This window comes from Quadrisphaera sp. KR29 (genome assembly GCF_052644995.1).
On the sequence record NZ_JBQXXG010000006.1, the window covers coordinates 55,574 to 112,867 of the forward strand.

52 protein-coding genes (1 of these 52 running past the window's edge) are annotated in these 57,294 nt (G+C 76.8%); 25 read left to right on the plus strand and 27 right to left on the minus strand.

Translation table 11 applies throughout. The features are described 5' to 3' along the window. Positions 1-50: 50 nt before the first annotated feature. A complete protein-coding gene (locus ACUN9U_RS07150; RefSeq protein WP_445484246.1) occupies positions 51-941 on the minus strand; it encodes an FxLYD domain-containing protein in 891 nt (296 codons plus the stop codon). Positions 942-1,023: 82 nt separating this feature from the next. Here ACUN9U_RS07150 and ACUN9U_RS07155 point away from each other — a divergent pair, with 82 nt between their 5' ends. From ACUN9U_RS07155 to ACUN9U_RS07170, 4 genes are all read left to right on the plus strand, one after another. Further along, positions 1,024-2,013: a sulfurtransferase gene (locus ACUN9U_RS07155; protein ID WP_445484247.1), complete on the plus strand. Its 990-nt coding sequence runs from the start codon at positions 1,024-1,026 to the stop codon at positions 2,011-2,013. Next, entirely contained in the window at positions 2,010-2,582 is a 573-nt protein-coding gene (locus ACUN9U_RS07160) for a hypothetical protein (protein ID WP_445484248.1), read from the plus strand. Before ACUN9U_RS07155 ends, ACUN9U_RS07160 begins: the two co-directional genes overlap by 4 nt. 41 nt (positions 2,583-2,623) lie before the next feature. Then, positions 2,624-2,929 carry a hypothetical protein gene (locus ACUN9U_RS07165; RefSeq protein ID WP_445484249.1) on the plus strand — a complete coding sequence of 102 codons (306 nt, stop codon included), beginning with the start codon at positions 2,624-2,626 and terminating at the stop codon, positions 2,927-2,929. Between the two features lie 87 nt (positions 2,930-3,016). Then, on the plus strand, positions 3,017-3,556 hold the full coding sequence (locus ACUN9U_RS07170; RefSeq protein WP_445484250.1) for a dihydrofolate reductase family protein: 540 nt from the start codon (positions 3,017-3,019) through the stop codon (positions 3,554-3,556). A gap of 102 nt (positions 3,557-3,658) precedes the next feature. Here ACUN9U_RS07170 and ACUN9U_RS07175 read toward each other — a convergent pair whose 3' ends face one another. Both ACUN9U_RS07175 and ACUN9U_RS07180 read right to left on the minus strand, forming a co-directional pair. After that, a complete protein-coding gene (locus ACUN9U_RS07175; RefSeq protein WP_445484251.1) occupies positions 3,659-5,803 on the minus strand; it encodes a glycoside hydrolase family 36 protein in 2,145 nt (714 codons plus the stop codon). A gap of 14 nt (positions 5,804-5,817) precedes the next feature. Continuing rightward, a complete protein-coding gene (locus tag ACUN9U_RS07180) occupies positions 5,818-6,816 on the minus strand; it encodes a TIGR03560 family F420-dependent LLM class oxidoreductase (RefSeq protein ID WP_445484408.1) in 999 nt (332 codons plus the stop codon). A 105-nt stretch (positions 6,817-6,921) separates the two neighbouring features. Between ACUN9U_RS07180 and ACUN9U_RS07185 the strand changes: the two genes are divergently transcribed. From ACUN9U_RS07185 to ACUN9U_RS07215, 7 genes are read left to right on the plus strand one after another with little or no spacing between them, the layout of a single operon-like run. Beyond that, entirely contained in the window at positions 6,922-7,830 is a 909-nt protein-coding gene (locus tag ACUN9U_RS07185) for an SDR family oxidoreductase (protein WP_445484252.1), read from the plus strand. Positions 7,831-7,839: 9 nt separating this feature from the next. After that, on the plus strand, positions 7,840-8,556 hold the full coding sequence (locus ACUN9U_RS07190; RefSeq protein ID WP_445484253.1) for an SDR family oxidoreductase: 717 nt from the start codon (positions 7,840-7,842) through the stop codon (positions 8,554-8,556). A 15-nt stretch (positions 8,557-8,571) separates the two neighbouring features. Then, the gene (locus tag ACUN9U_RS07195; protein ID WP_445484254.1) at positions 8,572-9,504 is read left to right on the plus strand and encodes a hypothetical protein; all 933 of its coding nucleotides are present in this window, start codon (positions 8,572-8,574) and stop codon (positions 9,502-9,504) included. Positions 9,505-9,525: 21 nt separating this feature from the next. Further along, positions 9,526-10,500, plus strand: coding sequence for a GNAT family N-acetyltransferase (locus ACUN9U_RS07200; RefSeq protein ID WP_445484255.1), 975 nt, complete (start codon positions 9,526-9,528; stop codon positions 10,498-10,500). 35 nt (positions 10,501-10,535) lie between these two features. Then, positions 10,536-11,597: an LLM class flavin-dependent oxidoreductase gene (locus ACUN9U_RS07205; RefSeq protein WP_445484256.1), complete on the plus strand. Its 1,062-nt coding sequence runs from the start codon at positions 10,536-10,538 to the stop codon at positions 11,595-11,597. Positions 11,598-11,611: 14 nt separating this feature from the next. Next, positions 11,612-12,421, plus strand: a complete 810-nt coding sequence (locus tag ACUN9U_RS07210; RefSeq protein WP_445484257.1) for a LamB/YcsF family protein — start codon at positions 11,612-11,614, stop codon at positions 12,419-12,421. Next, entirely contained in the window at positions 12,418-14,061 is a 1,644-nt protein-coding gene (locus tag ACUN9U_RS07215) for a 5-oxoprolinase subunit B/C family protein (protein ID WP_445484258.1), read from the plus strand. Before ACUN9U_RS07210 ends, ACUN9U_RS07215 begins: the two co-directional genes overlap by 4 nt. On the opposite strand, the gene ACUN9U_RS07220 is transcribed toward ACUN9U_RS07215, so the two are convergent. Together ACUN9U_RS07220 and ACUN9U_RS07225 are read right to left on the minus strand one after the other, a co-directional pair. Further along, positions 14,039-14,569 (minus strand): hypothetical protein, encoded by a 531-nt coding sequence (locus tag ACUN9U_RS07220; protein ID WP_445484259.1) that lies wholly within the window; start codon positions 14,567-14,569, stop codon positions 14,039-14,041. The genes ACUN9U_RS07215 and ACUN9U_RS07220 overlap by 23 nt on opposite strands. Beyond that, positions 14,566-15,705, minus strand: a complete 1,140-nt coding sequence (locus ACUN9U_RS07225; protein WP_445484260.1) for a hypothetical protein — start codon at positions 15,703-15,705, stop codon at positions 14,566-14,568. The genes ACUN9U_RS07220 and ACUN9U_RS07225 overlap by 4 nt, the downstream gene beginning before the upstream one ends. A 123-nt stretch (positions 15,706-15,828) precedes the next feature. On the opposite strand from ACUN9U_RS07225, the gene ACUN9U_RS07230 reads away from it, so the two are divergent. From ACUN9U_RS07230 to ACUN9U_RS07245, 4 genes are all read left to right on the plus strand, one after another. Beyond that, entirely contained in the window at positions 15,829-16,887 is a 1,059-nt protein-coding gene (locus tag ACUN9U_RS07230) for a M4 family metallopeptidase (RefSeq protein ID WP_445484261.1), read from the plus strand. Between the two features lie 327 nt (positions 16,888-17,214). Then, positions 17,215-18,129, plus strand: coding sequence for a DUF559 domain-containing protein (locus tag ACUN9U_RS07235; RefSeq protein WP_445484262.1), 915 nt, complete (start codon positions 17,215-17,217; stop codon positions 18,127-18,129). A 190-nt stretch (positions 18,130-18,319) separates the two neighbouring features. Then, positions 18,320-18,646 (plus strand): protealysin inhibitor emfourin, encoded by a 327-nt coding sequence (locus tag ACUN9U_RS07240; RefSeq protein ID WP_445484263.1) that lies wholly within the window; start codon positions 18,320-18,322, stop codon positions 18,644-18,646. Between the two features lie 159 nt (positions 18,647-18,805). Further along, the gene (locus ACUN9U_RS07245; RefSeq protein ID WP_445484264.1) at positions 18,806-19,120 is read left to right on the plus strand and encodes a hypothetical protein; all 315 of its coding nucleotides are present in this window, start codon (positions 18,806-18,808) and stop codon (positions 19,118-19,120) included. An 83-nt stretch (positions 19,121-19,203) separates the two neighbouring features. On the opposite strand, the gene ACUN9U_RS07250 is transcribed toward ACUN9U_RS07245, so the two are convergent. Beyond that, positions 19,204-19,482, minus strand: coding sequence for a hypothetical protein (locus ACUN9U_RS07250; protein ID WP_445484265.1), 279 nt, complete (start codon positions 19,480-19,482; stop codon positions 19,204-19,206). A gap of 57 nt (positions 19,483-19,539) precedes the next feature. On the opposite strand from ACUN9U_RS07250, the gene nhaA reads away from it, so the two are divergent. Then, positions 19,540-20,964 (plus strand): Na+/H+ antiporter NhaA, encoded by a 1,425-nt coding sequence (nhaA, locus tag ACUN9U_RS07255; protein ID WP_445484266.1) that lies wholly within the window; start codon positions 19,540-19,542, stop codon positions 20,962-20,964. On the opposite strand, the gene ACUN9U_RS07260 is transcribed toward nhaA, so the two are convergent. Genes ACUN9U_RS07260 through ACUN9U_RS07270 form a run of 3 tightly spaced genes read right to left on the minus strand, consistent with a single transcriptional unit; the run spans position 20,923 to position 23,014 of the window. After that, the gene (locus tag ACUN9U_RS07260; protein ID WP_445484267.1) at positions 20,923-21,804 is read right to left on the minus strand and encodes a serine hydrolase domain-containing protein; all 882 of its coding nucleotides are present in this window, start codon (positions 21,802-21,804) and stop codon (positions 20,923-20,925) included. The two genes, nhaA and ACUN9U_RS07260, sit on opposite strands and share 42 nt — an antisense overlap. Next, positions 21,801-22,499, minus strand: coding sequence for a lipoate--protein ligase family protein (locus ACUN9U_RS07265; protein WP_445484268.1), 699 nt, complete (start codon positions 22,497-22,499; stop codon positions 21,801-21,803). Before ACUN9U_RS07265 ends, ACUN9U_RS07260 begins: the two co-directional genes overlap by 4 nt. Before the next feature lie 14 nt (positions 22,500-22,513). Next, positions 22,514-23,014 carry a DsbA family protein gene (locus ACUN9U_RS07270; RefSeq protein WP_445484269.1) on the minus strand — a complete coding sequence of 167 codons (501 nt, stop codon included), beginning with the start codon at positions 23,012-23,014 and terminating at the stop codon, positions 22,514-22,516. Positions 23,015-23,153: 139 nt separating this feature from the next. Here ACUN9U_RS07270 and ACUN9U_RS07275 point away from each other — a divergent pair, with 139 nt between their 5' ends. Together ACUN9U_RS07275 and ACUN9U_RS07280 are read left to right on the plus strand one after the other, a co-directional pair. Next, positions 23,154-24,014 carry an HDOD domain-containing protein gene (locus tag ACUN9U_RS07275; protein WP_445484270.1) on the plus strand — a complete coding sequence of 287 codons (861 nt, stop codon included), beginning with the start codon at positions 23,154-23,156 and terminating at the stop codon, positions 24,012-24,014. After that, a complete protein-coding gene (locus tag ACUN9U_RS07280) occupies positions 24,011-25,609 on the plus strand; it encodes a putative bifunctional diguanylate cyclase/phosphodiesterase (protein WP_445484271.1) in 1,599 nt (532 codons plus the stop codon). The genes ACUN9U_RS07275 and ACUN9U_RS07280 overlap by 4 nt, the downstream gene beginning before the upstream one ends. Here the strand turns inward: ACUN9U_RS07280 and nrdR are convergent. Then, the gene (nrdR, locus tag ACUN9U_RS07285; protein ID WP_445484272.1) at positions 25,536-26,069 is read right to left on the minus strand and encodes a transcriptional regulator NrdR; all 534 of its coding nucleotides are present in this window, start codon (positions 26,067-26,069) and stop codon (positions 25,536-25,538) included. The two genes, ACUN9U_RS07280 and nrdR, sit on opposite strands and share 74 nt — an antisense overlap. 79 nt (positions 26,070-26,148) lie before the next feature. On the opposite strand from nrdR, the gene ACUN9U_RS07290 reads away from it, so the two are divergent. Together ACUN9U_RS07290 and ACUN9U_RS07295 are read left to right on the plus strand one after the other, a co-directional pair. Next, positions 26,149-27,426: a family 4 glycosyl hydrolase gene (locus ACUN9U_RS07290; RefSeq protein WP_445484273.1), complete on the plus strand. Its 1,278-nt coding sequence runs from the start codon at positions 26,149-26,151 to the stop codon at positions 27,424-27,426. Continuing rightward, positions 27,426-28,478, plus strand: a complete 1,053-nt coding sequence (locus ACUN9U_RS07295; RefSeq protein WP_445484274.1) for a BadF/BadG/BcrA/BcrD ATPase family protein — start codon at positions 27,426-27,428, stop codon at positions 28,476-28,478. The genes ACUN9U_RS07290 and ACUN9U_RS07295 overlap by 1 nt, the downstream gene beginning before the upstream one ends. 9 nt (positions 28,479-28,487) lie before the next feature. Here ACUN9U_RS07295 and ACUN9U_RS07300 read toward each other — a convergent pair whose 3' ends face one another. The 4 genes from ACUN9U_RS07300 to ACUN9U_RS07315 form a co-directional block, all read right to left on the minus strand. After that, a complete protein-coding gene (locus tag ACUN9U_RS07300; RefSeq protein WP_445484275.1) occupies positions 28,488-28,844 on the minus strand; it encodes a nuclear transport factor 2 family protein in 357 nt (118 codons plus the stop codon). A gap of 65 nt (positions 28,845-28,909) precedes the next feature. Continuing rightward, positions 28,910-30,190, minus strand: coding sequence for a cation:proton antiporter (locus ACUN9U_RS07305; protein ID WP_445484276.1), 1,281 nt, complete (start codon positions 30,188-30,190; stop codon positions 28,910-28,912). A 110-nt stretch (positions 30,191-30,300) separates the two neighbouring features. Then, positions 30,301-31,194 (minus strand): SWIM zinc finger family protein, encoded by an 894-nt coding sequence (locus ACUN9U_RS07310; RefSeq protein ID WP_445484277.1) that lies wholly within the window; start codon positions 31,192-31,194, stop codon positions 30,301-30,303. After that, positions 31,194-34,331 (minus strand): SNF2-related protein, encoded by a 3,138-nt coding sequence (locus ACUN9U_RS07315; protein ID WP_445484278.1) that lies wholly within the window; start codon positions 34,329-34,331, stop codon positions 31,194-31,196. The genes ACUN9U_RS07310 and ACUN9U_RS07315 overlap by 1 nt, the downstream gene beginning before the upstream one ends. A 156-nt stretch (positions 34,332-34,487) precedes the next feature. Between ACUN9U_RS07315 and ACUN9U_RS07320 the strand changes: the two genes are divergently transcribed. Next, positions 34,488-35,324, plus strand: coding sequence for an undecaprenyl-diphosphate phosphatase (locus ACUN9U_RS07320; protein ID WP_445484279.1), 837 nt, complete (start codon positions 34,488-34,490; stop codon positions 35,322-35,324). Positions 35,325-35,343: 19 nt separating this feature from the next. Further along, a complete protein-coding gene (locus ACUN9U_RS07325) occupies positions 35,344-36,552 on the plus strand; it encodes a M20 metallopeptidase family protein (protein ID WP_445484280.1) in 1,209 nt (402 codons plus the stop codon). Here the strand turns inward: ACUN9U_RS07325 and ACUN9U_RS07330 are convergent. Then, positions 36,541-36,771 carry a hypothetical protein gene (locus ACUN9U_RS07330; RefSeq protein WP_445484281.1) on the minus strand — a complete coding sequence of 77 codons (231 nt, stop codon included), beginning with the start codon at positions 36,769-36,771 and terminating at the stop codon, positions 36,541-36,543. The two genes, ACUN9U_RS07325 and ACUN9U_RS07330, sit on opposite strands and share 12 nt — an antisense overlap. Positions 36,772-36,942: 171 nt before the next feature. Between ACUN9U_RS07330 and ACUN9U_RS07335 the strand changes: the two genes are divergently transcribed. After that, positions 36,943-37,983 (plus strand): NAD(P)-dependent oxidoreductase, encoded by a 1,041-nt coding sequence (locus ACUN9U_RS07335; RefSeq protein ID WP_445484282.1) that lies wholly within the window; start codon positions 36,943-36,945, stop codon positions 37,981-37,983. Here ACUN9U_RS07335 and ACUN9U_RS07340 read toward each other — a convergent pair. The 5 genes from ACUN9U_RS07340 to ACUN9U_RS07360 all read right to left on the minus strand — a co-directional run bounded on the left by ACUN9U_RS07340 (position 37,964) and on the right by ACUN9U_RS07360 (position 45,646). Beyond that, positions 37,964-39,997: a glycosyltransferase family 2 protein gene (locus ACUN9U_RS07340; protein ID WP_445484283.1), complete on the minus strand. Its 2,034-nt coding sequence runs from the start codon at positions 39,995-39,997 to the stop codon at positions 37,964-37,966. The genes ACUN9U_RS07335 and ACUN9U_RS07340 overlap by 20 nt on opposite strands. Continuing rightward, positions 39,994-42,150, minus strand: coding sequence for a glycosyl hydrolase (locus tag ACUN9U_RS07345; RefSeq protein WP_445484284.1), 2,157 nt, complete (start codon positions 42,148-42,150; stop codon positions 39,994-39,996). Before ACUN9U_RS07345 ends, ACUN9U_RS07340 begins: the two co-directional genes overlap by 4 nt. Positions 42,151-42,374: 224 nt before the next feature. Beyond that, positions 42,375-43,277: a carbohydrate ABC transporter permease gene (locus tag ACUN9U_RS07350; RefSeq protein WP_445484285.1), complete on the minus strand. Its 903-nt coding sequence runs from the start codon at positions 43,275-43,277 to the stop codon at positions 42,375-42,377. Position 43,278: 1 nt separating this feature from the next. Continuing rightward, a complete protein-coding gene (locus ACUN9U_RS07355) occupies positions 43,279-44,232 on the minus strand; it encodes a carbohydrate ABC transporter permease (protein ID WP_445484286.1) in 954 nt (317 codons plus the stop codon). Between the two features lie 46 nt (positions 44,233-44,278). Then, entirely contained in the window at positions 44,279-45,646 is a 1,368-nt protein-coding gene (locus ACUN9U_RS07360; protein ID WP_445484287.1) for an extracellular solute-binding protein, read from the minus strand. A gap of 110 nt (positions 45,647-45,756) precedes the next feature. Between ACUN9U_RS07360 and ACUN9U_RS07365 the strand changes: the two genes are divergently transcribed. Next, entirely contained in the window at positions 45,757-47,781 is a 2,025-nt protein-coding gene (locus ACUN9U_RS07365) for a glycoside hydrolase family 2 protein (RefSeq protein WP_445484288.1), read from the plus strand. Here ACUN9U_RS07365 and ACUN9U_RS07370 read toward each other — a convergent pair. Beyond that, the gene (locus ACUN9U_RS07370; protein WP_445484289.1) at positions 47,768-49,219 is read right to left on the minus strand and encodes a purine-cytosine permease family protein; all 1,452 of its coding nucleotides are present in this window, start codon (positions 49,217-49,219) and stop codon (positions 47,768-47,770) included. The genes ACUN9U_RS07365 and ACUN9U_RS07370 overlap by 14 nt on opposite strands. Here ACUN9U_RS07370 and lexA point away from each other — a divergent pair. Continuing rightward, positions 49,176-49,985: a transcriptional repressor LexA gene (gene lexA / locus ACUN9U_RS07375; RefSeq protein ID WP_445484290.1), complete on the plus strand. Its 810-nt coding sequence runs from the start codon at positions 49,176-49,178 to the stop codon at positions 49,983-49,985. The two genes, ACUN9U_RS07370 and lexA, sit on opposite strands and share 44 nt — an antisense overlap. Before the next feature lie 15 nt (positions 49,986-50,000). On the opposite strand, the gene ACUN9U_RS07380 is transcribed toward lexA, so the two are convergent. From ACUN9U_RS07380 to hflX, 6 genes are all read right to left on the minus strand, one after another. Beyond that, on the minus strand, positions 50,001-51,512 hold the full coding sequence (locus ACUN9U_RS07380) for an Nramp family divalent metal transporter (protein WP_445484291.1): 1,512 nt from the start codon (positions 51,510-51,512) through the stop codon (positions 50,001-50,003). Between the two features lie 87 nt (positions 51,513-51,599). Then, positions 51,600-52,784, minus strand: coding sequence for an NAD(P)/FAD-dependent oxidoreductase (locus ACUN9U_RS07385; RefSeq protein ID WP_445484292.1), 1,185 nt, complete (start codon positions 52,782-52,784; stop codon positions 51,600-51,602). Between the two features lie 23 nt (positions 52,785-52,807). After that, positions 52,808-53,209: an OsmC family protein gene (locus ACUN9U_RS07390; RefSeq protein ID WP_445484293.1), complete on the minus strand. Its 402-nt coding sequence runs from the start codon at positions 53,207-53,209 to the stop codon at positions 52,808-52,810. A 9-nt stretch (positions 53,210-53,218) separates the two neighbouring features. After that, positions 53,219-55,327 carry an ATP-dependent DNA helicase gene (locus ACUN9U_RS07395; protein WP_445484294.1) on the minus strand — a complete coding sequence of 703 codons (2,109 nt, stop codon included), beginning with the start codon at positions 55,325-55,327 and terminating at the stop codon, positions 53,219-53,221. 127 nt (positions 55,328-55,454) lie between these two features. Beyond that, entirely contained in the window at positions 55,455-56,405 is a 951-nt protein-coding gene (locus tag ACUN9U_RS07400; RefSeq protein ID WP_445484295.1) for a DUF559 domain-containing protein, read from the minus strand. Positions 56,406-56,550: 145 nt separating this feature from the next. Further along, on the minus strand, positions 56,551-57,294 hold the 3' end of the coding sequence (gene hflX, locus ACUN9U_RS07405) for a GTPase HflX (RefSeq protein WP_445484296.1). The gene runs 753 nt beyond the window's last position; only the last 744 of its 1,497 coding nucleotides appear in the window; its start codon lies beyond the right edge, outside the window; the stop codon is at positions 56,551-56,553.

Sequence of the window (57,294 nt, forward strand, 5' to 3'; positions counted from 1 at the left end):
TGGCCCGGCGCCGGTCGTCAGGGGGCCGTCAGCGGGTCGTCAGCGAGCCGTCAGCGAGCCGTGCGGGAGGCCTGGGAGAGCACGCAGGAGGCGATCTCCCCGCCGTCGCCGGCGTAGCCGTAGGCCTGCACCTGCACGCTCTGGCCCGGCGCGACGTCGTCCTGCACCGCGTAGAGCTGACCGACCTCCTGGCCGGAGGCGTCGAGGGCCGCGAGCCCCACCACGTAGTCGGCGGCGGCGCCGGTGCTGTTGGTGATGGTGACCTGCCCCGTCGCCGCCCCGGCGACGACCGCCTGGCAGCTGTCGACGACGACGTCGGCGCTGCCGTCCTCACCGCCGAGGACCCCCTGCAGGTCGGTGGGCAGGCCGGTGGGCAGACCGCTGGGCAGGTCGGTGGGCAGGCCGCTGGGCAGGTCGGTGGGCAGGCCGCTGGGCAGGTCGGTCGGCAGGCCCGACGGCAGCTCGGAGGGCAGCGACGGGATCCCCGAGGCCACGGACGTCACCGTGGCGTAGGTGCCCCGCACCAGCGCCACGGCGGCGATGGCCGCGACCACCCACAGCACCGTGCCGAGGACGCCGACGACGACGCCGGCGACGGCCAGCCCCCGCCCGGCCTTGCGGCCGCCGCGGGTGTCCCCGATGCCGAAGGCCGAGACGACGACGCCGACCGGGCTGAGGACGAACGCCAGGACGAGGCCGACGACGGCGACCACCGAGGTCGGTCGCGGCGGGGCACCGCGGTAGCCCTGCCCGTACCCCGGCGGCGGGCCCTGCCGGTACCCCTGCTGGTAGCCCTGCCGGTCGTCCTGCCGGGGGTCCGGCTGGGCGCCCTGCTGGCGCGGCGCGTACTCCTCGTAGCCGGGCGGCGGGACGTAGGCGGGGGGCTGCTCGCGGGAGGGCTCGGCGGGGTGGTCGGGGTAGCGGGCGGTCGGGTCCGACACGGTGGCCTCCGGACGAGGGTGAGGGCCCCGACGGTACCGGCCCGGGGTGACCGCCGGGGCGCGCCGCGGGCAGGATCGGGAGGTGCCCGACGCCCCCGCCGCACGGCCCTGGAGCCCGCCGTCCGTCCCGCCGTTCGTCGACGCCGCGTGGCTCGACGCCCAGCCCGAGCGCGTCGTGCTCGCCGACGTCCGGTGGTACCCCGACGGCAGGTCGCCGCAGGAGGCGCACGCGGCCGGCCACCTGCCCGGGGCGGTGCGCGTCGACGTCGACGCCGTGCTCGCCGCCCCGCCCTCCGACGCGGGCGGCCGCCACCCGCTGCCCGCGCCGGACGCCTTCCTGCGCGCGCTCGCCTCCCTCGGGCTGCGGCCCGGCAGCGGCTCCGGCGGGCCGGTGCTGGTCGCCTACGACGACGCCGGCGGCGTCATCGCCGCCCGCCTGGTGTGGATGCTGCGCGCGCTGGGCCGGCAGGCGGCGCTGCTGGACGGCGGGCTGCTGGCGTGGACGGCGGCGGGGCGGCCGGTGGCCCGCGGCGACGTGCACCGCGACCTCGTCGAGCCGGCCGCCGGGCCCGCGGAGGAGCTGCCGACCGCGTGGCCCGCCGCGCTGCTCGCAGACGCCGACGACGCCGCCCGCGCCGCCTCCGACCCGCGCGCGGTGCTGCTGGACGCCCGCCCCGCCGAGCGCTACGCCGGCGCGCCCGACGCCCTCGACCCGCGCGCCGGGCACGTGCCCGGCGCGGTGAGCTCGCCGGTGCGCGACGACGTCGACGCCCTCGGCCGGCTGCTGCCCGACGACGTGCTGCGCGAGCGGCTCGCGGCGGCCGGCGTCGTCGTCGGCGACGACGGCGACGGCGGCGGGGGCGACGGCGGCGGGGGCGGCGGGGCGCAGGACGTCGTCTCCTCCTGCGGGTCCGGCGTCACCGCCTGTCACCGCCTGCTGGTCCTGGAGCACCTCGGGGTGCGCGGGGCGCGGCTGTGGCCCGGCTCGTGGTCGCAGTGGTCGCGCGACCCCGCGCGGCCCGTCGCGACGGGTACCCCGCCGGGCGCGCGGGGTGCGAGAGTGGAGCCGTGACGTCGCTCGGATCCGAAGCCCTCCCCGCGCGGTTGTTCAAGGCGATCCCCCAGCTGCGCGAGGCCCTGCTGGCCGCCGCGGAGGAGGGGCGGGTCGTCCCCCCGTCGGAGGCCTCCGAGGCCACCGACGGCGCGGTCACCTCCCGCGGCCTGGGCAAGGCGCTGGAGGTCATCACCGCCGACTGCGCCCGCCGCGGCGAACCCGACCTGTCGGCCCTCGTGGTGCGCGAGGCGACCCTGGTGGACGGCACCGACACCGGCGGCGGGGCCCGCCGCCGGGTGTGGATGCACTTCGGCGGGCAGCCCGCCGTGGACGCCGGCGACGCCGACGAGCGCGACGTGGTCGACCGGCTGACCCGGCACGCCGGGGCCTCGCGCCCGGCGGGCAGCACCCCCAGGGCCCCCAGGGCCCCGCGCGAGCCGAAGGCGCCCCGCGCTGCGGCCGCGCCGCGGGCGAGCACCGCCCGGGCCGCCGCCCCGAAGAAGGCGGCGGCGGTGCCCGCGGCGCCGCCGAGCATCTGCCCCGACTGCTTCACCGTGAGGTCGGCCAGCGGCACCTGCATGTGCTGAGCCACCCCCGCGCAGCACGCCCCGCGTGCTGAGATGGGCGGGTGCCGACCACCGACGACGTCGTCAGGCTGACGTGGGGCGCCGGTGACGGCGCCGACCGGCGCGTGCACTGGCCGGACCCTCGGCTCACGGGCAGGTCGCTGTGCGACCGCCGCCTCTCCACCTTCGAGCACGAGGACGCCGCGCCCGAGCGCTGGGAGCGCTGGTGCCGCAAGAACGGGTGCCGCCAGCAGTACGAGCTGTGGCTCTCCCAGCACGCGCCGTCGCTCGCCCAGGAGTACCGGGCGAGGGTGGCCGCCGACCGGGCCGCCGCGCCGGACGACGACGGCCTCACGCTCGGCTTCTGACGCCGGGCGGCCGGGGCGGGCACCGATGAGTCCCGGCACCGGCCGCCGTCACACCAGCACGACCACCTGAGCACCGGGAGAGCGACCGTGGGGAAGATCAAGGTTCACGAGTTCATGGCGATCGACGGCGTGGTGGAGACCCCGTCCTGGACGGCCGCCTACCCGTGGACGGAGCCGATGATGGCCGCGATCGGCGGCATCACCGCCGGGTGCAGCGACATCCTGCTCGGGCGGACGACGTACGAGATGTTCGCGCCGGCGTGGTCGACGCGCACCGCCGAGGACGACCCGGGCGCCCCCTTCTTCAACGACTCCCCCAAGCACGTCGTCACCTCGCGGCCGGAGGGCCTCGACTGGGGCCCTGCCCGGGCCGTGGCGTACTCGGCCGACGCCGTCCAGCGCGTCAAGGACCAGGCCGCCGGCGACGTCTACGTCAGCGGCAGCGCGCAGCTGGTGCGGGCGCTGCTCGCCGACCGCCTCGTCGACGAGCTGCACCTGGTCACCTACCCGCTGGCGCTCGGCGAGGGCCTGCGCCTGTTCGCGGACGGCTCCCGCGTGGAGCTGTCGCTGCTGGGCGCGACGCCCTTCGAGAACGGCGTGGTGCACCTCGTGTACGGCCCCGCCTGACGGAGCACCTGGCACGACAGGTGTGATGCCGGACGGGCAGAACCCGTCTGGGAGCGCCTGAAGGGGCCCCCGGGCGGACTTCTGCCCGTCCGGCGTCACGCCTCAGGGGTGGCGGACCTCGAACAGGCGGGCGCTCGGGCCGGCGGTGCCCGGGCGCAGCACCACGCGGCCGGCGTCGTCGTCGTGGCGCACCGACCAAGGGGGCAGCACGCGGGGGTACAGCTCCACGAGGTCAGCCGCCCGTAGAAGGGCCGAGTCGGGAAGGTCCAGCGCGATCTCCGCGTCGGCGCCGCCGCGGTGCCACACCGCCAGCACCAGGCGCTCGCCCGCCGACAGCCCCAGCGCCACGGCGTCGCCGTCCCAGACCGGGTGCCCCAGGGGCCGCACGGGCACGGAGCGGACCAGGTGGTGGCGCAGGTCGTCCTTCCACAGCGCGGTCGCCGCGTGCACCAGCGCCAGCTGGTCGGCGCTCAGCAGGTCCAGCCGCCCGGCCTGGTACAGCCGGCCCGCCAGACCGGTGACCTGCGTGAAGGCGACCTCCTCGGCGCTCATCCACGCCTGCGGGTAGGCCCAGTTCCCGCACTGCTCCGGGAGCACCTGCGCGGGCGCGCCGGCGGCGATCGGCGGGTACAGGCGGAAGTCCTCCTGGTCGGTGGTCGACTGCAGGTCGAGCAGCTCCAGCACGGCGAAGTCGGCGCGCATCGCCCCCGACGCGCAGTTCTCGACGACCAGGTGGGGGTGCCGCGAGCGCACGCCGCGCAGCCAGGCGAGGTGGGCGCGCTGGTGCTCGAGCAGGCCGTCGCCGGCGCTGAGGGCCTCGCGGTCGGTGCCGGGACCGGGCGTGACGTTGAAGTCCAGCTTGAAGAACCCCACGCCGAGCTCGCCGACGAGCCTGTCGACGCACGCGTCGAGGTGCGCGACCGCGGCGGGGTGGCGCAGGTCGAGGAAGTACCGGCCGTCGTCGTGCACGCGAAGCCCGTGGCGCTGCAGGAAGGCTGCGTCGGGCAGGCCGCCCTGGCCCTCGGGAGCCGCGACGGGAGACTCCACGCCCACCACCTCGGGCTCGAGCCACAGCCCTCCCCGCATGCCGCGCCGCGTGATCTCGCCCAGCACCCGCGCGAGGCCGCCGTCGGGGAAGCGCGTGGTGCTGGGCACCCACTCCCCCACCGACCGCCACCACGCCTCGAAGCCCCGGCCGGTGTCGTCGTACCAGCCGGCGTCGATGCAGAACGCCTCCGCGCCCGCCTCCGCGGCTGCGGCGACCAGTGGCAGCAGCCGCTCGGTGGTCGGGTCGCCGTCCAGCGTGTTCATGTAGTCGTTGAAGACCAGCAGCGGCACCGGTTCCACCGGCGTCCCGTAGCGGCGCCGCAGCCAGCGCCGGTGACGGGTGAGCTCGGCGAGCACGCCGTCGAACCCGCCGTCCTCGGCGACCGCGACCGAGGCCGGGACGGTGGTGAAGTCCTCCCCAGGTGCGAGCTGGCGGGCCCACTGGTGGTCGAGGTCGCTGGGGCCGCTCAGGACGACGGCGAGCGCGTCCTCACCGGTCCGCACGTCGCCGACCTCCCAGCGCCAGCCGCCCGAGTGCTCCACCTGCCAGGCGAAGGCCCTGCCCGTCGGGTGCTCGAGCACCGCGGTGGGCAGGTGCCGCGCCGTCGACCAGCTCGACGTGCTCGCGGCGACCACGGCGCCGCGGCCGAACGGCGTCTGCCGGTCGGTCGTGGAGTCGGCAAGGCCGGTGTTCCCGTACAGGGGCCGGGTGGACCAGCGGAACTCGGCGACCTGCTCGCTACGCCCGGTGTGCAGCTGCAGCGCCAGCGGGTCGGCGCCGGCTGCGAGCACGGCACCCGTGGCCAGCGTCGAGACGGCCTCGAGCACCACCGCGTCGGGGCCGGTGTTCCGCACCGCGGTCACCACGCGCACGCCGGCGGCCGCGGGGCCGCCGGTGAACCGCGTGCTCACCTGCAGGCTCGTGGCCTCGTCGCGCTGGACGACGACGAGGGAGCGCCCGCCGTCGCCGTCCTCCTCCTCGTGGTGGGAGGCGTACCGCAGGCGCCGCCCCACGCCGGTGTCGGTCAGGCGCGGGCCGGTGCGGGCGCGGCCGTCACCGGTGAGGAGCACCTCCACCAGCGGCTGCGTGGCCCCCGTGGGCTCGGTGCGCCCGGGAGTCCCCAGGGCGACCAGCCGGACCGGCGCGCCGTCGCGGTGGGTGAGCACCAGCTCCAGCGCGCCGGTCGACCAGCGGAGCACGTCGGGCGGCCGGGTCAGGCGGTGAGCGCCGGGATGACGGTCTTCTCGAAGAGCTCCACGCCGGAGGTGTCGGTGGCGATCTCGGGGAAGTAGACGATCGGGTAGGTCATGCCCGCCGCGACCAGCGGCCGGAGGTTCTCCACGACCTGCTCGGGCGTGCCGACGGTGATCGACTCGTCGTAGGACTTCTTCACCTCGGCCTGCGCGACCTCGGCGCCGACGCGCTGGGTCAGGCGGTCGAGGACCCACGCGCGGCGGTCGGCGACCTCCGCCTCCGTCTCGGCGATGATGACGTTGTAGTTGGCCGAGCGGGTGATGGCGCCGTAGTCCGTGCCGAGGTCCTCGCAGTGGCCCTTGAGCACCTCAGACTTGTGCTGGAAGCCCTCGAGGTCGCTGGAGAAGTTGGTGTACTGCGCGTGCTGGGCGGCGATGCGCAGCGTCTTCTTCTCACCACCGCCGGCGATCCACAGCGGGATGCCGCCCTGCTGCAGCGGCAGCGGGTTGCACAGCGCGCCGTCGGTCGTGTACTGGCTGCCCGAGAAGGTCGACGTCCCGGTGGTCCACAGCTGCCGGAAGATCTCCACGCCCTCGGCGAGCTGCTGCAGGCGCTCGCCGGCGCGGGGGAAGCCGTAGCCGTAGGCGCGCCACTCGTGCTCGTACCAGCCGGCGCCGATGCCCATCTCCACGCGGCCGCCGGAGACGACGTCGACGGTGGCGGCGACCTTGGCCAGGTAGGCGGGGTTGCGGTAGCCCATGCACGTGCACATCTGGCCCAGGCGCACGCGGGTGGTGGCCGCCGCGAGCGCGGCCATGAGGGTCCAGGCCTCGTGCACGGCGTCGTCGGTGGGGGCGGGAACCGGGTGCACGTGGTCGTAGACCCACACCGACTCCCACGGGGTGCCCTCGCGGTCGGCGAGCTCGGCGACCGAGCGCATCGCGCGCCAGTGCTCGGCCGGCTCGAGGCCGACGAGGTCGAGTCGCCAGCCCTGCGGGACGAAGAGGCCGAAGCGCAGGGACTGGTCGGGGGTGCTGGTGCCGGTGGCAGCGTCGCTCACGGGTGTCACGTTAAACGACGGGGCCGCCGGGCGTCACCACCCGTGACCGCGCACCCTGGGGCCGTGCCCGCCGACCCGCCCGCCGCCCCGCTCGCCGTCCCCGTCGCCGTGACCGGCTCCACCGGGGCCGTGGGCGGCCGCGTGGCCCGCGCCCTCGCGGGGCGCGGCGTCCCGCTGCGGCTGCTCGTGCGCGACCCCGCGCGGGCGCCGCGGCTGCCCGGTCTCGACCCGCGGGCCGACGTGCGCGTGGCGCCCTACGACGACGGCGCCGCCGCCCGCAGCGCCCTGGCCGGGGTCGAGGTGCTCCTCATGGTGTCCGGGTCGGAGAGCGCCGACAGGGTGGAGCAGCACCGCACCTTCGTCGACGCCGCCGCCGACGCCGGGGTGCGCCACCTCGTCTACACCTCCTTCCTCGGGGCGGCGCCCGACGCCGTCTTCACCCTCGCCCGCGACCACCACGCCACCGAGGAGCACCTGCAGGCCGCGCAGCGGCGCACCGGCATGGCGTGGACGGCGCTGCGCGACGGCCTGTACGCCGACTTCCTGCCCGCCATGGTCGGACCGGACGGCGTGCTGCGCGGTCCCGCGGGCGAGGGCCGGGTGGCGGCGGTGGCGCAGGACGACGTCGCGGACGCCGCCGTCGCCGTCCTGCTCTCCGCCGCGGCAGGCTCCACCGAGCACGCCGGCCGGCGCTACGACCTCACCGGCCCGGAGGCGCTCACCCTGCGCGAGGTGGCGCAGGTGGTCGAGCGGGTCACCGGCAGGCCCGCCCGCTACCAGCCGGAGACGCTCGAGGAGGCCTTCACCTCGCGGGCCTCCTACGGCGCCCCGCCCTGGCAGGTCGAGGCGTGGGTCTCCACCTACACCGCGATCGCCGCCGGGCAGCTGGGCACCGTGAGCCCCGACGTCGAGCGGCTCACCGGCCACCGGCCGCTCACCCTCGAGGAGGTCCTCGCGCGGGCCGCCGCATAGGTTGCGGGCGTGGCGGGACGCGCGTGGATCACCGGGGGCGGCTCCGGGGTGGGCGCCGCGTGCGCGCTCGCCCTGGCGGCCACCGGGCTGGAGGTGGTGGTCTCCGGCCGGCGCAGCGAGCGCCTGGAGGCGGTGGCCGCGGCGGTGCGGGCCACCGGCGGCTCCGCCAGCGCGCTGCCGCTGGACGTCGCCGACCCCGCCGCCGTGGCGGCGGCGGGCCGCGAGCTGGACGCGACCGGCGGCGTCGACGTCCTGGTCGCCGCAGCGGGCCTCAACACCCGCCGGCGGCACTGGGACGACCTCGACCTGCCCGCCCTGGACGCCATCGTCGCGGCCAACCTCACCGGGCTGGCGCACTGCGCCGCGGCGGTGCTGCCCGGCATGCGCGACCGCGGGGACGGCCTGGTCGTCGTCGTCAGCTCGCGGGCCGCGGTGCGCGACTCCCCCGGCGCCGGGGCGGCCTACCGCATGAGCAAGACCGGCGCCGGGGCGCTGGTGGCCAGCCTCAACGACGACCTCGCCGGCACCGGCGTGCGCGCCACCCACCTGTGCCCGGGCGACATCGCCACCGACTTCGTCGACGCCCGCCCCGAGGTGCCCGACGAGGAGGCCCGCGCGGTGATGCTCACCCCCGACGACGTCGCCCGCGCCGTCGCCTTCGTCGTGACCACCCCGGCGCGGGTGCGCATCGACGAGCTCGTGGTGTCCCCGGCCGCCACCCCCTGAGTACGGTCGTCCCCCGTGGCGAAGAAGAAGGTCCACCGGCCCAAGAAGGCGAACGCCCAGAAGCCGCGCCGGCGTCCGCTCGGTCGCGGCTCCGGCCCCGTCGTCGACGACGGCGCGTGGGTCTCCGACCCGGCCGCGCAGCGGTACCTGGGCCCGGGCGACGCCGTCGACCTCGCCCGCGACGGCTACGAGGACGAGCCCGAGACCGCCGCCGAGCGCGAGGCCCGCCTGGCGCTGCTCGCCGAGGTGGAGTCCATCCCGCCGGAGCGGGTGGCGGCCGCGCTGCTGGCCAACCCGCTGGTCGCCCACCTCGGGCAGGTGCTCCTGTCCGGCGCCGACGACGACGCCGACCCCGTGGTGGCCACCGGCGGCGGGCTGCGCCCGCTGGAGGAGGACGAGGTGGAGGTGCTGCGGCGCTGGAACCGCGCCGCGCTCCTCCTGCACGACCGCGGCGAGGCCGACGCGCTCGCCGCGGAGTGGCGCGAGGGCGGCGAGGCGCAGATGCTGGCCGCGCGGGCGGCGCTGGCCCAGCACCTCATGGCGGTCGTCGAGGGGGACGACTCCGCGCTGGAGGCCGAGTCGCTGGCGTGGCTCGGCGGCGGCGCCACCGACCCGCTGCCCGAGGGCGCCGACGCCGACGAGCTCGCCGCCGCCCTGCGCGACGTCGAGCGCGGCGAGGTGGTCATCGACCTCGTCGCGCGCCTGGCGCTGACCGGCTCGGTGCGCCTGGCCGACGTCGTCGGCACCTCCACCGCCGCCCAGGAGGTGCTGCGGGACGTGCGGCTGCTGGCCGCCGCGGGCCTGCTCACCGTCACCGAGAGCGGCGACGCCGCGGACCGGGACGTGCAGGTGCACGTCGACCCGGACCTGCGCGGGGTGCTCCTGGACGTCGCCGACGACCTCGTCACCGCCCTTCACGACCCCGACCTCGACGGCGCCGACGCGTGACGGCGCGCGGGTGAGGGGCCGGTGAGGCACGTGCTGCGGCCCGAGGAGCTGGTGGTCGGGCGGCGCGTGGTCGTGCGCCACCGCCTGCCCGACGGGTCGGCCTCGGACGCCCTGGGCGAGCTGGTCGCCGCCGACGGCGAGCGGCTCGTGGTCGCGACGCGCCGCGGGCCGGTGGCAGTCGCCCGCGCCGACGTGCTGGCCGCCAAGGCGGTGCCGCCGCCGCCCGAGCGCCCGCAGCGCGAGCCCCTCCACCGGGCCCTCAGCGCCGGGGAGCTGCAGCGCACCGCCGCCGAGCACTGGCGCCCGGTGGAGCGCGAGGACCTCGGCGAGTGGCAGCTGCGGGCCGCCGGCGGCTTCACCGGGCGGGCCAACTCCGCGCTGGCCGTCGGCGACCCCGGCTGCGACCTCGGCACCGCCCTGCAGCGGGTGCGGGACTTCTACGCCGCCCGCGACCTCGAGGCGGTGGTGGCGGCCCCGACCGGCGCGCTCACCTCCGAGCTCGAGCGGCGCGGGTGGGCCGTGCGCACCCCCACCCGCGTCATGACCGCGCCCGTGCCGGCCACCGGCGAGGCCGAGGTGCGCTCCGCCCTGGCCGGGCTGCGCCTCGACGACGAGCCCGACGACGCCTGGCTGGCCGGCTACCAGGGCCGCGGGCCGGTGGGCCCGGCGGGGCGGAAGGTGCTGCTGTCCGCCGACGAGCGGGTCTTCGCCAGCCTGCGCGAGGACGGCGAGGTCCTCGCCGTCGCGCGCGGGTCGCTCTCGCGCGGCGCGGGCGGGACGTGGCTGGGGCTGTCGGCGGTGGAGACCTCCCCGGCGCACCGCCGGCAAGGCCTGGGCGCCCGGATGACCCGGGCGCTGCTGGCCTGGGGCGCGCAGCGCGGAGCGACCGCGGCGTTCCTGCAGGTCGCCGTCGCCAACGACGCCGCCCGCCGCCTCTACGAGGGGCACGGCTTCACCCAGCACCACGAGTACCGCTACCTCGTGGCCCCCGCCTGAGGAACAGCCGGGGCGCCGGAGCGGTTGCCCCGGGCATGAGCGCGCACGTCCCGCTGTCGGTCCTCGACCTCGCCCCCGTCGACCGCCGCAGCGCTCCCGGCCGGGGCGCCCGCGAGACGCTGGCCGCGAGCGTGGAGCTGGCCCGGGCCGCGGAGCGCTCCGGCTACCGGAGGGTCTGGTACGCCGAGCACCACAGCATGCCGAGCATCGCCTCCTCCGCCCCGGCGGTGCTCGTGGCGCACGTCGCCGCGCACACCTCCACCATCCGCCTGGGCGCGGGCGGGGTGATGCTGCCCAACCACGCGCCGCTGACCATCGCCGAGCAGTTCGGCACGCTGGCCGCCGCGCACCCGGGCCGCATCGACCTCGGCCTGGGCCGCGCCCCCGGCTCCGACGGCGCCACGAGCGCGGCGCTGCGCCGCGACCCGTCGGCGGCCGACACCTTCCCCGCTGACGTCCTCGAGCTCGCCGACCTGCTCGCCGGCACCCCGCGCCCCGACGGCGTCCAGGCCGTCCCCCACGCCCTCGACGACGACGGGCTGCCCGTGCCGCTGTACGTCCTCGGCTCCTCGCTGTTCGGGGCCCGGCTCGCGGCGGCCCTGGGCCTGCCGTACGCCTTCGCCTCCCACTTCGCCCCCGACGCGCTCGAGCAGGCGATGGACCTCTACCGCCGCGACTTCACGCCCAGCGACCGGCTGGGCGCCCTGGAGGCGCCGCACGCCATCGCCGCCGTCAACGTCTTCGCCGCCGAGGACGAGGCCACCGCCCGTGAGCACGTGCAGGCCGCCCGCCGCCAGCGCGCCGTCGGCCTGTTCGGCCGGGGCCGCCTGCCCGAGGGGGTCGAGACCGCCGACGACGCGACGTTCGACGCCGCCGCCGACGCCCTCCTCGACGCGGGCGCCTCGGTGCACGTCGACCGGATGACGCGGCTGGCGGCCGTGGGCACCCCGGACGACGTCGTCGCCCAGCTCGACGCCTTCGCCGCGCGCGTCGGCGCCGACGAGCTCATCACCGCCCACGGCGCCCCGACCTCCGCAGGCCGCGTGCGCTCGGTGGAGCTGGTGGGCAGCGCGGTCGGCACGGCGCTGGCCGCCTGAGGCACCCTGGCGGGGTGGACGCCCCACCCGCAGCCACCAGACCGGCGCGCGTCGACCTCAACGCCGACCTCGGCGAGGGCTTCGGCCGCTGGTCCCTGACCGACGACGACGCGCTTCTCGAGGTCGTGACCACGGCCAACGTCGCCTGCGGCTTCCACGCCGGCGACCCCGAGCAGGTGCTCGCGGTGTGCGCGGCGGCGGCCCGGCGGGGCGTGGCGGTGGCCGCGCACCCCTCCTACCGCGACCTGGTCGGCTTCGGGCGGCGCTACGTCGACGCGAGCCGCTCCGAGCTGCTCGCCGACGTCCTCTACCAGCTGGGGGCGCTGGACGGCCTCGCCCGCGCGGCGGGCACCCGCGTCACCTCCGTCAAGCCGCACGGCGCGCTCTACACCGCCGCGGCCAGCGGCGGGGCGCACGGCGAGGCGGTGGTCGAGGCCGTGCGCCGCTTCGACCCCGACCTGCCGCTGGTGGGGCTCGCGGGCTCGCCGCTGCTGGAGCTGGCGCGCGCCGCCGGCCTGCGGACCGTGGCCGAGGCGTTCGCCGACCGCGGCTACACGGCCGCCGGCCACCTGGTCGGCCGCCGCGAGCCCGGCGCGCTGGTCACCGACCCCGGCGAGGTCGCCGAGCGCGTCGTGCGGCTCGTCACCACCGGCGTGGTGCGCGCGGTGGACGGCACGGACGTGGCCGTGGCCGCGCAGTCCGTGTGCGTGCACGGCGACTCCCCCGGCGCGGTGGCCGTCGCCCGCGCCGTGCGGGCCGCCCTGGAAGGGGCCGGCGTCGAGGTCGCTCCCGCCGTCGCTCCCACCAGCACCTCCGGCCCGTGAGGCTCCTGCGCGCCGGCTCCTCGGCCGTGCTCGTCGAGCTGGAGGACCTCCCTGCGGTGCTCGCGCTGCGCAGCGCGCTCGACCCGGGCCGGCGGCTCGGCGTCCTGGCGGGCGTCACCGAGGTGGTGCCCGCCGCGAGGACGCTCCTGCTGCGCTGGGACGCCCGTCCCGCCCCCGACCTGCCGGCGCTGGAGGAGGCGCTGGACCGGGCGCTGGACCGGGCGCTCCCCGGCGGGGCGGAGGGCGGGCCGCATCACCCCGGCGACGACGGGGCGCGCACGGTCGAGGTGCCCGTGGTCTACGACGGCGAGGACCTGCCCGACGTCGCGCGCCTGGTCGGGCTGCCCGCGGCCGAGGTCGTGCGGCGCCACGCCGCGACGCCGTGGTCGGTGGCCTTCACCGGCTTCGCGCCCGGCTTCGCCTACCTCGTGGGCGGTGACCCGGTGCTGCGGGCGCCGCGCCGCCGCGAGCCCCGCACCCGGGTCCCCGCGGGCGCCGTCGGGCTCGCCGGGGAGTTCAGCGGCGTCTACCCGCGCGCCTCCCCGGGCGGCTGGCAGCTGCTCGGGCGCACCGACCTGCCGGTGTGGGACCCCGCCCGCGAGCCGCCCGCCCTCCTGCGCCCCGGCACCCGCGTGCGGTTCACCCCCAGCGCCGCCTCGCCCAGCACCCACCCCGCCCGTGATCATGGGCAATCGGCCACCCGCGGACCCGCCCGCCACCCGGGCTCGCTGCCGCGGGGCGGCCTGGAGGTGCTCGACCCCGGCCCCTCCACGGTCGTCACCGACCTCGGCAGGCCCGGCCGCGCCGACGTCGGCGTCAGCCCCGGCGGCGCCCGCGACCGCGGCGCGCTGCGCGCGGCCAACCGGGCCGTCGGCGGCGCCGCCGGGGCGCCCGCGCTGGAGGCCGCCGGCCCGCTGGCGGTGCGCTCGCTGGGGCGGCTCGTCGTGGCGGTGGCGGGCGCCGACGTCGTCGTCGAGGTCGTGAGGGCCCGCGGCACCGGCGGCGGGCGGGTGCCGCCCGGGGTGCCGGTGGCCCTCGACGACGGCGACATCGTCACCGCCGGCCCGTGCGCGGCGGGCGCCGCCTGCTACCTGGCGGTCCGCGGCGGCCTCGACGCGCCGCGGGTGCTGGGCAGCGCCGCCACCGACGTCCTGTCCGGCCTCGGCCCGCCGCCGCTGCGCGCCGGCGACGTCCTGGCGGTCGCCGGCCCGCGGTGGCTGGAGGCAGCGGTGCCGCTGGTCCCGCAGCGGCGCCCGGGGCCCGCGCTGCCGCGCGCCGGCGCCACGGCGGTGCTCGACGTCGTCCTCGGCCCCCGCGAGGACTGGTTCACGCCCGCGGCGCTCGAGCTGCTGCTGCGCCAGCCGTGGCGGGTCACCGCCCGGGGCGACCGGGTGGGCGTGCGGCTGGAGGGCGCCCGGCCGCTGGAGCGCACCGAGCCCGGGCGCGAGCTGCCCAGCGAGCCCGCGGTGCGCGGGGCGCTGCAGGTGCCGCCCAGCGGGCAGCCGGTGCTCTTCGGGCCCGACCACCCCGTCACCGGGGGCTACCCCGTCATCGCGTGCGTCGCCGCGCACCACCTCGACCTGGCCGGGCAGCTGCCGCCCGGCGCGGACGTGCTGCTCAGGGAGCACCGACCCGGCTGAGCGGGGTGAGGGCCTCCAGAAGCGGGGCCGGCCACACCTGGTCGGGCGGGTGGGGCAGGACGACGTCGGGCCGGCCGGCGAGCAGCACCGCGGCGCAGTGGTTGGAGCAGATGAGCCGGTCCGGCCGGGACAGCGATGCGCCGAGGCGCTGCAGCGGCGGCAGGTGCAGCAGGTGGCCGGCGATCCGGGTGATCTCACCCCAGTCGTAGCCCTGGTCGAGCAGCTGGTGGCTCCGCAGCAGGCCGAGGTCCCGCTCGGCGGGGGTGCGCCAGGGGCGCACGAGCACCAGCGGCTCGCCGTCCAGCGGCCTGACCCGCTCGCGCAGGCCCGAGCCGCCGCCGTAGGGACCGTCCCCGCCGAAGGCCTCGTGGGTGCGCCACGTGCCCGGCTCGAGCTCGCGGACCAGCAGCCCGCAGTGCGCCACGGTCGAGCGGCTGGCCCGCCGGATCACCCAGCCCTGCAGCCCGCGTCCGCGCGAGAAGAACAGGTCGCCCGGCTCCGGTCTCACCCCTGCAGCCTGCGGGCGGCGGCGACCCGGCGCGCGAGCGGGGTGGTGCCCGGGTGGTCCGGGGCGCTCCACGGCTCGGCGTGCAGCTCACCGGAGAGCAGCTCGGTGAGCACCTCCCCCTCGGGGCCCCAGCCGGCGTCGAGCAGCAGGCGCCACCCGGCGGCCCGCAGGCCCTCCAGGACGACGGCGACGGCCTCCCCCGGCCACGCCGGGTCCGCCGCGGCGCTGGCGGCGGCGGCGTCGAGGCAGACGACGGGCACGCGGGTGCGCCGGGCCGCGGGCGGGGCTGCGGCCACCGCGGCCAGGACGGCGGGCGTGGGGCAGACCAGCGCGGTGCCTCCCGGCGGGGCGGGCAGCCACGTCGGCGGGGCGCTGCGCAGCTGGGCGAGGGAGAGCAGGGCCGGCAGGCCCGCCGCGGCCAGCGCCGCGAGCGCGGCGCCGGTCGGGCCATCGGGGGCGGCGGGCAGGTCGAGCGCCAGGACGACGTCGGCCAGGGCCGCGCCGGCCTCGTCGGCGGCGTCGTCGTCGAGCTCGGCCCACCGCGGGGCGGGGGGCGGCGCGGGAGCCGGGGCAGGGTGCGGGGCGCTGGCTTGGGCAGGGCGCGCAGCGGGAGCCGGGTCGGGCCCCGGGGCAGGGCGCGGCGCGGGAGCCGCGGCGGCGCGCGGCGCGGGAGCCGCGGCGGCGCGCGGCGCGGGAGCCGCGGCGGCGCGCGGCGCGGGAGCCGGAGGACCGGCGACCGCGGCAGGCGGCGTGGGGGGGAGCACCACGGCGGCGTCGTCCCCGTCCTCCCCGTCGAGCGCGGTGACCGCCGCCGCCAGGCCGCCCTCCCAGCCCGCGACCTCGGCCAGCAGCTCCTCGAGGTCGGTGACCCGCACGGACAGGTGGGTGCCGCGCACCAGGGCGGCCGGCCCCAGCACCGCGCGGGCGCCGGCGCGCTGGGCGGCGGTGGCGCTGTGCAGCTGCAGCACCGCCACCGGGTCGGCACCGGTCTCCAGCTGGCCGCGCACGCGCTGGACCACCCAGGCCAGGCCCGGGTCCGCCAGCAGCCCGTGGACGCGCTGGAGGGCGGCGGCGCGCGGCGGCGCGGGGCGGCTCGTGAGGGCTGCGGGCTCGCCCCGGGAGGGACGGGGGGTCACCCGCTCATCGTCCCTCCTCGGCGTCCCCCGCGGGGGTCACCGCGAGCACGTGTCGCAGACCGGTGCGTGACGGATCGCTCACCGAGGGTGGCCGATGTCGGGGGCGGGGTCCACGATCGAGCCATGGCCGCCGTCCCCAGCTGCGTGATGCCCCCCGTCCTGCTGGAGCACCTCGTGCTCCGCGGCACCGACGCCCAGCGGGAGCGGGCGCTGCGCACGCTCTCCCTCGACGCGTCGCTCCGCTCCTCGCGCGCCCAGAGCGCGCTCCTGCGGCGCGGGCGGCCGCGGGCGGTCGTCGCCCACGCCCGCGCCGGCGCGCAGCCCTCGCGCACGATCTTCGACTGCGGCGCCAGCGAGGACCTCAGCACCGCCGTCGTGGTCCGCGCCGAGGGCGCACCGGCGACCGGTGACGCGGCCGCCGACGAGGCCTACGACGGCCTGGGCGCCACCTTCGAGCTGTTCCACCGCGCCTACGGGCGCGACTCCATCGACGACGAGGGCCTGCCGCTGCGCGGCTTCGTGCACTACGGGCAGGACTACGCCAACGCCTTCTGGGACGGGCGCCAGATGGTGTTCGGCGACGGCGACGGCGAGGTCTTCGCGCGCTTCACCGTGGCGGTCGACATCATCGGCCACGAGCTGGCGCACGGCGTCACCGACGACGAGGCGCAGCTGGTCTACAGCCAGCAGTCCGGCGCGCTCAACGAGTCGGTCTCGGACGTCTTCGGGTCGCTGGTCAAGCAGTGGGCGCTGGGGCAGCGCGCCGAGGAGGCCGACTGGCTGATCGGCCAGGGGCTGCTGCTCGGCCACCCGGACATGGCGCTGCGCTCGATGGCCGCGCCCGGCACCGCCTACGACACCCCCGAGCTGGGCCGCGACGCCCAGCCGGCGCACATGGACGACTACGTGGTGACCACCGCCGACGACGGCGGGGTGCACACCAACTCCGGCATCCCCAACCGGGCGTTCCACCTGGTGGCCACGGCCGTGGGCGGCTACGCGTGGGAGGTGGCCGGCCGGGTCTGGTACGACGCGCTGCGCGACCCGTCGCTGCCGCCGACGTCGTCCTTCGCGACCTTCGCGCAGACCACGCTGCGCGCCGCCGAGGCCCTGGGGCACCGCGCCGGCTCCACGGTGCACGACGCCGTCGGTGACGCGTGGTCGCAGGTCGGGGTGCTCTAGCCGGCTGCGGGTCCTGCGGGTGGGGCGCTGCGAGTGGGCGCCGGGTCGGCTCGGCGCGCCGTCGCGCCGTCGCGCCGTCGCGCCGGAACCCTGGCGCATCTGGTCGCAACCTCGGCACGTCCTGTCGGAACCCTGGCGCGTCGTGTCGGAACCGGGTCGCCGTTCCGACACCTCGTGACGGGGTTCCGACACCTCGTGGCACGGTGCCTCGCACGGGGTGGGGCGCAGGGCGCGCGGTGGTCGCCCTCTGTCCCGGCAGGTGAGCGCAGGGTCAGCGCCTGTGGACGGCGCCAGCGGCGCTCCCTCCGGCTGCGCCACGGTGCTCAGGTGGCCCGACCCCCCGCCCCGCTGCCCGCCCGCCTGCGCCACCGCCCCTTCACGACCGAGGAGGCGCTGGCGCTCGGGGTGACGGCGCGCCGGCTGCGCGCCGCGGACCTGCGGGCACCCCACCGCGGGGTGCGGGTCAGCCGGGGCGTGGAGTGGACGCCGCTCGTCGCCCTGCAGTGCGCCGTGCTGGCCGCCCCGCCGGGCGCTCTCGGCACGGGCGCGCACGCCGTCGTCGCCCTGGGTCTGCCCACGCCGTTCGGGGAGCCGGACCCGCTGCTGTCCGAGCCCCAGCTGGCCGTACCCCGCGGAGCCCGGCTGCGGCACCAGTCCGGTCTCGCGGTGCGACGCCAGCGCCTGCACCCCGAGACCCGCGAGACCCGGGTGCGGGGCGTCAGGCTCCTCTCTCCGGAGGACCTCTGGGCGCAGCGCTGCGGTGAGCTGGACGAGGAGAGCGCGGTCGCGCTGGGCGACGGGGTGCTCCGCCTCCTGCGCGACGACCTCCGGGCGATGCACGCGGCGCTCGAGAGGCTGCCGGTCGAGGAGCGGGCCACCGCCCGGCGGGTGCTGGACCAGGTGCGCTACGAGGTCTGCTCCCCGGTCGAGACCCGGCTGCGCCTGCTCCTGGTCCGCGCGGGGGTGCCCGAGGCCAGCCGCTTCGCGGCTCCGCTGCCTCGCGAGGGCCGGGCCGAGGTCTGGCCCGACCTGCAGTGGGACTCCGTCCGCGTGGCCGTGGAGGTGGATGGCCCCCACCACGGCACTGACGAGCAGCACGAGCGCGACATCCGGCGGCGGCGCCGCACCGAGCAGCACGGCTGGACGCAGGTGGTGGTCTCCTCGCGCGAGGTGATGGCCCAGCCGGACGACGTGGTCCGCTGGGTCAGCGAGGAGCTGCGGCGCGCGGGGCTGCGCTGGTGACGGGTGTGGTCGGAACCCTGGCGCGTCGTGTCGGAACCAGAGCGCAGTTCCGACATGACGCGGCAGGGTTCCGACACCTCGCGCCGGGGTTCCGACACCTCCGGCCCCGGCAGGACGCGCGGCGCCGGGCGCGGGAGGGCGACAGCGGACGCGGCTTCCCGTACCCGGGCCGGTGGGCGACGATGAGGTGATGAGGGTGGTGGTGGAGCGCAGCGGGGGGTTCGCCGGCCTGGTCCGGCGCGGTGAGGCCGACTCCTCCCAGCTCGACGAGGCCACGGCCCGCCAGCTGCGCGCGCTCGTCGCGGACGCGGAGGGGGCGGGAGCTGCTGCGCCGGCGGGCCGCCGCGACGGCTTCTGCTACGAGGTGACCCTCGAGGACCCCGACGACGACGGCGGCGACGGCGACGGCGGGGACGGCGCCGCGGCCAGCGGCGCCCCCGGGCTGCGGCGGGTGGTGCTGCGCGAGGGGTCCTTGCCGGTCGGGGCGCGCCAGCTGCTCGAGGGGCTGCTGCGCTGAGACAGCACGCCGCGTCCTGAGGTCGATCAGCCCGCGGGATGACCGCTTCGTCCGCTCCGTCCCCCCGTGGTGCCCAGTCGCCTCCCAGGGAACGCACCGCTGGGAGGGTGACGCGCCCCAGCGAGGGCGAGCACCCTGGGACCACGACGGACGAAGGGCGTGGTCACCGTGGTGGTGCTGGGAGCTGTCGGGCTGGGCGTGGGGCTGGGCGCTGGGGCGCTGCTGCTGGGGCTGGTGGCGCTGTCGGGCAGGGCCGCGCGAGCCGGCCAGGAGCTGCTCGGGGCGGACGGCCTGCCGCTGGTCGGGGCGCGCCAGGCGCAGTTCGGGGACGCCACCGCCGCTCTCCGAGCCGCCAGCGCGCACCCCGCCCAGCAGGCCGACGACGCCCCCGCGCCCCAGGGGGGCCCGCCGCTGCGGCTGGTCCGCCCCGCCGCCGGCGGACCGGACCAGCCGCGACCCGCGCGCGCCGCCTGACCCGCGCGCCGCCTGACCCCCGCGCGCCGCCTGACTGCCGCGCGCCGCCTGACCCGCGGCGACCGCCAGGCCGGCAGCGCCCGTCACACCGCCCGCAGCTCCTGCTGCGCCCGCACCGTGGTGACGGTGCCGAGCAGGTGGGTGCCCGTGGGCGCGGCGTGGCGGCCCGTGCGGGCCGACAGGCCGGTGAGGCGCAGCACGTCCGACCAGCTGCGCGCCCCGGCGACGGGGCGGCTGCGGTCGGCGCGCCGCCCGCGCACCGAGGACGGCGTCCACGCCGGGTCCAGGGTGGGTCGCTGCGCGGCGACGACGGCGGGGTGGACGGCGGAGGTGAAGACCAGGTCGGTGTCCAAGAGGCTCATGGAGCAGACCGTGCTCCCCACCGCTTGCGAGCCGCTTGCAAGCGGCATGCTGCCCCTGTGAGCGCATCCTCGGGCTCCAGCACGGAGCCGCTGCCCGGCAACCCGGGCCCCGCCACCAGGGTCAGCCTGCCGGTGCCCGTGCTCTCCCTGCCGGTGCGCCGCTTCCTGGCCACCGAGTCCGGCAGCGCCGTGCTGCTGCTCGCGGCCACCGCGGCGGCGCTGGTGTGGGCCAACCTGCCGGGGGGCAGCTACGAGGCGCTGTGGGCGACCACCGCCGGCGCCACCGTCGGCGACGCCGGACTGACCATGGACCTGGGCCACTGGGTCAACGACGCGCTCATGGCCCTGTTCTTCTGCACCGTCGGGCTGGAGATCTCCCGTGAGGTCACGGTCGGGCACCTGCGCAGCCCGCGCGCCGTCGTCGTGCCCGTCCTCGGGGCGCTCGGGGGCCTGGTGGTCCCGGCGCTGCTGTTCCTCGCCTTCACCGCGGGCACGCCCGCCGCGGTCGGCTGGGGCATCCCCATCTCGACCGACACCGCCTTCCTCGTGGGCATGCTCGCGCTGTTCGGCCCGCGCTGCCCCGACAGCCTGCGGCTCTTCCTGCTCACCCTGGCGATCGTCGACGACATCGGCGCTGTCACCGTCATGGCCCTCTTCTACAGCCACGGCGTCTCGGTGCCGGCGCTGCTCCTGTCGGCGCTGCTGCTCGCCGTCCTGGTCGGGCTGCGCCTGCTCGGGGAGTGGCGCCTGACGCCCTACGTCGTCGTCGGGATCGCCCTGTGGGGCGCGGTGCACGCCTCCGGCGTGCACGCCACGCTCGCGGGCGTGCTCGTGGGCCTGGTGGTGCCGGCCACCGCCGTGGAGCCCGAGCAGCGCGAGCGGGTCCGCGCCTTCGGGCGGGCGCTGGTCGAGCGCGCCGACCCCACCCGCGCGCGGCTGGCGACGTCGGCGGTGCGGGCCTCCGTGCCGCCCAACGACCGGCTGCAGGACGCGCTGCACCCGCTGTCGGCGTTCGTCGTCGTCCCGCTGTTCGGGCTGGCCAACGCCGGCGTCGCGCTGTCCGGGGACGTGCTGCGCGCCGCGGTCACCTCACCGCTGACGTGGGGCGTCGTCGTCGCCCTGGTGGTCGGCAAGACCCTCGGCATCTCCGTGGCGGCGGGGCTGGCGCTGCGCTTCCGCCTGGGCGACCTGCCCGGGCGGGTGCGCTACGGCCACCTCGTGGGGGGCTCGATGATGGCCGGGATCGGCTTCACCCTCAGCCTGTTCATCACCGACCTCGCCTTCGATGACCCGGTGCTGCAGGACGAGGCCAAGATCGGCGTGCTGGCGGGGTCGCTGCTCGCGGCCGTGCTGGGCGCCCTGGTGCTGCGGGTGCTCGGCGAGCGGCTGCCGCTGTGCTCCCCCGACCTCGACGACGACGGCGGCCTGCCGCCCCTGCCCTCAGGCCCCTGGACCGACCCCACCCGCGTCCAGGACCGCTGAGGACAGCGCGGGCCACGCCGTCGTCGCCCACTCCCCGAACGGCTCCGACGACGCCGTCACCAGGGCGAGCCCCGCGCGGCGGTCGACCCACAGCGCGGTGCCGCTCTGCCCGAAGTGGCCGAAGGTGGCCGGGTCGTTGCGCGGGCTGGTCCAGTGGGGGTCCTTGTCGGCGCGGACCTCGGCGCCCAGGCCCCAGTCGTTGTGGGCCTGCCGGCCGAACCCGGGCAGCACGCCCACCAGCCCGGGGCGGCTGGGGGTGCGCAGGGCGTCCACGACACCCGCCGGCAGCACGCGCGGGCTGAGCAGCTCACCGGCGAGCAGCGCCAGGTCTCCCGCGGGCGCCACCAGCGCGTGCGCCGCGGACCCCTCGAGCCGGGTGCGCGCCATGCCCAGCGGCTGGGCCACCAGCTCGCGCAGCAGCTCCGCGAACGGCGCGCCGGTGAGCTGCTCGACCCGCGCCGCGGCGACCTCGATGCCCGTGTTGCTGTAGGTGCGCCGCTGTCCCGGCTCGCCCCGGAGGCGCCACGCGCCGGGACCCCCCGCCTCGAAGTCGAGCCCGGAGGTGTGGTCGAGCAGGTGGGACAGGGTCGCGCCGGGCGGGGCGACGTCGTCGGGGAGCACCTCGTCGAGGTCGGCCTCGCCGTCGTGGACGAGCACGAGCACGGTCAGGGCGGAGACCAGCTTGGTCACCGACGCCCACCGGCGCTCGAGGTCGAGGTCGCCCGCTGACGCGACCACGCCCGTGCCCTCGCCGACCCGGCCGACGACGGCGACGCTGGCGGCGGGGTCCGGCCACTGCGCGACGTGCTGCTCCAGCACCGGGACGAGGGGCTCGCTCACGGCTCCAGCCTGCCAGCGAGCGCCGGGACCAGCGCCGCGGCCACCTCCTGCACCGTGACGCCCGGCGCGTGGTCGGCGACCGCGCCGACGGTGGCCGGGTCCAGGTCGAGCCCGAGGGCGGCGTACACGTCGGTGGTGACGGCGCGCAGCGGCGCCGAGCCGTCCACCACGAGCAGCGCCGAGACGAGGTAGGCGCGCCGGGTCTGGCGCTGCGCGGTGCCCGCGACCTTGGTGGTGCCGGCGATGTTCACCGAGTGCTGGCCGGGGCAGTACTCGCGGGGCAGCTCCCCGGTCCGCGCGTCCAGGCCGAAGCCGGTCAGCACCTCCACCAGGGTGTCGGCGAGCAGCTCGAAGCGCTCGATCGTGCCGCCTCGGGGGTCGTCGCTGCGCCCGATGACGTCGATGACGAGGGTGTCCGGGTGGTAGGGCGCCATCCTGCCGCCCACGGGGCGCACCACGGGCGCGAAGCCGTGGGCGCGGGCCACCTCCTGCGCGGCGGCGAAGCCGGGCAGCAGCGCGTCGCGGCGGCTGAACGCCGCGGCCGGCGCGGGGCGCACCAGCCGCACCAGCTGCGGGCTGCTGCCCTCCCCGACGGAGCCGAGCAGCGCGAGGCGGCGGGCGGCGTCCTCCTCGGCGCCCAGGGGGGCGTGGACGCCGGGGTCGAGCCGGTCCTCCAGCGCGAACGGGCCCCTCACAGCCCAGCGCGCGCTCAGCGGCGCAGGCCCAGCTCGCGCCGCAGCGCGGCCAGCTCCACGCGGCCGGTGTACAGGCGGCCGTCGACGAACAGCGTCGGCGTGCCCCTGACACCGGCCGCACCGCCGTCGGCGTAGTCGGCCTCCACGGCGGGGCGGTGGCGCTGGGCGGCCTCCCCCACCACCGCGCCCGGGTCCTGCACCCCGGCGCGCGAGGCCAGCGCGACCAGCTGCGGGTCGGACAGGTCCGCCTGGTGGCGGAAGAGCAGGTCGTGCAGGTCCCAGAACCTGCCCTCGGCGGCGGCGGCCTCCGAGGCCAGCGCCGCGGTCAGCGCGAACGGGTGCCGCGTGAACAGCGGGAAGTGCCGGAAGACCAGGCGCACCCGCCCCCCGGAGCCGTCGACGAGCTCCTTGAGCACCGGGGCGGCGGCGGCGCAGTACGGGCACTCGAAGTCCCCGTGCTCCACCACCGTCGACGGTGCGTCGCGCTCGCCGTAGACGTGCCGGTCCCAGCCCACGCCGCGCAGGCTAGTGCGCCGAGCGGGTGCCCTGGGGCGGCCGGGGTGCAGGCGCGGCGGCGCCGCGCCGATGGGCGGGGTGTGGACCTCCCCCGCGGGCGGGGTCCCGCCAGACCCGCGACAGCTCGGAGCGCCACCCATGACCACCGGTGTCCAGACGACGGACGAGGCCGCCGCCCCCGAGGAGGAGGCCGGCCCGAGCATCGGCGACCTGCTCGAGCTGGTCGACCAGCTCGCGGCCCGCCGTCCCGTGGCCGCCCGCGTGGTCGCCATGACCGACGACGACTCGGTCGGCTCCAAGGAGCTGGCCGGCACGCTGTCCGCCGACGTCGCGCTGACCACCCGGGTGATGAAGCTGGCCAACAGCGCCTACTTCGGGCTGGGCGGGCGCGTGCGCACCGTGTCCTTCGCCGTGACCGTGGTCGGCTTCTCCACCATCCGCGCCATGGCCGCCACCGCCGCCGCGGGCCTGGACACCGACGACGTGCTGCCGGCCGACTTCTGGCCCCGCTCCAAGGCCACCGCGGTGGCCTGCAGCTCGCTGGCCCCGCTGTTCGGGGTGCCCGCCCCCGACGCCTTCTGCCTGGGCCTGCTCACCGGCCTGGGGCAGGCGATCCTCGTCCAGCACGACCAGCCGGCCTACCAGGTGCTGCTGGACCGCGAGGACGTCGCCGCGGGCGGGCGCCGGGCGCTGCTGCTGGCCGAGCAGGAGGTGCACGGCTTCCGGCACACGCAGGTCTCCGCCGCCGCGCTGTCGGCGTGGCGCTTCCCGCGGGAGTTCACCGAGGCCCTCGACATCGTCGACGACCCCTCCGGGCGGGCCAGGACCACCCCGTGGTCCAGGGTGCTCGCCACCTCCATCGAGGCCGCAGGCCGTCTGGTGGCCCCCGAGGCCCCGACCAGCGACGTGCTGGGCCTGTCCGAGGGCGCCGTCACCGAGGACCGCCTGGCCGCCATGATGCCGAAGCTCCACGAGGCCGTGGTGGCCTCGGACTGGTGAGCGCCCGCCGCAGCCCCGCCGACCTCGCCGCGGGCGGTGCCGCCGTCTGCTCGGCCGCGGGGGCGCTGCTGCTGCACGCGTTCCGCCCGCTGCCGCTGCCGATGGCCCTGACCGCGGCGGTGGTGCTGCTCGGCTGCTTCGTGGGAGCCGGGGTCTGGGTCGCGCGCCACCTGCGCGAGACCGCTGCCGCGGCCGCGGACCGCGCGCAGGCTGCGGGCCGTGACCCGCTGACGTCACTGGCGGACCGGTGCCGCCTGCTGGCCGAGCTCGAGGGCGCCCTGGGGAGCGCCGCGGCGGCCGCCGAGGACGACGACGACGAGGGCGGCTCCCTGGTGGCGCTGCTGCTGGTCGACCTCGACGGCTTCAAGGAGGTCAACGGGCGCTACGGGCACGAGGCCGGGGACGTGGTGCTGCGCCGCACCGCCGAGCTGGCCCGGGCCAGCGCCCCCGACAGCGCCGTGCTGGCGCGCCTGGGCGGGGACGAGTTCGCGGTGCTGCTGACCGGCGACGAGGCCGCCCGGGCGCGCCTGGTCGGGGACCGGCTCGTGGCGGCGGTCGCCCCCCTGCACCCGGTGAGCGTCGGCCTCGCCTGGGCCGACGCCTGGGAGGCCCCCGGGCAGGCGCAGCTCGAGCCGGCGCCGGAGCTGCTGCGCCGCGCCGAGGTGGCGATGTACAGCGCCAAGGCGGCCGGCGGCGGGCTGGCCCTGTTCGACCCGGGTCACGACCTGGCGGTGCGCGAGCGGGCACTGCTCGCCGACGAGCTGCGGGAGGCGCTGTCGGAGTCCGGCGAGCCCGACCGCAGCCCCTCCGCGCAGCTGGTGGTCCACTACCAGCAGCAGGTCAGCGCGGCCACCGGCCGCATCGCGGGCCTGGAGGCCCTGGTCCGGTGGCGCCACCCGCGCCACGGGCTGGTGGGCCCGGAGGTGTTCCTCGCCATCGCCGAGGAGCAGGGGCTGGTCAGCCGCCTGACCGAGCACGTCCTGCGCACGGCTCTGCTGGACGCCCGCGAGTGGCACGCCGCCGGGCAGCCGCTGCGCATCGCCGTCAACGTCTCCCCGACCTGCCTCACCGACGCCACCTTCGTCCCGCTGGTCGACGCCGCGCTGAGCGAGAGCGGCGTGCCGGCCGAGCTGCTGGTCGTGGAGGTCACCGAGACCGTGCTCATGTCCGAGCCGCAGCAGGCGCTGGCCACGGCCCGCCGCCTGCGGGCGCTGGGGGCGCAGCTGTCCATCGACGACTACGGCACCGGCTTCTCCTCGCTGAGCTACCTGGCCGACCTGCCGGCCACCGAGCTCAAGCTCGACAGGTCCTTCACCGCGCGGGTGCTCACCGACGCGGGCACCGCCGCGATCGTGGCCTCCACAGTCGACCTCGCCCACCGCCTCGGGCTGCGCCTGGTGGTGGAGGGCGTCGAGGACGAGGAGACCCTGGCCGCCGTGGTCGCCGCGGGCTGCGACGACACGCAGGGCTTCTGGCACGGGCGCGCCGAGCCCGCGGCCGAGGTGGCCCGCCGGCTGGGCCTCAGCCCCGCGCGGACGACGGCTGCGGGGCCTGCTGCTGGTCCTGCGGCGGCTCCGCAGGCCGCTGCGCGCTGACCGGCTGGCCGACGGAGTTCTCGGCGCGCAGCAGCGCGATCGCCGCCTCGAAGTCCTCCAGGGAGTCGAAGCCCTGGTAGACCGAGGCGTAGCGCAGGTAGGCCACCTCGTCGAGCTCGCGCAGCGGCGCCAGCACCGCCACGCCGACGTCGTGGGCGTCCACCTCCGCCCGCCCGGCGGTGCGCACCTGCTCCTCCACCTGCTGGGCCAGCCGGGCCAGCTGGTCGGCGGTGACCGGGCGGCCCTGGCACGCCTTGCGCACCCCAGCGATGACCTTGTCGCGGCTGAAGGGCTCGGCGACGCCGGAGCGCTTGAGCACCGTGAGGCTGGCCGTCTCCGACGTCGAGAAGCGGCGCCCGCAGCGCGGGCACTGGCGGCGCCGGCGGATGGACTGGCCGTCGTCCGACGTCCGGGAGTCGACCACGCGCGAGTCCGCGAACTGGCAGAACGGGCAGTGCACCGCCCCACGCTAGGGGGGCGCTCACGCTGCGTGCAAGGCTGCGGCACGCTGGTCCGATGAGGCAGCGCGTGAGGGCAGCATGAAGGTCACCGTCGTCGGCGCCGGGTCCACCTACACCCCTGAGCTGGTGTCCGGCCTCGCCGCGCAGCGCGAGCACCTGCGCGTGGACGAGCTGGTGCTCCTCGACGTCGACGGCGCGCGCCTCGACGTGGTCGGCGGCCTGGCCCAGCGGATGCTCGCCGCGCAGGGCCTGCAGGTCACCACCACGCTGACCACCGACCGCGACCGCGCCCTGGACGGCGCCGACGCCGTGCTGCTGCAGCTGCGCGTCGGCGGGCAGGCCGCCCGCCTGGGAGACGAGACCTTCCCCGGGGAGTGCGGCTGCGTCGGCCAGGAGACCACCGGCGCCGGCGGCGCCGCCAAGGCCCTGCGCACGGTGCCCGTCGTCCTGGAGATCGCCGAGCAGGTGCGCCGCCGCGGCGCCGACGGCGCCTGGGTGGTCGACTTCACCAACCCCGTCGGCATCGTCACCCGCGCGCTGCTCGACGCCGGCCACCGCGCCGTCGGCCTGTGCAACTACGCCATCGGCGTGCAGCGCTGGGCCGCCCGCCTGCTCGGCGTGGACACCGCCGACCCCGAGCAGCTGCGCCGCGTGGCGGTCGACCCGGTGGGGCTGAACCACCTCTCCTGGACGCGGCGGGTGCTCCTGGACGGCCAGGACGTGCTGCCGCGCCTGCTCGCCGAGCGGATGGACGACGTCGTCGCGCAGTACCCGTTCCCGCCCGAGCTGGTGCGGCTGGCCGGCGCCATCCCCTCCTACTACCTGCACTACTTCTACGAGCACGACGCCGTGGTGGCGGCCCAGCGCACCGAGCGGCCGCGCGCCGCCGTCGTCGCCGACCTGGAGGCCGAGCTGCTGCGGGCCTACGCCGACCCCGCCCTGGTCACCAAGCCGGCGGCCCTGGAGGGCCGCGGCGGCGCGTACTACTCCGAGGCGGCGGTGGACCTGCTGGCCTCGCTGCTGGGCGACCGGCCCGCGGTGCACGTCGTGGACGTGCGCAACGAGCGGGACGGGCGGCCCGTCGTCGAGGGCCTGTCCACCGACGACGTCGTCGAGGTGCCGTGCGAGGTGAGCTCGGCCGGCGGCGGGACGGTGCGGCCGCTGCCGCAGCCGCCGCTGGCCCCGGAGGCGCTGGGGCTGGTCCAGCACGTCACGGCCTACGAGCGGCTCATCGCCCGGGCGGCGCTGACCCGCGAGGACGACGACGTGCGGCGGGCGCTGCTGGCGCACCCGCTGGTGGGCCAGTGGGACCTCGTCGAGCGGCTGCTGCCGGGCGTCACCCGACGAGCGGGCTGATGGACGGGCTGCTGCTGGGCGTCGACGTCGGCGGCTCCAAGACCGCCGTCGCGGTCGCCGACGCCTCCGGTCGCGTGCTGCACGCCGGCCGCGGCCCGGGGGGCTCCCCCGACGAGCTCACCGACGCGGGCTGCCTCGACGTGGTGCAGGCGACGCTGGCCGCCGCCGGCGCCCCGACGCGCGGGTACGCCGTGGCGGCGCTGGCGGTGGCTGGGGTCGACCAGCCGGACGAGGAGGAGGCGCTGGCGGTGGTGGCGCGCGAGCGCGGGCTCGTCGACGCCGGCGGAGCGCTGTCGGTGGTGAACGACCTGTTCGCGGTGCTGCGCTCCGCCGCTGACACCGGCCCCGGCGCCGACGGCACCGCCGGCGACGGCGGGGGTGCGCGCGGCATCGCCGTGATCGCCGGGACCGGCACCAACGCCGTCGGGCTCGACGGCGAGCGGACGGTGCGGTTCCTGTCGCTGGGGCCGGTCTCGGGCGACTGGGGCGGCGGTGCGGACCTCGGGGTGGCGGCGCTGGGCGCGGCGTGCCGGGAGGAGGACGGGCGCGGGCCGGCCACGGCGCTGACCGCGGCGGTGCGCGCGCAGTACGGCACCGCGAGCGCGCACGAGGCGGTGCTGGCGCTGCACCGCGGCCACGCGCCGGCGGGCTCCGAGCGCCACCTCGCCCCCGCGGTGCTCGCGGCGGCCGACGCCGGGGACGCGGTGGCCGTGGCGCTGGTGCGCCGCCTGGCCGGGGAGGTGGCCGACTTCGCCGCCGCCAGCGCCGCGCGGCTGGGGCACCCGCTGCACGAGCTGCCGGTGGTGCTCGGCGGCGGGCTGCTGCAGGCGGGCTCGCCGCGGCTGGCCGCCGAGGTGCGCGCGGCGCTGCTGGCGCGCGACCCCGCGGTCACCGACGGCTCGGTCCGCGTCCCCCGGGTGGCGCCGGTGGTGGGCTCGCTGCTGCTGGCCTTCGACGCGCTGGTGGCCGCCGGCTCGCTGCCCGCGAGCGCCCGCCCGCAGCCGGCGCAGCTGGCGGCGCAACTGGCGGCGCAGCTGGGCCGCGGCCGCTGACGGCCGGGCTCAGCCGTCCAGGACGGTCCAGAGCCGGGCGATCCGGCCGTCGACGACCTGGACGACGTCGAGGCCCCGCAGGAAGGGCTCCCCGCCGGGCGGGCCGAGGCTCCAGGCCCGCATCCCCAGGTCGCCGACACCGCGGAACGGCCCCTGCGGGACGAAGACGGCGCCGGGTCCCTGCGCGAGCAGGGCGGTCACGGTGGCCGCCAGCTCCTCGTGCCCGGTGGCGGTGCGGTCGGCGTCCACGAAGACGGCGTCCTCGGTGAAGACCTCCGCCACCACCGCCGCCCTGCGGTCGGCGTCCGCCTCGTTGAAGACGCCCTCGAGCATGCGCTCCAGCAGCGCCTCGGCCTGGTCGCTCACCCGGGGACGCTACCGGCGCCGCGGGCGCAGCGGCGCGGGACGGCCCGGGACAGGCCGGGGGCGGTTCACAGGCGGACGTCCACGGAGGGGTCGTCAGCCGCCCTGCCGAGGCGCTGGCCCTGCTCGCTGCGGCGGCGGTCCAGCCGCGCCATCACCGGGGTGGCCAGGGCGCCGTGGACCACCACCGAGAGGGCCACCGCCAGCGCGACGGTCGCCCACAGCGACTCGCCGGGGAAGTCGCCGTGGGCCAGGGCGTAGGACAGGTAGTACAGCGAGCCGATGCCGCGCACGCCGAAGAAGGCGATGGCCAGGCGCTCGCGCCACCCGCCGTCGGTCCCCAGCGCGGAGACCACTCCCACGAGGGGCCGCACCACGGCCACCAGCAGCACCGCGACGAGGGCGAGCTGCCAGGTGAGCCCGCCGAGGAGCCCGTCGCTGATGGCCGCTCCGAGGAGGAGGAGCAGCCAGGCGGTGAGCATGCGCTCGGTCTGCTCCACGAAGCCGTGAGCCACCCGGTGCGACCCGTGGGAGCGCTCGGCGGCCCGCAGCGTGACGGCGGCGACGAAGACGGCCACGAAGCCGTAGCCGTGCAGCAGCTGCGCCGCCCCGTAGGCCAGGAAGGTCACCGCGAGCGCCGTGAAGCCCTCGACCTGCTCGGACAGGCGCAGCGCGTCGTGGCGGGAGCGGAAGAACACCTTCCCCAGCACCCAGCCCGTGCCCAGCCCCACCGCGACGCCGACGGCCAGGCGCAGCAGCAGGTCCGAGAGGGCCCAGCCCCACAGCCAGCTGCCCAGCGCCCCGCCGTGGGCGGCCAGGGCCAGGGCGAGGTAGACGGCGGGGAAGGCGGCGCCGTCGTTGAGGCCGGCCTCGCTGGTGAGGGCGAACCTCACCTCGTCCTCGTCGGAGTCCTCGCTCGGCTCGGCGACCTGCACGTCACCGGCGAGCACGGGGTCGGTGGGCGCCAGCGCGGCTCCGAGCAGGACGGCGGCGGCCAGCGGCAGCCCGCCGAGCGCGCTGCCGGTCAGGGCGACCAGCGCGATGGTCAGCGGCATCGCCACGGCGATGAGCTGCCACGTGGTGCGCCAGCGGCGCCACCCCGGGGGGCGGTCGATGGCCAGGCCGGCGCCCATCAGCGAGATGATCACCACCACCTCGGTGAGGTGCTCGGTGACCGCCTCGTGCTCCAGGGGGTCCACGGCCGGCAGGCCGGGCAGGAACCCGATGGCCACGCCCAGGCCGAGGAAGGCCATCGGCAGGCTGAGGGGGCGGCCCGCCAGGACGCGCGGGAGCACCGCGGCCAGCAGGGCGCTCGCGCCGGCCAGCAGGAAGATGACGAAGGCCGTCACAGCGGTGCCTCACCTCGTGCGTCCCCCGCGGACCGGGCTGCTGCAGCGCTGGGGGGCCCCGCGACAGTAGACGGACCGGCGCCCGCCCGCCCGGTCAGCCGCCGCGCCGCTCAGGCGCCGGGCCGCTCAGCCGCCATGGCGGTGAGCAGGGGCCGCAGCCGGGCGACCAGGGCGTCCCCGGTGGGGCCGAGCAGGGAGGCGTCCAGGGCGTCGAGGGCGCTGGCCCCCGCCGCGAGCGCCGGCTCCGGCGGCGGCGGCAGCGGGCGGCCGCGCCAGAAGGAGGCGTCGGCGGGCAGCGGGCCGCCGGTGGCGGCCCTGCGGGCCGGGCGCCCGCCGCCGCCGCCGTCGTCGTCCGGTGCGTCGAGGGCGGCGCGGCGCTCGGCGACCAGCGACAGCAGCGCGTCGCGCTCCACCCCGCGCAGGCCCAGCGCGGTGAAGGGGTCGGTGTCCAGGCGCTCGGCGAGCAGGTAGACCACGGCGGCGGCGTGCTTGCACGGCTCGACGAGGTCGGGGCAGGTGCAGCTGGTGCGCAGGTCGGACAGCGAGCGCGGCAGCAGCACCAGGCCGGCGTCCAGGCACAGCTGCTCGAACGACTCCGGCAGCCTCCCCCCGAGCACCGCCGTGAGCGCGGCGGGGTCGGCGGCCAGGGCGTCGGCCAGCTCCGCGCGCGTCTCGGCGTCCCACGTCCCCAGCGCCAGGACGACGTCGTAGGGGGTGGTGCGGCTGCCCTGCACGGTGGCGGTGACCCGCCCGGCGGTCCGGGTGCCGGGGGTGCCGACCTCGAGGTGGACCACCTGCCCGGCGCGGGCGTAGGTGCGGCCGCGCGCGAGCCGGCCCGGCCCGGCGGCCTCCTCGACGGCGTCGGTGAAGCGCCGCCCCCACCAGGTGGTGGCGAAGGCGCCGCGCTTGGAGCGCGGCCTGATGCCGTCGGCCGGGATGCGCGCGCCGGGGGGCCAGGAGGAGTCCCACGGGGTCCTGCCCGTCGCGCCCGTCGGGCCGGCCACTACTCGCCCACCGCCTCGGCGCCCAGGCGGACCAGGTCGTGCAGCTCCGCCGTCGACAGCTCGGTGAGCCACCCCTCCCCCGAGCCCGCGTCGGTGGAGCGGACGACCGCGGAGGCGAGGTCGGCCTTGCGGGCCATGAGCTCGTCGACGCGCTCCTCGACCGTGCCCACGCAGACGAGCTTGCGCACCTGCACCTGCCGGGTCTGCCCGATCCGGAACGCCCGGTCGGTGGCCTGGGCCTCCACGGCGGGGTTCCACCACCGGTCCACGTGCACGACGTGGTTGGCCGCGACGAGGTTCAGGCCCGTGCCGCCGGCGCGCAGGGAGAGCAGCATGAGCGGGCTCGACGCCTCGCGGTCGCCGCCGGAGAAGTCCTCGACCATGGCGTCGCGGGCCCTCTTGGGCACCCCGCCGTGCAGGTAGGGGACCCGCACGCCGTAGCGCTGCTCGAGGTGCGGCGCGAGCAGGGCGCCCAGCTCGCGGTACTGGGTGAACAGCAGCGCCTTCTCCCCCTCGGCGAGGACGGTGTCCAGCACGTCGTCGACCAGCGCGAGCTTGCCGGAGCGGTGCTGCCCGCGGCGCAGGAACGGGGAGCCGTCGGCGAGCAGCTGCGCGGGGTGGTTGCAGACCTGCTTGAGGCGGGTGAGCGTGGCCAGCACCAGCCCGCGCCGCTGCACGCCGTCACGGGCCAGCTCGGCCTCGCGGACCTTGGCGAGCATCTCGTCGACCACGGCCTTGTACAGCGCCGCCTGCTCGGTGGTGAGGTTGGCGCGCACCACCAGCTCGAGCTTGGCGGGCAGGTCCGGGGCCACCCCGGGGTCGGTCTTGGTGCGCCGCAGCACGAACGGGCGGGTCAGGGTGGTGAGCAGCTGGGTCGCCCGCTCGTCGCCGTGGCGCTCCACCGGCACGCTGAACCGCTCCCGGAAGCGGGTGGCGCTGCCCAGCACGCCGGGGTTGGTGAAGTCGACGACGGCGTGCAGCTCGGCCAGCCGGTTCTCCACCGGCGTGCCGGTCAGGGCGATCCGCTGCGTGCCCTGCGGCGGGTGCGGCGCGCCGGCCACCTGGCGCACGGCGCGGGCGGCGCGGGTGGCGGGGTTCTTCACGTGCTGGGCCTCGTCCAGGGCCACCCGGCGCCAGGGCAGCGCTGCGAGGTCCTCGGCGTCGCGGGCGACCAGCGGGTAGGTGGTCAGCACGAGGTCGGGCGCCGTGGGGCTGCCGTCGAGCAGGGCCAGCAGCTCGGGCCCGCGCAGGCGCTCGGGCCCGTGGTGGACGTGCACGCGCAGGCCGGGGGCGAACCTGGCGGCCTCGCGCTCCCAGTTGCCGACCACCGACATCGGGCAGACCAGGAGCGTCGGCCCGCAGCCCGGGTCGCGCTCGCGCTCGGCCAGCAGCAGGGCCAGAAGCTGCACGGTCTTGCCCAGGCCCATGTCGTCGGCCAGGACCCCGCCCAGGCCGTGGGCGTCGAGGAAGGCCATCCACGCCAGGCCGCGCTCCTGGTAGGGCCGCAGCCGGGCGCGCAGCCCGGCCGGAGCGGGCACCGGCTCGAGGGTGCGCTGCGTGCCGCCCAACCCGCCGGACAGCCCCCCGGACAGCAGGGCGCCCAGCGGCCCGTCGCCGTCCAGGGACACCAGCGGCGCGGGCAGGGTGCCCGAGGCCAGCTGGCCGAGCACCCCGGTCAGCGACGTCAGGGAGGACTCCTGGTGGGTGCTGCGGCGCAGGAAGCGCAGGGACCTGGCGACGGCGTCGGCGTCGACCTGCACCCACTGCCCGCGCAGCTGCACCAGCGGAGCGCGCTGCTCGGCCAGGACCGCCAGCTCGGCCTCGTCGAGCTCGACGTCGCCGAGGACCACCTTCCAGTCGACCTCCACGAGGTCGCTCCTCGCCAGGCCGCCCGGCGCCCCGACGGCGGCGGGGACGTCAGAGGTGCCCTGCGGCGCGGGGCCGTCCCCGGGGCGGCGGGCGCGCACCGACAGCCCCAGCTGCGGGCGCAGCCACCGGCCGGGCAGGGCGACGGCGAAGCCGGACTCCACCAGCGCGGGCACCCCGTCGGTGACGAGGTCGACCACCTGCTGGGCGTCGAGCTCGGCGTCGTGGTCGGGTGAGGCGCCCAGCTCCAGCAGGCCCGGGTGCACGGCGGCGGCGCGACCCAGCTCGGCCAGCGCGAAGGCCCACGGGTCGAGGTCGCCGTCCCACTCCTGCCCCCACGGACCGCTCACGCCGCGGCGCACCTCGCCGGGGGTGGCGACGGCGCTGGGGTCGTCCAGCGAGCGCAGCCGCACCTGCAGGAGCCACGGCTCGTCCTCGCCGGCGGGCTCGGCGACGCGCAGCAGCAGCTCGGCGGGCTGGGTGGTGGCGCTGGCGCGCCAGCGCTGCGCGCGCGCGGCCAGCTCGACCAGGGCCCGCGCGGGCGCCGCGGGGCCGACGGGCTCCCCCGTGCGCAGGGAGGCGAGCCACGCCGCGGCGGCGTCGGGGTGGTCCGCGGGCACCTCGGGCGCGAGCCCCTGCGGCAGGGCGGCGGCCCGCTGCGCGCCCACCAGGGCCGTGACGTCGGCGACGACGGCGTCCAGGAGCTCCAAGGCGGGGCGGCCGGCTCGCCCGGGGTCCTCGCTGCGGGCGGCGGGCGGCGCGGCGGCGGCGGCGGCGTCGCACCAGCGCCGCCAGGCCCTGTCGGCCAGCGGGTGCCAGCCGCCCCACCACTCCCCCTCGGCCTGCTCCAGGCCGGGCACGAGCAGACCGGCGCGCGCCCGCGCGGCGGCGGCCGCGGCGACGCCGGCGAGCCAGCGCAGGTCCTCACCGACCTCCAGCGGCCACGGCAGGCCGGGCGCCGCTCCCGCACGCGCCTCCGCCTCGTGCAGCTCCAGCAGCACCGCCAGGGCGCGGTCGGGGTGCAGGACCACGGCGGGCAGCCGCTGCACGGCCAGCGACGGGGGCCCCCCGCCGGCCGGCGGCTGGGGCAGCTGGAGCTCCACCGTGCCGCGCGAGCGGGCCACCAGGGCGTGCGCCAGGCGCGGCAGCGGCCCGGACAGGGCCTCGCGGACGGCCTCGGCGTCGGCGCCGGCCAGCGGCAGCCGCGCCGGTGCCTCCGCCCACAGGCACAGGGCGCCGCGCCGCGCCCAGACGCCGTGGACCGCGAGCACCCGCCGGACTCTAGTGAGCGGCGGTGACGGCCCGGTGCTCCCGGCCGGTCGTCAGGTCCCCGTCAGGTCCGCTCCCCTACGGTGGGGCACCGTGCCGGCAGGCGTCGACGAGGTCGCCGGGCCGCCGGCGAGCCGTGGTGAGAGGGACCGTCTGACGTGGAGTGGTGGCACGCCGTCCTGCTGGGTGCTGTGGAGGGGTTCACCGAGTTCCTCCCGGTCTCCAGCACCGGGCACCTGACGATCCTGGAGAAGCTGCTCGGCTACCGCATCGACGACCGCGACATCACCGCCTTCACGGTGATCATCCAGTCGGGCGCGGTGCTGGCGACGCTGCTCTACCTGCGGCGCGACATCGTCAGGCTCATCGCCGCCTTCCTCGACGGGCTGCGCAGCCCCCTGGCCCGCCGCAACGCCGACTGGCGCATGGCCGTCGGCGTCATCATCGGCTCCCTGCCCATCGGCGTGGTCGGCCTGCTGTTCTCGGACTTCATCGAGACGTCGCTGCGCAGCCTGTGGGTGGTGGGCGTCGCGCTGATCGGCTGGAGCTTCGTCATGCTCTACGCCGACCGCACCGCCAAGCAGGACCGGCCGGAGAGCTCGGTGACCTGGCGCGACACGCTCGCCATCGGCGTCGTGCAGTGCCTGGCCCTGGTGCCGGGGGTCTCCCGCTCGGGCGCCACGATGTCCATCGGCCTGGTGCGCGGGCTCGACCGCGTGACCGTGACGCGGCTGTCCTTCTTCCTGTCCATCCCCGCCCTGGCCGCGGCCAGCGTCTACCAGGGCTTCAGCGCCGCGCCGCAGATCTCCAGCGGCATCGGCTGGGGCCCCACGCTGCTGGCCACGGCCGTGAGCTTCGTGGTGGCCTACCTCACCGTGGACTGGCTGCTGAAGTTCATCGCGCGCCACAGCTACTCGCTGTTCATCGTCTACCGCGTCATCGCCGGCACCGTCGTCCTGCTGCTGGTCGGGACCGGCGTCGTCTCGGCCACCTGAGGGTGGCACCGTGGGGCCGGTGACCCTGCTCACCGACGCCCAGCAGCTGCTGCCCGACCTCGTCGCCCTGCGGCGCGCCCTGCATGCCGACCCCGAGGTGGGCCTGCAGCTGCCGCGCACCCAGGCCGCGGTGCTCGACGCCCTGGCCGGCCTGGGGCTGGAGATCTCCACGGGCCCCGCCGGCAGCGCGACCACCGGCGTGGTGGCCGTGCTGCGCGGCGGCGCGGTGCCGGCCGGCGCCCCGCGGCCCAGCGTGCTGCTGCGCGGAGACATGGACGCGCTGCCGGTCGTGGAGCGCAGCGACCTGCCCTACGCCTCCACCAACGGCGCGATGCACGCGTGCGGGCACGACCTGCACGTCGCGGGGCTGGTGGGCGCGGCGCGGCTGCTCGCATCCCGCCGCGAGGAGCTGGCCGGCGACGTCGTCCTCATGTTCCAGCCGGGCGAGGAGGGCTTCGGCGGCGCGAAGATCATGGTCGAGGAGGGGGTGCTGGCCGCCTCGGGCACCCACCCCAGCGCCGCGTACGGCGTGCACGTGGCCCCCGGTCGGCGCGGGGTGTTCACCACCCGCCCCGGCCCGCTCATGGCCGGGTCCAACCAGCTGCACGTGACCGTCACCGGGGCCGGCGGGCACGGCTCGCGCCCCTACGCGGCGCTCGACCCCGTGCCCGCGCTGGCCGAGCTGGTCACCGCCCTGCACGCCATGGTCACCCGCCGCTTCGACGTCTTCGACCCCGTGGTGCTGTCGGTGACGCAGCTGTCCGCCGGGGAGGCCGTCAACGTCATCCCGCCCTCCGCGCGGCTGGGCGCCACCGTGCGGACCCTCTCGGACGCCTCCGTGCAGCGGCTGCGCGAGGAGACGGCGCGCCTGGCGCACGGCATCGCCGCCGCCCACGGCTGCACCGCGGAGGTCTCCTTCGAGGTGCAGTACCCGGTCACCGCCAACGACGCCGGCGCCGCGGCCACCGCGCTGGCGGTGGTGCGGGGCCTGCTGGGCGAGGACCGCGGCCAGCTCATGACGAACCCGCTGATGGGCTCGGAGGACTTCAGCTTCGTGCTCCAGCGGGTGCCCGGCGCCTTCCTCTTCCTCGGGGCGAGCCCCGACGGGGTCGACCCGGCCACCGCGGCGTGGAACCACTCCCCGCTCGTCGTCTTCGACGACGCGGTGCTGGCCGACCAGTCCGCCGCGCTGGCGGCGCTGGCCCTGCACCACCTGTCAGCCGGCTGAGCGGGCGCCCTCGACGGCGCCCTCCCAGGCTCCGGTGACCGCTCCGGTGGTGGTGGCGACCACCCGCTGCACCAGCTGCTGGGAGCGGGTCTCCAGGGCCGTGGTGTCCACGCCGGGGACGCTGACCCGCGGCAGGGCGAAGGCCACCAGGACGACGACGAGGGCCGCGAGCACGAGCAGCGTGGACGCGGTGTGCGTGAGGGAGCGGACGGCGCGCACGGTGACCTCCGGCTGGGGCGGACGGACGGGACGGGGTGGGGCGTACCGGACATCCCACACCGCGCAGCTGCGCAGCGCCTGGGGACCGCCTGGGACCGGGGGCCGCCCGGGCCGACGGGACCGACGGGACCGCCCGGCGGCCCCGCGGCAGCGGGCCGCCACGATGGGCGGGTGCGCATCGTCGTCATCGACCCGAACCTGCCGGCCGTGGCCGCGGAGCTCCAGGCCGCCGTGGAGGCCGTCGCGCCGGGCGCGCAGGTCGCGTGGCACCCCCGCTTCGACGCCGCTGCCGTGGCGCGGGACCTGCCCGGCGCCGAGGTGCTCGTGGCCAGCCGCTACACCGCCTCCCTGGCCCCGCTCAGTGGCGGGCTGCGGCTGCTGCAGTGCCCGGCCGCCGGCCTGGACGCCATCGACACCGCCGCCCTGCCGGCGGGGGTGCTGCTGGCCAACACCGGCCACCACGAGCGCAGCATCGCCGAGCACGTGCTGGCCGGCGTCGTCGTCCTGCGGCGGCGGCTGCGCGAGCAGGACGAGGCGCTGCGCCAGCGCGGGCAGTGGGCCTCCTCCACCTTCGACCCCGCGGTGCCGCTGGCCAGCGGGCTGGACGGCGCGCGGGTGGGCTTCGTCGGGTTCGGCGCGATCGGGCGGGCGTGCTGGGCGCCGTTCGCGGCGCTCGGCGCGGTCGGCGCCGCCGTCACCGGCAGCGGGCGGCTCGCCGCCGCCGGTGCCGCCGCCGCCGAGGGACTCGCGTGGGGCGCCGGGGTCGACCAGCTCGACCGCCTGGTGGAGGGCTCCGACGTGCTGGTCCTGTCGGCGCCGCTGACGCCCGCGACGAGGGGGCTGCTCGACGCGCGCCGCCTGGCGCTGGCCCCGCCCGGCGCGGTGCTCGTCAACGTCGGGCGCGGCCCCCTGGTGGACGAGGACGCGCTGTTCGAGGCGCTCGCCTCCGGCCACCTGGGCGGGGCGGTGCTCGACGTGTGGTGGAGCTACCCCGGCGGCGGGGCGGCCGGCGGCTCCGGGGGCGCCGCGAGCGCCGGGCCCGTCACCGGCGCCCCCGGGCGGCGCGACTGGGGCTCCCTGGAGCACGTGGTGGCCTCGCCGCACAGCTCCGGGGTGACCCGCCAGACGCTGCTGGCGCGGGTGGCCGACGTCGCCGAGAACGTCCGCCGCCTGGGCAGCGGCGAGCCGCTGCTCAACGCCGTGCCGCGCTGAGCCCCTCGCCGGCAGCCGCGCCGGCGCCCGCGCCGGCCCGGGCGCCGGCCTCCGGCACCTGCCCGGCCCGCTCAGCGGCGCGGCGGGCCGCCCGCAGGGCCCGGGCGCGGGCGTACTGCGCGGCGGCCAGCTGGGCCGGGGTGGGCAGCTCGGCCGTGAGGTCCGCCGGGCTGGCCACCGGGCTGGCGACGGCGCTGGCCACCGGGCTGACGACGGGGCTGGCCACGGGGCTGGCCACCGGGCTGACGACGGGGCTGGCCACGGGGCCGTCGAGGGGTGCGTCCGCGCGGTGGCGCCCGGTGCGCTGGGCCGGCAGGTGGTGCTGCGGCGGGTGGGCGCCGAAGACCCGCTCTCCGCCGGCGCGCTGCAGGGCCGCGACCGGCGGGGGCAGCGGTGCCGGTGCGGCCGCGGGGGCCGGTGCCGGGGCTGCGGCCCTGGGTCGGGCGCGCATGAGGAGCATGGGCAGTTGCACGTAGGAGGAGAGCAGGCCGAAGCAGACGACCGCCCACGTCTCGTGCAGGCCGTAGCGCACCGTGGCGGCCACCAGTCCGGTCCACACGCTGAGCTGGGTCAGCGCGACCGTCACGCGCATGACCCGGGTGATGGTCACCGCCAGCGGGGTCGTCTTGTGGTTGGCCGACCCGGTGGCCACCCACTCCTTGGTCCGCCGCGTGACCACGTGGACGATCGCCACGGCGTGGGCGAAGGAGTACAGCTGCTGCACCCGCAGCACGTCCATGCGCCAGTAGCAGTGCATCACGGTGGGCAGCACGAAGTACCACAGCAGCACCGCCCCCAGCAGCCACGCGGTGTTACCGGGGTGGATCTCGTGGGGGAAGGCGTAGAGCATCACCAGGCCCGGCGCCGGCGCCAGGAAGATGTTGACGCCGGTGGAGATGTAGTAGAGGAAGCCGCTCCAGAAGGAGATCCGCTGGCGCCAGGTGAAGATCGGGTTGGCGTGGAAGGAGCGGTCGGCCAGCAGCGACATCGAGCCGGTGCACCAGCGGTACTGCTGGTTGAGGAAGCCGAGCAGCTGGTCCGGGCACAGCCCCTTGCTCACCAGGACCGGCACGTAGCGCAGCTGGTACCCGGCCTTCATGAGCTTGACGCCCGTGTGGACGTCCTCGCTGTGGCCGATCTGGGCGAAGCCGCCGGCCGCCTGCAGCGCGCTGCGGCGGTAGATGGCGCAGGTGCCCACGCAGATCGCGGCGCGGGAGGCGTCGCGGGCCGGCTGGATCCAGCGGTAGAAGAGCTCCTGCGTGGCGCCGGCGGTCCGCTGCAGCCACGGCATGCCGCGCACGGCGTCGAAGTACTGCGGGCTCTGCACGATGCCGGTGGTGGGGTCGAGGAAGTAGGGCACCAGCTCGCGCAGGTAGTCGGGCCGCGGCACGAAGTCGGCGTCGAAGATCGCGATGAGGTCGCCGTCGGACTGCTGGTAGCCGAACAGCAGGTTGCCCGCCTTCTTGAGGTGCCCCCGGTTCGGGCGCACCCGGTAGGCGAAGCCGTGGCGTGCGGCGAGGTCGCGGACCTCGGGGCGGTCGGCGTCGTCGAGCACCCAGGCGACCACGCGGCCGGGCCAGTCGAGGCGGGCGACGTGGCGGTAGGTGTTGTCCAGCACGTCCAGGGGCTCACCGGCGGTGGGCAGGAAGACGTCGACGCTGGGCCAGACCGCGGGGCTGTAGCGGGCCACCCGCTCCAGGTGGTCGGCCAGGGAGGTGCGCTTGGTGCGGGTGGAGCTGAGCAGCGAGACCGCCCCGGTCACCACGTACAGCGCCGCCGGCAGCAGGAAGGGCAGCAGGCGCCAGTCCGACAGCGCGAACTGGGAGACCGAGCACACCACGAGGAGCATGGCGCTGGCCTGCACGCCGAGCAGCCAGCGGTGCTGGCGTCCCATGTAGGCGTGCTTCTCGGCGTCGGTGGGCGGCTCGGGCAGCGCGGTGCGGGCCCGCACGAGGGCGCTGCCCGAGAGGGGCTCGACCCAGGCCGCCGGCGCGGAGGTGGTGGCGGTGCTCATCGGGTCGCTCCCGTGGTGGGCGTGGGCGCTGCCGTGGAGGACGGGCGCGCCGTCGGCGTCGTGGGGGTGGAGGCCTGCGCGGTCGGCGTCGTCGTGGTCGGCGGCGTCGTCGGCGGCGTCGTGGTGGTGGTGGTCGGCGGGCTCGTCGTCGTCGGCGTGGTCGTCGTCGGCGTGGTCGTCGGCGTGGTGGTCGGCGGGCTCGTCGGCGTGGGGGTCGGCGTGGGGGCCGGTGCCGTGGCGCCGACCGGCTGCAGGCGGAAGCTCTTGCCGATCTCCAGCCCGTACTGGGACGCGGTCAGGCCCGTGGAGAACGCGGAGAACGCGGCGGCGGTGGAGTCCAGGCGCCAGTCGTTGGTCGCGCCGTCCTGGCTGATGGCGTACTGGAACCACACGAACCCGACGACGTCGCTCTGCTGGGCGAGGCCGGTGAAGAAGGCGCTCACCCAGGCCGGCTTGTTCCTCCCCGTCTCGGTGGCCCCGACCTCGGAGATGAGGATCGGCGTGCCGGGGGCCACCAGGCGCAGCTGGGTGAGGGTGCGCTGGTAGGTGGCCTCGAAGGTCAGGGGCTGCCTGCCGACGTCCTCGGGCCGGTAGTAGCCGGTCATGCCGACCCAGTCGACGTAGCCGGCGCCGGGGTAGAGCGTGCTGATGGCGGGGAATCGGGCGCTGCTGATGTTGTCGATGCGGTTGGGCGACCACACCCAGACCACCAGGGAGTTCGCGCCGGCGGCCTCGAAGACGTCGTGGACGTGCCGCCAGGCGGCGACGTACTCGGCAGGGGTGTTGCGGGCGGTGTTGGCGCTGCTGGTGCCGCCCGTGGCCGTCGACCAGCGGTACCAGTCGCCGTTCATCTCGTGGTCGAAGCGGATGGCGACGGGCAGCCCGGTGGCGCGCAGGTCCTGCGCCCAGCGGGTGAGGTAGTCGTCGAAGGCGCCGGCGGAGATGGTGCGCAGGGCGTAGTCGACGGCGCCGGTGTCGGGCGTCTCCAGGGGCCGCGACTCCCACGTGATCATCGGCAGGGTGCCGGCGCGCCAGGCCTCCACCACCCGCTGGGGCTGGAAGTCGGTGTCCCACCCCTGGTAGGTGCTGGTGATGGTCGCCTGGCGCTGCAGGCGGGCCTCCAGCGCCAGCGCCTCCTGGGAGGTGGCGGTGCTGAGGCCGAAGAAGCGGCCGGAGGTGACGATGTCGGCCTTGGTGGGGGCGGTGGGCCAGCGCGGCGTGGACACCGGCGGGGTGATCCGCACGGTGGGGGTCACGCGGCTGCGCAGCTGCTCGCAGGCCTTGCCGTCGCCGTCACCGTCCAGGTGGGCCAGGCCCGCCCGGTCGGCGTCGAAGGCGGCCTGGGCGCTCTCCTGGTCGGGGAAGCCGTCGCAGCGGACCGCCGGCGGTCCCGCCGTGGGCCGCCCGGTGGGGGCCGTGGACGGGGTGGTGGTGGGCCGCGCCGTCGGGGAGGCGCTGGGGCGGGCGCTCGGGGTGGCGCTCGGGGTGGCGCCGGGTCGGGCGCTCGGGGCGGTGGTGGGCCGGGCCGCTGCGCCGCCGGGGCTGCTGGCGCCGGAGCCGCTGGCGCTGGAGCCGCTGCCGCCGCGGCGGACGGGGTCGGGCTTCTCCGAGGGCACCGCCACGGGCGCCTGCCGGGCTGAGCGCAGCTGCTCGCAGGCCCTGCCGTCCCCGTCGCCGTCGAGCACCCGCAGGCGGGTGCGGTCGCGCTCGAAGGCCGCCTGGGCGGACTCCTGGTCGGGGAAGGTCAGGCAGGTGTCCACCCGCGCCGGCGCGAGCGCCGGCACGGCGACCACGGGGCCGGTCCCCTGCGCGGCCCCGGAGGCGGCGGCCGGCGCGGCCGTGGCGGGGCCGTCCGCGGCGCCTGCGCCGTCGCCCGCGCCGTCCTCGCCGCCCGCGCCTCCTGCGCGGTCGGCGCGGGCGGGCGCGCCGGACCCGCCGGAGCCGTCGGCGCCGCCACCGCCGCGGGCCTGCTCCAGGGCCTGCTGGGCCTCCTGGAGCTGGGTGGCGCTCGTGGCCGCGGCGGCCAGGGCGGCGCTGAGCGCGGCGTCCGGGCCGAGCCTGACGTCGAGGTGGCTCCAGCTGCCCGCCGCGAGGGCCGTGACGAGCACGGCGGCGGTGGCGTAGCGGGCGGGGCGGCGGCGAAGGTCGGGCACGGTGGCCTCCGGCGGGGACGGGCCACCAGGCGGTGGCGGGTCGGACGTCGGGTCGCGACGACCAGCGGCGCTGGCCGGCCTCCCCCCGAGGCGTCACCCAGAGTGCCCGCAACTTGACGCTGAGTGACCTATCCCTCAGGAGTCCGCACAGCAGAGCACCCGGTCGGAGCAGCGCTGGCGTGCGCTGCCCCCGACCGGGTGCTGTGGCGGTGCTGTGCTGCGGGTCAGCCCTTCAGGCCGGTGCCCGCCACCCCCTCGATGATCCGCCGCTGGAAGATCATGTATAGGATGACCAGGGGCAGCGCGCCGAGGACGGCCGAGGCCTGGATGTCGGCGAAGCGCTGCCCGAAGGAGCCCTGCACCGTCGCCAGGCCGACGGGGATGGTCATGAGCTCGGGGTTGGAGACCACGAACAGCGGCAGGATGAGGTTGTTCCACACCCCGACGAAGGTCACGATCGCCATGGCGGCGATGACCGGCCCGCTCAGCGGCATGATCACCTGGCGGTAGATGCGCCAGTACCCGGCGCCGTCGATGCGGGCGGCCTCCTCCAGCTCCTTGGGCAGCCCGTCGAAGAACTGCTTGAAGACGAACAGCGCGATCACCGCGGGCACCTGCGGGAAGATCACCGCCCAGTAGGTGTTGAGGAGCCCCGCGGCGTCGAGCATCTGGAACGTCGGCACCACGAGGACCTGCGCCGGGACCATGATCCCCAGGATCATGAGCAGGAAGACCCAGTTGCGGCCGGGGAAGCGCAGCCGCGACAGGGCGTAGCCGCCCATGGAGGCGAAGACCACCGTCAGCACGGTGGCGACCGTCGCCGTGATGAAGCTGGACAGGTACCAGTTCCAGATGTCCCCGGCCTGGAACAGCGCGATGTAGCTGCCGAAGGTGATGCTGTAGTCGCTCAGGACGCCCGGGGCGCCGAGCGCCGCGGTGGAGTTGCTCCCGAGGGAGGTCTTCAGCGCGAACAGGCTCGGGATGAGCCACAGCACGGCGAAGACCGTCAGGACGATCGCCGCTCCGATGTTGAAGGCCCGGCTGGAGTCCTTGGCCTTCTCGTGCGGCACCCGGGCCGCGGGGGCGGCGGCGGAGACGCCGTTGCGGCGCGTGGTGGTGGAGGACATGTCAGGCGCTCCTGTCCTGGTTGCGCTCGAGCAGCTGGCGGAGGAGGGCGATCACGACGATGACGATGAAGAGCAGCACCGAGAACGCCGACGCGGCGCCGATGCGGTTGTCGGTGAAGCCGATGGCCGCGATCTGCGTCAGGGCCACCTGCGTGGAGATGCCGGGGCCGCCGGAGGTCATGAGGTAGACCTGGTCGAAGATCTTCAGCGAGGCGATGATCTGCAGGAGCACCACCAGCGTGGTGGTGCGGCTGAGCAGCGGCAGCGTGATGGAGCGGATCTGCTGCCAGGGCGTGGCGCCGTCCACGGCGGCCGCCTCGTACAGCTCGCGGGGGATCTCCTGCAGGCCCGCGAGGTACAGCACGAAGTTGAAGCCGATGGTCCACCAGATCGTGGCGACGGCGATGCCGACCATCGCCCACTTCGGGTCGGCCAGCACGGCCGTCGGGTCCATGCCGAGCCAGCCCTGCACGGTCGGCCACAGCCCTGTCGCCGGCGTGAAGATGAAGACCCAGATGAGGCTGATGGTGGCCGAGGGCAGCACGAAGGGCAGGAAGAAGGCCAGCCGGTAGAACCACTGGCCGCGCTTGAGCCGGTTGGCCAGCACCGCGAAGACGAAGGACAGCACGACCAGCGGCGGGGTCGTGTAGAGGGTGAACTGCAGGGTGTGCCACATGGCCGACCAGAAGTCGGCGCGGCCGAACATCTCGGCGTAGTTGGCGAAGCCGGCGAAGCTGCCCAGCCCCGGCCGCACCAGCGAGGTGTTGAAGAAGCTCGCGACGATCATGTAGATCGTCGGGACGATGAGGAAGAGCACGTAGAAGAACGCGAACGGCGCCAGGAAGAGCCAGCCCGCGCGGGCGTCCTGGGTCTTGACCTTGGTGCCGGTGTCGGGTGAGCCGTCGGGGCGCAGCGCGGCCGACGAGCTCGGGGGCGGAGTGGTCAGGGTGGTCATCTGGGGGTCCCCTCGAGGTCTGCTCGGTGGCTGCTCGGGTCGTGGCTCACGAGCCGAGCACGGGGCTCGGGGTGTCGAGGTAGGTGCGCAGCTGCTCCTTGATGGCGTCCAGGGCCTGCTGCGGGCTCGCCAGCTGCTGCTGCACGAGGCCGATCTGCGCACCGACGATCGTCTCGAAGGTGGAGCCGGAGCCGGAGTACCAGCCCGGCGGGTCGTACTTGGCGATCTCGGCGGCCGCGGCGTAGTCCGCCTGGGGCTCCAGCGCCTGGTACTCGGGAGACTCCAGCGTGGCCCTCAGGGCCGGCACGTGGCCGCCCTCGGCCCAGGTGAGGGACTGGTCCAGCAGCGACTTGATGAAGCCCATGGCCAGCTCGCGCTGCGCGTCGGTGCGCTCCATGCGCGGGATGATGAACGTGTGGCTGTCGGCCTGGGCGGCCGGCGCGTCGAAGACCTGCGGGATCGGCACCATGCCGAACGTCAGGCCCTCGATGCCCTGGGCGGTGGTGATCTCCCACTCGCCCTGGGTCTGGAAGCCGACCTTGCCGGTGTACAGCAGCGTGCTGGCGCCGGCGTAGTCGACCGTCGGGGTGAGCAGGCCGCGTGCGGCGAGGTCGCCGATGTAGCCCATCGTCTCCAGCGCCAGCTCCTCGTTGACGGTGAGCTGCTGCCCGTCGTCGCCGAGGAAGTCGGTGGCGCCGTCCATCTGCCAGTACAGGGTCTGGAACAGGCGCCAGGATCCGGAGGTGTCACCGACGTTGGAGGCCGACCAGGCGGCTCCCCCGGTGACCTGCGAGATGGCGGTCAGCGCGGCCTCGAAGGCCTCCCTGCCCTGGATCGGCGCCAGCTTGCCGTCCCCGTCGAGCAGCCCCGCCTGCCCGCAGACGTCGGCGTTGAAGAACAGCACGTAGGGGTGGGTGTCCAGGGGGATCGTGTAGTAGCTGTCGCCGACCTTCCCGGCCTCCCACACCGACGGGGTGAAGGAGGAGCTCGACAGGCCGGCCAGCCCCAGCAGGTCCTCGGTGATCGGCTCGAGCAGGCCGGCCTGGGCCAGGATGGTCGCCCGGGTGGCGTGCGCGACGGCGACGTCCGGCGGCTTGTTGCCCAGCGTCGCCAGCACGACCTTGGTGTAGTAGGGGTTGCCCCAGGCGAAGGTGGCGGCGGTCAGGGACTCCTGCGAGCCCTGCTGCCTGCGGTACTCGTCCAGCATCGTCTGGAGCCGGGCGCCGTCGCCGCCCCCGAACAGGTTCCAGAACGTCACCGAGTCGGGGTTGAGCGGGGCGCCGGCCACGCCGGCCGCCAGCGGTGAGCCGCAGCCCGCCAGACCGCCGGTCACGCCCAGGGCCCCCAGACCCGCCAGTCCCCCGGCCAGCACCTTCCGGCGGCTGGGGTGCTGCTCGGGCAGCGTCGTCCTCATCGTCGACCTCCTCGTCGTGCGTGGTCGGAGTCTGCATGGTCGAGGGCCCCCTTTGCAACGATGGAAACGTCGGCGTCCGTCGCGCGGCGCGGCGTGGCACACTCCGCGGCGTGGCGACGACGGCGCACCTCCCCCGGGCCAGCACGCAGAGCGGCGAGCACCCCCGCCCCCAGCTGCTGCGCGAGCGCTGGACGGACCTGTCGGGCACCTGGCAGCTGGGCCTGGTGCCCGCCGGCGCCCCCGCCCCGCGAGGCCTGTGGCGCAGGACGGACCTGGCCGACCGCACGGGCTTCGAGCGCGACGTCGTCGTCCCCTACCCCCCGGAGAGCGAGGCCTCCGGCGTCGGCGAGCAGGGCCCGTTCGCTGAGCTGTGGTACCGCCGCGGGCTGCGCCTGCGCGACGTCGCCGGCGCGGAGGACCTCGCCGGCGGCTCCCGCCTGGTGCTGCGCTTCGGCGCTGTCGACCACGCCGCGCGGGTGTGGTTCGACGGCCACCTCGTGGCCGAGCACACCGGCGGGCAGACGCCGTTCTCCGCCGACGTCACCGAGCTCCTCGACCCCGCCGCCTCGGACCTGCTGGACCGCGAGCACGTGCTGGTGGTCCGCGCCGTCGACGACGCCCGCGACCCGGAGCTGCCGCGGGGCAAGCAGGACTGGCACGACGCCCCCCACGCCATCTGGTACCGCCGCACCTCCGGCATCTGGCAGACGGTGTGGGCCGAGGTCGTCCCCGCGGTGAGCATCGAGCACCTCACCTGGCGCGCCGACGTGCCGGGGGCGGTGGTCCACCTGGTCGCCGAGCTGTCCTCGCTGCCGCCTGGGCCCGTGTCCCTGGCCGTGCGCCTGGCCCTCGGCTCCCCCGACGGCGACGACGACGGCGAGCGGGTGCTCGCCGAGGCCGTGGTCGCCGTCCCCGGCCCGGACGAGCGCGGCGGGCCCCTGGTCGAGGCCTGCCTCGCGGTGCCGCTGCTGCGGCACGGCCAGGAGCGCGAGGCGCTGCTGTGGCACCCCGAGCAGCCCCACCTCGTGGACGCCCAGGTGCGGCTGCTGGCCGGCCCGCCCGGCTCCCCCGGCGAGCAGCTGGACGCCGTGGCCAGCTACCTGGGGCTGCGCTCGGTGTCCGTCGGCGCCGGGCAGCTGCTGCTCAACGGGACCCCCCGGCAGCTGCGGTCCGTGCTCGACCAGGGCTGGTGGCCCGACACCCACCTCGCGGCCAGCGCCGACAGGCTGCGCCGGGAGGCCCAGCTGGTCGCCGACCTCGGCTTCGACTCGGTGCGCGTCCACCAGAAGGTGGAGGACCCGCGCTTCCTGCACTGGTGCGACAGGCTCGGCATCACCGTGTGGGCCGAGACCGCCAACGCCTACGCCCACACCGCCCGGGCGGTCTCCCTGCTCACCGCGGAGTGGCTGGAGGTGGTCCGCCGCGACGCCAGCCACCCCAGCGTGGTGGCGTGGGTGCCGCTCAACGAGAGCTGGGGCGTGCAGGACGTCGCCGTGCAGCCCGGCGAGAGGGCGTACGCGACGGCGCTGGCCGCGCTCACCCGGGCCCTGGACCCGACGCGGCCGGTCATCAGCAACGACGGGTGGGAGCACACCGACTCCGACCTGTGGACCGTGCACGACTACACCGACACGGGGGCGGACCTGCTGGCGCGCTACGGCTCACCGCAGGCCGTGGCGGCGCTGGTGGGCGTGCCCGCGCCGTCGTCGCCGTCGCCCCGGGTGACGGCCAACGGGCGGCGCCTGCGGGTGGCCGGCGGCGCACGGACCGGCGAGCTGCCCGACGCCGAGCGGCCGCTGGTGCTCAGCGAGTTCGGCGGGGTGCGCTTCACCCCGCCCGTGGACGGCGGCTCGCGCCCGGAGGGCGCGACCTGGGGGTACTCCACCGCGGCCGACGCCGAGGACTTCGCCCGCCGCCTGGGCGACCTGCTGGGCGCGGCCAACGCCTGCCTGGCCAACGGCGCCCTGGCCGGCTGGTGCTACACGCAGCTGGCCGACACGCTGCAGGAGGCCAACGGCCTCCTGTCCGAGGACCGCACGCCCAAGCTGCCGCTGGCGCGGCTGCGGGCCCTGGTCACCGGCGAGGTGACCGGCGAGGTCGCGGGTGGGGTGACCGGCGGGGTCACCGGCGGGTGAGCGCCCCCGCCCCGCGGGTGGACGGGGTCAGCAGCAGCTGCCCGAGGAAGCCCAGCACCAGCGCCACCAGCACCCCGAGGTTGGCGTAGGCCCAGTCGCCCTCGCGCCCGCCCAGGCCCAGGGGCCCCAGCAGGTAGCCCTGCCAGGCCAGCCACCCGGCGCCGGTGTTGACCACCAGGCCCCAGCCGACCGCCGTGGCGAGCACCAGCAGGGCCACCGGGCCCCAGCGCACCGAGCCGTAGGGGCCCGCGGGGTCGAAGAGGGCGGAGTCGTCGTAGGCGCCCGAGCGGCGGACCAGGTCGGCGATCGCCGCGCCCGCCCACGCCGCGATCGGCACGCCCAGGGTGATGAGGAAGGCCTGGAAGGGGGTGAGGAAGTCGGCGGAGAAGAAGACGACGCAGACGGCGCCGGCGACCATGAGGGCGCCGTCCACCAGGGCCGCCACCCAGCGCGGGGCGGGCAGGCCCAGGGACAGCAGCGCCAGTCCGGAGGAGTAGATGTCCAGCACCGCCCCGCCGACCAGCGACAGCACGGCGACCACCGCGAACGGCACGAGGAACCACGTGGGCAGCCCCGCGGCGAGGGCGCCGATGGGGTCGGAGGCCACCGCGGCGGAGAAGTCCGCCGAGGAGGCCGCCAGCAGCACCCCGAAGCACAGCAGGACCACGGGGGCCGCGGCCCCGCCCAGGGTGGTCCACCACACCACCCCGGGGCGGGAGGAGTGGCGCGGCAGGTAGCGGGAGTAGTCGCCGGCGGCGTTGACCCACCCGAGCCCGAAGCCGGTCATGGTGAAGACCGTCGCGCCGATGAGGGCCTGCGCCGACCCGCTGGGCGTGGCGGTGACGGCGCCCCAGTCGACCAGGTCGGTGCTCAGCAGGAGGTAGACGACCGTCAGGACGCCGGTGACCACGGTGATGACGGTCTGCAGCTTCATGATCGCCTCGAAGCCGAGGACGCCGGCGCCGACCACCAGCAGGACGACGACGAGCAGGGCGACGCCCTTGGTCACCGCGCCGCCGCCCCAGCCCAGGGTGGTGAAGACGGTCGCGGTGGCCAGCGCGGCCAGGGAGACGAGCACCGTCTCCCAGCCCACGGTGAGCACCCAGCTGATCGCCGACGGGAGCCGGTTGCCGCGCACCCCGAAGGCGGCGCGCGAGACGACCATGGTCGGCGCGGAGGCCCGGGTGCCGCCGAGGGCCACGAGGCCGCACAGCAGGAAGGAGGCGACGACGCCGACGACGCCGGCGAGCAGCGCCTGCCACCAGCTGACCCCGAAGCCCAGCACGAAGGCGCCGTAGCTGATCCCGAAGACCGAGACGTTGGCCGCGAACCACGGCCAGAACAGGCTCGAGGGCCTGCCCCGCCGCTCGGACTCGTCGATGACGTTGAGGCCGTTGACCTCGACCCGCGACAGCGGCGGCGTCTCCTGGGGCAGCACGACGGCACACTACGAGGTCCGCCGCCGCCGGGTCCGCCGCGGCGCACCGCGCGTCGAACGCGTGTTTGATGCGGCGTCACCGATCCACTACGCTGCGTCCGTGGCGACGACCGCCCGCAAGGGCTCCCCCAGCCGCGCTGACGACCTGACCAGCCGCCAGCGCGCCGTCCTGGACACCATCCGCGACTCCGTCGCCAGCCGGGGCTACCCGCCGAGCATGCGGGAGATCGGCAAGGTCGTCGGGCTGCACAGCCCCAGCAGCGTCGCCCACCAGCTGGTCACCCTCGAGCGCAAGGGCTACCTGCGGCGCGACCCCAACCGCCCGCGGGCCATCGAGGTGGTCGACGTCGCGCGCACCCCGGCCCTGGCCGAGGCGGCGCCCGAGAGCGAGGAGACCGCCCTCGTCCCGCTGGTCGGGCGCATCGCCGCCGGCGCTCCCGTGCTGGCCGAGCAGGAGGTCGAGGACGTCTTCGCCCTGCCCCGCCAGCTGGTGGGCGAGGGGGAGCTGTTCACGCTGCGGGTGGTCGGTGACTCCATGGTCGAGGCGGCCATCTGCGACGGCGACTACGTCGTGGTCCGCCGCCAGCCCGTCGCCGAGAACGGCGAGGTGGTCGCCGCCATGATCGACGGCGAGGCGACGGTGAAGGTGCTGCAGCGCCGTGACGGACGGGTCTGGCTCATGCCGCGCAACGCCGCCTACTCCCCCATCGACGGCACCGACGCCACCGTCCTGGGCCGCGTCGTGACGGTGCTGCGCTCCCTGTGACCCGCACCGGGCGGCTCAGCCGCCCGTGAGGTTCCTGACCTGCTGGCCGATCGTCAGCACGGTCGCCGTGCCGTAGATGAGGATCGCCAGCACGAGCAGCACCAGCCGCACGCCCTTGACGCGCAGGGGCGCCGGCAGCAGCTTGCGGTTGGTGGCGATGAGCAGCGCCGAGTAGATGGTCATCATGAGCCCGCCGACGGTGGCGGAGACGACCACCAGGGCGATGGGCTGGTCGAAGCCGACCAGCAGCACCGTGCAGCCGATGACCACCAGGCCCCAGGTGAGCCAGAAGTAGATGCGGCTCTCGTCAGCGGTCTTGAGGTAGCTGGTCTTGAGCACGTCGGCGGCCATCCGGCTGGTGTAGTCGGTGATGCCCAGCGCGGCCCCGAACAGCGAGAACGCCCCGATGATCCAGAAGAAGACGCCGAACCAGGTGCCCACCGCCTCGGCCAGCTGCTCGCCCTCGACCCTGACGAACTGGATGTCGTTCGGCAGGTCCTCCAGCCCGAAGACGGTGGAGTAGGCCAGCAGCGAGGTGAAGAAGATGGAGACCACGGTGATGGCCACGAAGGTGCTCAGCTGCTCGACGTTGGCGAAGCGCCACCAGCCGCGCCAGCGCCGCAGGTTCTCCTCGCCCTCGGGCCCCTCGGTCCTGAAGACGTAGCCCGTGCTGGGCACCGCCTCGGGCTCGCCGGTGACCGGGCTCTGCAGGCGCGGCACGTAGTGGCCCATCCCGAAGCCCTTGTCGCGGATCCAGTTGGACTGCACGAGGTTCTGCCCCCCGCCGGCGCCGGCGAAGATCATGGCGCCGAAGAGGGTGGCGAAGCCGAGCTCGGCCGCGGGGAAGCGGGCCTCGGTGACGATGGTCGGCACGTCGCGCCACGCCGTGGCGGTGATGGCGGCGAAGGCCCCGACGACCAGGAGCAGCAGCACCGCGGCCACCTTGACCATCTGGATCTTCTCCAGCGCCACGTAGACCACCGGGGCGAGGGTGAGGATGAGGCCGATGGCCACCAGCAGGCCGATCGCGATGAAGCGCGGGGTGCCGCCGGTCAGGAAGCTGATCAGCGTGGCGGAGCTGGTGGCCCACCCCGGCCACAGGTTGGCGCCGTAGGTGAGGATCGCGAAGACCAGGCCCCAGTGCGGCCAGAACCGGCTGAAGCCGGTGACCGCGGTCTCCCCCGTCGCCAGGGCGTACCGCTCGATCTCCATCGTCACGAAGTACTGGGTGACCACGCCCACCAGCGCGGCCCACACGAACACCAGCCCCACCTGGGAGGCGATGAAGGGGAACAGCACGAACTCGCCGCTGGACAGGCCCACGCCCGCCGCGATGATGCCCGGGCCGATGAGCGGGAGCCACCGCGACGGCGGTCGCGGCATCTCCCGCACCTCGGGGACCGACAGCCGGGAGCCCCGGAAGGGCTCCAGGACCGACGTGCCGGTGGCGCCGGACGCGCGGGACGCGCCGGAGCCGTGGTCAGACGGGGTGCCGCGGTGGCCTGCCGCGTCGTCGCGGGTGGACATGCCGCTCACCGTGGCGCAGGTGGCGCCGGCGCGCGAGACGATCAGCAGGCGGGCGGCGCCGGCGTCAGCCCGCGAGCAGAGCCGGCGTCAGCCCGCGAGCAGAGCTCGACCCATCCCGCGCAGCACGCGGGGGGTCAGGCGGCCCCGCGCCAGGCCGATGTCGGCGACGTCGTCGAAGACGCCGGCGTCGCGGGCGGAGGCGCGCAGCGCCGCGTGCAGCAGGGTGTCGCTGCGCACCAGGCGCGCCGCCAGGTCGGTGTGGCGCAGGTGGCTGCCGAGGGCGGCCCGCAGCGCCTCGGCGTAGGGCCTGCCCCCCACCGCGGCGCGGCCGGCCAGGACCCCCGACAGCACGGCGTAGTAGATGCCCTCCCCCGTGACCGGGTTGACCAGGCTCGCGGCGTCGCCGACCAGCAGCACGCTCCCCACGGACCACACCGAGCTGCGCCCCGTCGAGAGCGGCAGCGGGTGCCCGGCGACCTGCTCGGCGCCCTCCGCCGTGCCGGGCAGCAGCTCCTCCAGGCGCTCCAGCAGCCGCGCCCGCGTGGGTGCGGCCCCCGCCGAGGAGCGCGAGCCGACCAGCTGCCCGAACCCCACGTTGGCGCGTCCGTCGCCCACGGGGAACGACCACGCGTAGCTGGGCCTGTCGGTGTCCTGGGAGAAGGCCAGCACCTGCACGCCGTCGTGCTCGGGGCGCACCGGGGCGTACGCGCGCACGGCGATCGCCGTCGTCCCCCGCCGCTGCGGCGGCACGGCCGCCGGTCCCAGGGCCCGGCGCACCTCGGAGTGGGCGCCGTCGGCGCCCACCACCACGCGGGCGCGCACCACCTCGCCGTCGGAGAGCACGACGCCGGCGCCGCCGCCGTCCTGCAGCACGTCGCGCACGCGCCCGCGCCGCAGCACCGCGCCGCGCTCGGCGGCGGCGCGCACGAGGCGGGCGTCGAGCTCGGCGCGCGGGACCACCTGCGCCGGGCGGGTCATCGCCTCCTCGACCACGGGCACACCGGGCGCCCCGACCACGGAGATCCGCAGCCGCGGCGCCACCGGCCAGTCGTCGAGCAGGCCGGTGACGCCGACGGTCTCGAGCACGTCGAGGGCGTGGGGGGCGACCCCGTCCCCGCAGACCTTGTCGCGGGGGAAGTCGGCCCTGTCGAGCAGCAGCACCCGGGCGCCGGGGCGCTGGTGCAGGGCTCCCAGCGCCGCGGCGGAGCCGGCGGGCCCGGCACCGACGACGACGAGGTCCCAGTCCGGCCCCGGACCCTGCTGCTGCGCCACGCCCGCGAGTCTGCCAGCGCGGCTCAGGCGGCCAGCTTCACGGTGAGGTCGGAGCCGGCCAGGGCCTTGGTGAAGGGGCAGATCTGCTGGGCCTGCTCGAGCACGCGCTCGGCGACGTCGTCGGCGAGACCGCTGACCTCGAGCGTGATGTGCGAGGTGTAGCCCGCTTCCTCGGCCGTGGTGAGGACGACGTGCGCGGTGACCTGCGCGCCGCTGGCGTCGACGTCCTGCGTGGAGGCGGCGATGCCGATCGACTGCTGCAGGCACGCGGCGGTGGCCGCGGCCATGAGGTGCTCGGGGGTGGTGCGGTCACCGGCGGCCTCGCCCGCGAGCTGGGTCTGGGCCTCCAGCACCCCGTCGGAGGTCTTGACGCTGCCGGCCACGGCGGTGGCCGTGGCGTCCTGGACGGTGGTCTGCTCGCTCATGCCGCGACGCTAGGCAGGCTCGGTGACCTTCGCCTCTTGATCACTGGCTGCGGCGTCGAGGCGGCGCAGCGCCCCCAGCACGACCTCCCTGTCGGTGGTCGGCCACAGCGGCGGCAGGCTCGCCCGCAGGAAGGACCCGTACCGCTTGGTGGCCAGGCGCGGGTCCAGCAGCGCCACCACGCCCCGGTCGGAGGTGCTGCGCAGCAGCCGCCCGGCGCCCTGGGCGAGCAGCAGGGCGGCGTGGGTGGCCGAGACGGCCATGAAGCCGTTGCCGCCCGCCCTGTCGGCGGCCTCGGCGCGGGCGGAGGCGAGCGGGTCGTCGGGGCGGGGGAAGGGGATCCTGTCCAGGACCACCAGCTGGCAGGACGGGCCCGGCACGTCGACGCCCTGCCACAGGGTCAGCGTGCCGAACAGGCAGGTGCGGGGGTCCTCGGCGAACTCGCGCACGAGGTTGGGCACGGTGTCGTCGCCCTGGCAGAGCACGGAGATGCCGTGCTGGGCGAGCCGGTCGCCGAGGGCCTCGGCGGCGGCCTCGGCGGCGCGGCGGGAGGAGAACAGCCCCAGCGCGCGGCCGCCGGCGGCGACCACCAGCTGCTCGACCTCCTCCAGCACCTCGGGGGCCGGGCCCTCGCGGCCGGGCTGGGGCAGGTGCTTGGCGACGTAGAGGATGCCCTGCCGGGCGTGGTCGAAGGGGCTGCCGACGTCGAGGGCGGTCCACTGCGGCGCCCCGGCGCCCTGCAGGCCGAGCGCGCCCGCGGCGGCGTCGAAGCTGCCGCCGGGGGTGAGCGTCGCCGAGGTCAGCACCACCGTGGAGCCGCCGAAGAGGTGCTCGCGCAGCGTCATCGCCACGGACAGCGGCGCCACGTGCAGCACGCGGGGACGGGGCTCCTCGTCGCGCCGCCACGCACCGGGGGCCTCGAGCCACGCGACGTCCTCTCCCGGAGCGTCTCCCGCGGGGCCCACCTCCACCAGCCGCTCGGCCACGTCGAAGACCTCGCTCAGCGCGGCGCGGGCGACCTGCTTGCCGGCCGCCGCCTCGCCGTCGTCGTCCTTGGCGCCCTGCCCGCCCTCGCCCTTGAGGCCCGAGAGGGCCTCGCGGGCGGCGTCGCGCACGCCCGCCACGGCCAGCCGCACGCCCTCGGGCAGGCCGCGGGGGAAGCGGCCGACGGGGGCCTCCTCCAGGACGGCGCCGAGGTCGTCGGAGGCGACGCGCAGCCGCTCGGCCGACGTCGGGTCGAGGCCGCCCTGGCGGCGGGCGGTGGTGGCCGCCTGCGCCACCGCGGAGGCCGACAGCGAGCCCGTGGCCACGGAGGTGACCCTGTCGACCAGCTCGTGGGCCTCGTCGATGACGACGACGTCGTGCTCGGGCAGCAGCTGCACGTCCTCGACGGCGTCGATGGCCAGCAGCGCGTGGTTGGTGACGACGACGTCGACCTCCTTGGCCCGGGCCCGCGCCAGCTCGACGTGGCACTCCTCGGCCACCGGGCAGCGCGTGGCGCCCAGGCACTCGCGCGAGCTGACGGAGACCTGCCGCCAGGCGCGCTCGGAGACGCCGGGCACCAGCTCGTCGCGGTCGCCGGTCTCGGTGTCCTGCGCCCAGCGGTGCAGGCGCGCGACCTCCCGGCCGAGCTGGCTGGTGGCCGTCGGCGAGGACGGGGCGCGGCGGTCGGTGGCGCGCTCGGCGCCGCCCACCAGCTCCATGCCGGGCAGGGCCTCGGGCTCGTCCTCGGGGAAGCCGCCGAGCAGCTTCTGGCGGCACACGTAGTGGGCGCGGCCCTTGACGGTCTGCCACGTGAGCTCCCGCCCGAGCAGCGGGCGCAGGGCCTCGCTCAGCCGGGGCAGGTCCCTGTCGACCACCTGCGCCTGCAGCGCGAGGGTGGCGGTGGAGACCACGCCCGGCGTCCCCGTCTCGGCAGCGTGCGCCGCCAGCGGCACGAGGTAGCCCAGCGACTTGCCGGTGCCGGTGCCGGCCTGCACGAGCAGGTGCCTGCCCGAGCGCACCGCCTGGGCGACGGCGGCGACCATCTGCTGCTGGCCCTCCCGCGGCGCCCCGCCCAGGGCCTGGACGGCGGCCTCGAGGAGGTCGGCGGGCTCCGCGGCTCGGGGTGGCGTGGGCACCGGGCAACCCTACGCAGCGCCACCGACGCCCTCCGGCGTTCGTCCACACCCCCCGGCCTCACCGATGGAGGGGTGATCATGCAGAAGACCCGCACCCGGTGGCCGGCCCTGCGGGTCTTCTGCATGATCACACGGCGCGATCAGCCTGCAGGGCTCGACGCACCTGGTCGACCAGCTCCAGGGGCGTGCGGCGCACGTCGTCGGCCACCACCTCGATGACGGTCCACCCCGCGTCCCGCAGGCGGCGCCTCCTGGCCTTGTCCCGCTGCCACTGGCCGCGCTCCGTGCGGTGGACGTCACCGTCGAACTCGAGCACGACCCGCTGCGCCACCCACGCCATGTCGACGAGGCCGTAGAAGACGCCGCCCTCCCGGAGCGGGTGCCCGCAGCGCGGCTCCGGCAGGCCCTGGTCGACGAGGAGGAGCCTGACCTCGGTCTCCATCGGGGAGTCGACCCGCCAGCGCACCTCGGTCCGCCTCGCGCGCAGCGCCACCACGCCGGGCCTGCCGTCCCGCGCCGCCACCGCCGCGTCGAGGTCCGCCTCGGACGCCCAGTGCCGCCGCACCGCGTCGCCGAGGGCGACGCCGTCGACGCGCGGGAGGCCGGGGGCGAGCTCGCACCAGACGTCCACGGGCTCCTGCACGCGCAGGCCGCGCACACCGGGAGCCAGGAGGGGGAGCACCTCGTCCTCCAAGCGCCCGCCCCACGTCGTGCGGACGCGCTCGGGGTCCAGCCCCGTGGTGCAGACGATGCCGGCGATCCTCATCGGCGCGCCGCGGGCAGCCGCGGCCGTGATGCGGCCTGCGCCGGGGTCGCGGCGGGTCCGCGGAGTGGGAAGGCCCGTCAGCTCGACGGCGGTCCACCCGCTGAAGGCGGCGTGCGGCGGTAGCGCGAGGGAGGCCGCGACGAGGTCCACCGCTCGCGACGGCGCGAGGGCGACGGGCACGCGGACGCCGCGGTGGGGCGTCCGGAAGCGCGCTCCCTCGAGCACGCGCGCCGACACCCCGCGAGCGAGCGCCTCGACGACCGTGAAGGGACGCCGCTCGAGGTCTGCGGGGAAGTCCGACTGCCGAGGCACCCCCGGATGCTGGCCGGAAGCGCGCACCCCGCGCTGCGGCCGTCCACAGGCTCGCGCCCGTCGTCGTCGGCGATCATGGAGAAGACCCGCACCGCCGAGGTGGAGGTGCGGGTCTTCTGCATGATCACCGACCGAGGCCGGCGGCTCAGGCGGGAGCGGGGGCCCCCAGCTCAGCGGCCAGGTGCGGCGCCACGCGCGCGACCACGCGCGTGCCGGCCTCGGTGTGCTCGGTGGAGAGCACCTCGCCGGTGGAGTGCACCCGCGAGACGAGGTCGCCGCGCGAGTACGGCACCACGACGTCGACGAGCACCTCCGGGTGCGGGAGCACCTCGGCGATGCGCTCGCGCAGCGCCTCCACGCCCTCGCCGGTGCGCGCCGAGACCACCACCGAGCCGCGCTCGCGGCGCAGCAGCCGCGAGACGACCTCCGGGTCGGCCTGGTCGCACTTGTTGAGGACGACGACCTCCACGGGCCCGTCCCCTCCGTGCGTGCCCACCTCGGCGAGCACGTCGCGCACCGCGGAGATCTGCCCCTCCGGGTCGGGGTGGGAGGCGTCGACCACGTGCAGCAGGACGTCGGCCTCGCCGACCTCCTCCAGGGTGGAGCGGAACGCCTCCACCAGCTGCGTGGGCAGCGACCTGACGAAGCCCACGGTGTCGGACAGCGTCATCGTGCGCCCGTCCGGCACCTCGGCGCGGCGCACCGTCGGGTCCAGGGTGGCGAACAGCGCGTCCTCGACCAGCACGCCCGCCCCGGTGAGGCGGTTGAGCAGCGAGGACTTGCCGGCGTTGGTGTACCCGGCGATGACCACGCTGGGCACCGCCCCGCGCCGGCGCGACTGGCGCCGCGTCTCGCGGGCGGGCCGCATCTCCTTGATCTCCCGGCGCAG

Bases quoted from the DNA above. Each gene is read 5' to 3' on its own strand.
- ACUN9U_RS07295 (WP_445484274.1), top strand. From the start codon at position 27,426: ATGGACGGGCTGCTGCTGGGCGTCGACGTCGGCGGCTCCAAGACCGCC.
- ACUN9U_RS07380 (WP_445484291.1), bottom strand. From the start codon at position 51,512: ATGTCCACCCGCGACGACGCGGCAGGCCACCGCGGCACCCCGTCTGAC.
- ACUN9U_RS07290 (WP_445484273.1), top strand. From the start codon at position 26,149: ATGAAGGTCACCGTCGTCGGCGCCGGGTCCACCTACACCCCTGAGCTG.
- ACUN9U_RS07390 (WP_445484293.1), bottom strand. From the start codon at position 53,209: ATGAGCGAGCAGACCACCGTCCAGGACGCCACGGCCACCGCCGTGGCC.
- ACUN9U_RS07360 (WP_445484287.1), bottom strand. From the start codon at position 45,646: ATGAGGACGACGCTGCCCGAGCAGCACCCCAGCCGCCGGAAGGTGCTG.
- ACUN9U_RS07340 (WP_445484283.1), bottom strand. From the start codon at position 39,997: ATGAGCACCGCCACCACCTCCGCGCCGGCGGCCTGGGTCGAGCCCCTC.
- ACUN9U_RS07240 (WP_445484263.1), top strand. From the start codon at position 18,320: ATGAGGGTGGTGGTGGAGCGCAGCGGGGGGTTCGCCGGCCTGGTCCGG.
- ACUN9U_RS07355 (WP_445484286.1), bottom strand. From the start codon at position 44,232: ATGACCACCCTGACCACTCCGCCCCCGAGCTCGTCGGCCGCGCTGCGC.
- ACUN9U_RS07205 (WP_445484256.1), top strand. From the start codon at position 10,536: ATGAGCGCGCACGTCCCGCTGTCGGTCCTCGACCTCGCCCCCGTCGAC.
- ACUN9U_RS07230 (WP_445484261.1), top strand. From the start codon at position 15,829: ATGGCCGCCGTCCCCAGCTGCGTGATGCCCCCCGTCCTGCTGGAGCAC.
- ACUN9U_RS07350 (WP_445484285.1), bottom strand. From the start codon at position 43,277: ATGTCCTCCACCACCACGCGCCGCAACGGCGTCTCCGCCGCCGCCCCC.
- ACUN9U_RS07275 (WP_445484270.1), top strand. From the start codon at position 23,154: ATGACCACCGGTGTCCAGACGACGGACGAGGCCGCCGCCCCCGAGGAG.
- ACUN9U_RS07250 (WP_445484265.1), bottom strand. From the start codon at position 19,482: ATGAGCCTCTTGGACACCGACCTGGTCTTCACCTCCGCCGTCCACCCC.